This is a genomic window from Ensifer sp. ENS08 (genome assembly GCF_014852195.1).
Classification (GTDB): Bacteria; Pseudomonadota; Alphaproteobacteria; order Rhizobiales; family Rhizobiaceae; genus Ensifer; species Ensifer adhaerens.
Genome location: NZ_JACVBF010000008.1, coordinates 1 through 56623, shown reverse-complemented (window position 1 = coordinate 56623; position 56623 = coordinate 1). Strand labels below are relative to the sequence as shown.

Below are 56623 nucleotides of genomic sequence, written 5' to 3'. Positions count from 1 at the left end.
GCCGAGCCAGAGGACGAGTGCGGAGTCCTTCATGACGCCGAGCGTCAGGCCGATCCAGGACGGCAGCGAAACGCGGGTCGCAAGCGGCGCCACGATGTAGCGCATGTCCTGCCACCAGGTCATGCCGAGCGAGCGGGCGGCGCGGCGCGTCGTCGGTGGCACGGAAGAGATGCCGCCACGAACGATCTCGGTGCAATAGGCGGCCGTATAGAGCGACAGCACCACGCAGGAGGTCGTGAACGGTGCCCAGCCGAGCTTGGCGATCGCCTGGAAGGCATTGGCAAGAACCAGCTGGATCAGCAGCGGCACCGAACGGAAGATGTCGAGCACGAAGGTGAGCGGGGAGGCCCAATAGGGGCCGACCTGGTTGCGCACGACGCCGAAGATGATGCCGAGCACGGTGCCGGCGGTAACCGAGACGGCGGTGACCGCGAGCGTCATCAAGGCGCCCTGCAGCAGGAAGCCGAGATCAGCGAGGGTGAGGGCGGTATTGAACATCTCTCACCTCTCCTTAGTAGCGGAACATGCGCGCGGCGAGCAGGCGCGCGCCCAGCGTCACGGCCTTGGCGATCAGGTAGTAGATGATCGCCGCGATCGCGAAGAATTCGAAGGTGCGGAACGAACGGGCGTTCAGTTCCTGGGTGATGCCGGCAAGGTCGGTGTTCATGCCGACGGTAACGCCAAGCGAGGTCATCAGGATCGCCCAGACCATCTGGTTGGTGACGGGCAGGAAGGCGATGCGCAGCATCTGCGGCAGCACGATGTAGCGGAAGGCCTGCACCGGGGTCATGCCGAGCGAGCGGCCGGCCCGCGCCTGGGTATCGGGAATGGCCTTGAGGGCGCCGCGGAAGTTTTCCGCGAGATAACCGGCATTGTTGAAGGCGATCCCCGCGAGCAGCGCCGTATAGGGGCTCAGGTGGATACCGAAATTGCCGAGGCCGAAATGGGCCATGTAGATCTGGAACAGCGCCGGCGTGTTGCGGGCGATTTCGACCCAGGCGGTGGCAAAACCACCGAGGATGCGATTGCCCGACAGGCGGCAAGCCGTCAGCGCGAGCGCCAGTGCCAGGCCGATGACCATCGAGAGCAGAGCCACCTGCAGGGTGACCAGCGCTCCGTCGAGCATCTGTGGCAGGGCTTTCAGCGCCTGGTTCCAATGAAAGGTATAGCTGAACATGTTTCGTCTCACCTCTTCGGAAACGAATAGCGGCGCGAAGCTAAACTTCGCGCCGCCAGATAAACGGCATATTAGCGGTAAACGCCCTTAGCCGTAAGGTCCGGAAGTTCGCCGCCGACCCACTTTTCGTAAAGTTCAGCGTAGCGGCCGGTGCGGACCTGCTGGTTGATGAAGAGGTTGAGGAAGTTGATGAAGCCGTATTCTTCGCGGTTGGTGAAGAGCGCGACGTAGTCGGTGTCGAACGGAGCCTTGCCAACGACGGAGATGCCGGCGAACTTGCCGCCCTTCACGTTGGCCTGGGCGACGGTCGAGGTCGAAACCGTAGCGTCGATCTGGCCCTGGCTGAGCGCGAGGAAGACGTCTGCCTGGGTCTGGTACGGACGGAACTCACCGGCGCCCCATTCCTTGACCTGCTTTTCGAGAGCGATCGCTTCGAACGTGCCGGCGGTCGCGCCGACAACCTTGCCCTTCATGTCTTCGAAGGACTTGACGCCCGACTTCTCGTTGGCAGTGACGGCCATTTCGAAGGCGAAGTAGGGGATCGTCATGCCGACGGTCTTGGCGCGCTCAAGCGTGTCGGAGGTCGAGGCAACGCCGACGTCGACGCGGCCCGACATCAGGGCGGGAATGCGCTCCGGGAACGGGGTCTCGACGATTTCGGCGGTGACGCCGAGTGCCTTTGCGAGGTCGTTGCAGTAGTCGACGTCAAAACCGATCGGGTTGTTGTTCTCGTCGCGAGAACCCATCGGCGGGAAGTCGAGCACGACTGCGCAACGCAGCGTACCCGAGCCGATGACGTCATCCAGCTTGTCGGCATGGGCCTGGCTGGTCAGAGCAGCGGCCGCAACGAGGCCGAGCGCGAGCACCGAAGTCTTCATTTTCTCTCTCCCTGAAATGAGTGCCGTTTGACGGCTGAGGCACTATTCCGTTTTAGACAGCACAAATCAATAGAAAAATACAATTAGTATACAAAAAGTATAAGTTCATAACGCAGAACGCGCGCAGGCATCCCATTTGTTTCGTCAAATCGGATGCCTGCGCAGCGATCTGTCGTGTCTTGCGGCTGCGGGCGGCAGGCACCCGCAGCTGTCGGTGAGTGCCTTAGCCCTGGAAGTCCTCGGGCAGCAGGCCTTCCGGCATGTTCTGGTAGGCAACCGGGCGCAGGAAACGGCGGATCGACAGGGTACCGACGCTGGTTGCGCCGAAGTTGGTCGAGGCCGGATAGGGTCCGCCATGCACCATCGAATCCACCACCTCGACGCCGGTCGGGAAGCCGTTGACGAGGACGCGGCCGGCCTTGCGCTCAAGGATCGGGCGCAGACGACGGGCGGTCTCGAGATCGGTCGCATCCATGTGGATGGTGGTGGTCAGCTGCCCCTCGAAGCCGCGGGCAAGCTGTTCCATTTCAGAGGTCGAACCGACGCGAACGACGAGGCCGAGCGGACCGAACACCTCTTCGCCGAGCGCATGGTCGGCCAGGAACTGGTCGCCGGTCGTTTCGAACAGGTTCGGCGAGACCGAGCGGCCGGACGATTCGGTCGTCAGCAGCGGCTTCACGGTGTTGCGGCTTTCAAAGCGCGCCTGGCCCTCGTGATAGGCCTTGGCAATGCCGTCGGTCAGCATCGTCTGCGGCGCGACCTTGCCGAGCGCTTCGACGGCGGCCGTGGTGAAGCGATCGGCGTCAGCACCTTCGACAACCACGGCGATGCCGGGGTTGGTGCAGAACTGGCCGGCACCCATGGTCAGCGAACCGGCCCAACCCTGGCCGAGTGTCTCGGCGCGTGCCTTCAGTGCTTCCGGCAGCAGGAACATCGGGTTGACCGAGCCGAGCTCGCCGAAGAACGGGATCGGCTCCGGACGTGCGGCGCAGAGATTGAAGAGCGCGCGGCCACCGGCGAGCGAACCGGTGAAGCCGACGGCCTTGATCAGCGGATGCTGGACAAGCGCTTCGCCGACCTGGCGGTTGCCGCCTTGGATCAGCGAGAAGACGCCCGGGTGAACGCCGGTCTTGCGGATCGCGGCCTCGACGGCCTGCGCAACGATCTCACCGGTGCCCGGATGGGCCGAGTGGCCCTTGACGACCACGGGGCAGCCGGCAGCAAGGGCGGCAGCCGTGTCGCCGCCGGCGGTCGAGAAGGCCAGCGGGAAGTTCGAGGCGCCGAAGACTGCGACCGGGCCGATCGGGCGCTGGATAAGGCGGATTTCCGGGCGCGGCGCTGGCTGACGCTCGGGCAGGGCCGCATCGAAACGGCGGTCGAGATATTCACCCTTTTCGATGTGGTCGGCAAAGAGACGGAGCTGGCCGGTGGTGCGGCCGCGTTCGCCCTGCAGGCGCGCTTCCGGCAGGCCGGTTTCCTGGGTGCCGATCTCGGTAATGGCCTCCGCGCGTGCCTCGATCTCGTCGGCGATGGCGCGCAGGAAGGCGGCGCGCTCGGTCCGGGTCGAATAGCCATAGCTCAGGAAGGCTTCTTCGGCGGCTTCAGCCGCGCGGTTGACCAGTTCCACGGTGCCGGTGGCGAACTGATGGACCGGACCGTGGGCGGGTGCCGATGCGAAGGTGCCCGCGCCGTCGAGCCATTCGCCGGCGACAAGGTGTTTTCCTTTGGGGGTGAAGGCCATCTGCCGATCCTTTCGTTCGATCCCGGATTGCCTTTTCTAGCAGAGGGGATCATGGCTGAATTGCACTTGTCGGATCTTTGTATACTATATGTATGCAGAACATCAATCGCCTGACTGGCCCTTCCGGATCAGGCGCAGCATTTGAGAGGGAGAGAGATGAGCGAAACCAACACCCTGACGATCGCAGCACTTTTCGAGCGCGTTGAGGCGATCTTCCTGAAGGCGGGGCTCAACGCCATTCAGGCCGGTGCACTGGCCCGCGTGATCGTCGCCGGCGAGCGGGATGCCTGCAAGTCGCATGGCATCTACCGCATCGAAGGAGCGCTTCGCACCGTCAAGGCGGGCAAGGTGAAGCCGGATGCAACACCGGAGCTCGAAGCGGGCGAAGGTTCCGCTATCGTCAAGGTCAACGCCAAGGGCGGTTTTGCCAATCCCGCCTTCGAGCTCGGCCTGCCGGTTCTCGCCGAACGCGCTCGCTCGCTGGGCATCGCCGCGCTCGTCATCAATGATTGCACCCATTTTTCGGCGCTCTGGCCTGAGGTCGAAGGCCTGACCGGCGAGGGACTTGCCGGCCTCGTGATGTGCCCGAGCTATGCGACCGTTGCGCCGACCGGCGGCAACAAGCCGCTGCTCGGCACCAACCCCTTCGCCTTCGGCTGGCCGCGCGAAAACAAGCCGCCTTACGTCTTCGACTTCGCCACCTCGGTTGCCGCCCGCGGTGAGATCGAACTGCACCGCCGTGCCGGCAAGCCCTTGCCGGAGGGCTGGGCGATCGATGCCGAAGGCAATCCGACGACCGATCCGGAAGCAGCGCTTGCCGGCGCCATGCTGCCCTTCGGCGGCCACAAGGGTTCGGCGATCGGCACCATGGTCGAGCTTCTTGCCGGCATCATGATCGGCGACCTGACGAGCCCGGAAGTGCTCGACTATCTCGGCACCACGACGCTTGCACCGTTCCACGGCGAACTGATCGTCGCCTTCTCGCCGGAGAAATTTGCAGCCGGACGCCCGGGCAATCCCTTCGCCCGTGCGGAAGTGCTGTTTGAGGCGATCGTCGGCCAGGGCGCCCGCCTGCCGTCGCAGCGTCGCTTCGTGGCGCGCGCCAAGTCGGAAGTCGAAGGTGTCGTTCTCAACACGGCTGAAATCGAGCAGCTCGAGCGGCTGCTTGCTCTTGGACTGGACGCCGTCGCGTAAGCGACGGCTAACCTTTTCGTCGGTCATCGACCCGTCGAGACTGCCAAACGAAAAAGGCCCTCCAACCGGAGGGCCTTTTCTATTTGAGTGCCGATCGAGCGATCAGGCCTTGTACTTCTGCACCGCGCCCGGGAGCTTGCTCCACTCGGCGTACCAGCTGTTGAACAGCTTGAACTGGGCTTCGACGTAGCCGCGCTGGCTGTCGGAGAGAACGTCGCTCTCGTTGAAGTGCAGCGTGTATTCCTTGTCGCCCTTCAGCACCATCATATGCTTGAAGTAGAGAACGAGGTCCGGACCTTCGTCGAAGGACGAGAGAACGGCGAGCGCCTGTTCCAGTTCCAGTGCGCGCAGACGTGCGTCGACGTCGCCTTCGGCGGCGGCACGCGACAGGTTGCACATGTGGATGACTTCCTTCGGCAGAACGCAGCCGATGCCGGTGATCGCGCCGGTTGCGCCGCAGTTGACGAAGCCGTGGAAAACGGCCGTGTCGACACCGATCATCAGCGAGACGCCATCGTCACGGCTGGTGATGTTCTCGGCCGCATAGCGCATGTCGGCAGCGCCGCCGAATTCCTTGAAGCCGACGAGGTTCGGATGTTCGGCGCGCAGCGCGAAGAACAGGTCGGCGCGGGTGGCGAAGCCGTAGTACGGGCTGTTGTAGATGACAGCCGGCAGGCTCGGGGCGGCCGAGAGAATGGCCTTGAAGTGGTTCTTCTGGGCAGCGACGACCGAGCCGCGCGAAAGCACGCGCGGGATGACCATCAGGCCCTGGGCGCCGACCTTCTCGGCATGTGCCGCGTGAGCGACGGCCGAAGCGGTGTTGACGGCGCCGGTGCCGACGATAACCGGAATGCCGGCCTTGACGAGGCGCTCGACGCCTTCCATGCGCTGTTCGTCGGTCAGGAGCGGCCAGTCACCCATCGAGCCGCAGTAGACGACGGCGGACATGCCTTGAGCGATCAGCTCCTTGCCCTTGCGCACCAGCGCGTCGAAATCGGGGGTGCGGTCTTCCTTGCAGGGGGTCATCAGCGCCGGGATGACGCCGGTGAAAATCTGAGCCTTCATCTGAAACTCCTCTCGGCTTTGTCTTCAGGGCAGCGGCGCACCTGCGCCCTTGCCTTTGATCCAGACAATAGCCGTTTGTATTTTATTTGTCGACAAGAAAAATACAAAGGTCGCTACAAAGCGATATCGAGCTTGTTGTTGCGGGCAAAAAGCTTCTGCACCTGCTCGACGATCTGCTCAGCATGCGCCTTGCCCAGCCGATCCGCAGCCTCGACGTCGCGCGCGGCGATCGCGGCGATCATGGCCGCATGCTCGTCGACGAAGCGCTGGGGGAACTGCTCGTCATAGGACTGATAATAGAGACGGAGAATGCGCCGCCCTTCGTCCAGCAGCCGGCGGAACAGGCTGGTGAAATAGGGGTTGCGTCCGCTTTCCGCGATTGCCGCATGGAAGGCGGCGTTGGTGGCGATCATCGTGAGCGGGTCGCGCGTCTGCACGGCTGCCGCATAGTCTTCGTGGAAGCCGCGAATGATCGCCAGGTCTTCCGGGCGGTGGTTCTGCGCCGCAAGCCGCGTGGTGACGCGGTACATCAGCACCAGCGCGTCGAAGAACGGATTGAGATTGAGGAAGTCGATGTTCGCCACCATCGTCGAGCGGTTCGGCAGCGTGTCGATCAGCCCTTCGCCGGCAAGACGCACCAGCGCCTCGCGGATCGGCGTGCGCGACATCTTCAGCCGCTCGGCAAGCTGCACTTCGTCGATCGGGCTGCCCGGCGGCAGCACCAGGTCGAGGATCTCGTCGCGCAAGAGGTCATAGACCATCTTTACGCCGGAGCCGCGCTTACGCTCCGGGATGGGGCTGTTGTCGGTGTCGATATCGGTCATGTCAGATTCCTTTGTCGACAAAAGAAATACTTGTCTCTGTCGCCGGGATCAACAGTTTCTGCTGCCGTCATTGCGCGAAGCTGTTATCCGCATCTGCGTGCACAGGTTGTTGTGGCGACCCATGCGTTTCCCACATGGGAGCGCTGAGTTTTGAGCGCTGCAACTTACGGAAAGCCTGAGATATAAGGTGTTCATCGAAGCGAAACGAGGCGCCACGGACTGGCAGACAGGCTTCGAAAGCCCATTGAAAGGGGGATCAAATGAACATCGCACGCTCCATCAACAACTGGCGCAAGTACCGTCAGACGGTCACCGAACTGGGCCGCATGTCGAACCGCGAACTTCGCGACCTCGGCATCGAACGCGCCGACATCGACCGCGTCGCACGTACGGCCTTCGCCCGCTAAGGCGATCTTAAAGACTGAAGAATTGCCAAGCGCCTGCATCTCCTGCGGGCGCTTTTGCTTTTTGGCGCCTTCATTGCGCCATTGTCGTCCCACACATCGCTGGCACTGCGATTTGATTAATCGACTACTCCATTAATCGCGCCGCTTGCCGCCGACAGGCGCGGTGTTCGTTCAAGAGACTGAGTGCCATGCCGCCGTTTTCCCCTGAGATTACCGATTTCTGGAACGCGTCCTTTGCGGGCGATGTTCTCGCAAGCGCGGATCGGTTTACCGTCGTGGTCAATCCCGACCTCGACGAGGAGAGCCCGGCCATGGTGCTGCACACTGCTGAAAACGGCGTGATCGTGGCCCTGTCCCCGGCGCTCGGCGCCGCGCTGTCGTCGGCGGCGGGGCAGGTGCTCACCGAAGCGCCCCTTCGCCAAGGGCTGTGCGATGCCGGCATCGTCCTGAACGGTGCTGACAACCTCTTCTACTTCACCGAAGCGGATAAGGCTGTGCTGTTGCGGGAGAATTCAGGCGCCTATGTGCGCGCGCTCACGGCGAAGGATGCGGCCGCGTTCGCCCTGTTCCAGGGCTCCGCCTCGGAAGAGGATCTCGATGCAGCCTATGTCGAACTGGATCACTGGTTGGTCTACGGAGCCTTCGATGGTGACAGGCTGGTCTGTGCCGCGAGCATGTATCCCTGGCAGGAGCGGCAGATCGCCGATCTCGGTGTGCTGACGCTTGTGTCCGATAGGGGTAAGGGCCACGCCCGCAAGGTCGTGCGCGCAATCAGCAGGGCCGCCCTCGAAAAGGGCTACCAACCGCAATATCGCTGCCAACTCGACAACCACGCGTCGGTGGCGCTTGCGGGAGCCGTAGGCGTGACGCTTTTCGGCCAATGGGAAGCGCCCTCCGAAGACGGCTGAGACGCGGCTCGACGGTATGCCGGGCCGTCAAAACGATGCTGACAGAATCTGGCAGGGGTCGCGCGTAAAGTGGTCCCAGGATAAGAGATCGAGGGATTGCAGATGTCGGCGCAGGATATGTTTCAGATGAGTGCAGCAAACAGGTCGGGCGAGCGCAATTTCTGGATCGGCGCTGTTTCCGGCGATGACCTGCAGCATGCCGCCGAAGACGGCTTCTCTCGCTTTGGCTACGGCTACGGCAATGTCCAGGCGATGACGCGCATGAAGGCGGGTGATGGCTTCATCGGTTATGCGCCCAACGCCGCCTTTAACGGCAGGGCGGGGCTTGCATGTTTTGCCGCCATCGGTGTCGTCAAGGAGCGCCCGCCCTACTTCTTTGCCATGGGCGGTGTCGCCCCGCATCGCGGCGACATCGACTGGGCCGACAGCATGGAGGCGCCGGTTCGGCCGTGGCTCGACAGCCTTGAATTTGCCGAAGGCAACCGTAACTGGGACCAGAAGCTTCGTCTTGGTCATCTTGCCATCAGCGAGCGTGACTTCCGTGTGATCGCGCGGGCCATGCATGCAGACCTCGGCATGGTTTTCCCGAGGGTGCCGGCCTTTCGGCAGCAACTCGCCGGCTGATCGTTCGCGTCTTCAACCCGGCAGCAGCACCGTTGCGTCCTCCGCCGTGTCGACCGCTTGCTCCACCGAGCCGGCGGCGATGCTGGCATACATGCCGGTGGTTCTGAATTCCGTCGGGCTCAGACCGAAGGAGCGGCGGAACACCTTGGCGAAATAGTTGGGGTCTTCGAAGCCCGAGAGAATGGCCACTTCCTTGACCGGAAGGCTTGCGGTTTTCGTCAGCAGTTTTACCGCACGCTGCAAGCGCTTCTGCAGCACATATTCGGCCGGCGCCATGCCTTCGCTGGCGGCGAAGACGCGCGAGAAATGCGCCCGGCTCAAGCCCGACACGCGTGCCAGTTCCTCCACTGGAAGCGGGTTCTGCAAGTTGTTCATGATGTGGTCGACGACGCGGTGCATCGTCCTGTGTTCATGGCTGAACACCGGGTGCGAGCCGAAGACGTCGTCGTAGAGCGCCATCGCCGCCTCGTAGGCAATCGCCGAGGCTCTGCCTGGCGTCTCGCCGCCGCGGATCAGCCGCAGGCTGCAGTCGGCCAGATGCTCGATCGTTTCCGGTTGCAGCTTCAATACCGGACCGGTGACAGCGAGCAGGGCGCGGTGGATGCGCAGCGCCTCGTCGCCGTTCATCGAGATCCAGAAGAACTCCCAGCGCCCGCCGTCTTCCAGCCAGTAGCGATGATTGTGCGGCACGAGCAGGAGCAGCGTCTCGCCCTCGCGCACCCGATAGCTGCGGTTTTCGTATCGCAGGTTTCCGGCACCCGCGATCGTATGCTGGAGCACGGTAAAGGGCGTGTTTCCGCGCTTTCTGCCGTCCCAGTCATAGGTCGCATTGTTGCGGATTTCATAGCCGGTGCTGGTCGGCATCGCGTGCAGGCTCTGGCGTCCCCGCGGCAGCGAAACGGTGCGCATAACCGGGCCGTTGTCGATCAATTCTTGCAGCATAAAATTACCCATGAAAGCACAATACCGCTCTGGCGGGGTCGGCGATTATACACATAATGACTACCAACAGCGCAACAGGCGGTGCTTTTGGCCCGTAAGAAATGAGGGGATGCATCGAAGTTGCGCGCAGAGACGGTGGAAAACCGTGAATTGATTTTACCCTTTGTCAGAGATGCATGCAGTTCATGAGGAGTGAGGGCATGGCAACATTCAAGATCGCCATCATCGGCGCCGGCAGCATAGGCTTCACCAAGAAGCTCTTCACCGACATTCTCGCCGTGCCGGAATTGCGCGACATCGAGGTTGCGCTGACAGATCTCAGCGCCCGCAATCTGGAGATGATCAAGGCGATCCTCGACCGGATTGTCGAAGTCAACCGCCTGCCGACGAAGGTCACGGCAACCACCGACCGGCTGAAAGCGCTCGAAGGCGCCCGCTACATCATCAGCTGCGTCCGTGTCGGCGGGCTCGAAGCCTATGCCGACGACATCCGCATCCCCCTTAAATATGGCGTCGACCAATGCGTCGGCGATACGATCTGCGCCGGTGGCATCCTCTACGGCCAGCGCAACATCCCCGTCATCCTCGACTTCTGCCGGGATATCCGCGCGGTCGCCGAACCGGGTGCCAAGTTCCTGAACTATGCCAACCCGATGGCGATGAACACCTGGGCGGCGATCGAATACGGCAAGGTCGATACGGTCGGGCTCTGCCACGGTGTTCAGCACGGCGGCGAGCAGATCGCCGAAATCTTGGGAGCCGGCGAGGGCGAACTCGACTACATCTGCTCGGGTATCAACCATCAGACCTGGTTCGTCGACGTGAGGCTGAAGGGCCGCAGGATCGGCAAGGACGAGTTGGTTGCGGCCTTCGAGGCGCACCCGGTGTTCTCCAAGCAGGAGAAGCTCCGCATCGACGTGCTGAAGCGGTTCGGCGTCTATTCGACCGAGAGCAACGGCCATCTCTCCGAATATCTTCCCTGGTATCGCAAGCGCCCGGAGGAAATTACCCGCTGGATCGATATGTCCGACTGGATCCACGGCGAGACCGGCGGCTATCTCAGGCATTCGACCGAGACGCGCAACTGGTTCGAAACCGAGTTTCCGCAGTTCCTCGAAGCAGCCGGCCGGCCGCTCGACCATCAGAAGCGCTCGAACGAACATGCGAGCCATATTCTCGAGGCCCTGGAAACGGGCCGGGTCTATCGCGGCCATTTCAACGTCAAGAACGATGGCGTGATCACCAACCTGCCTGCCGACGCCATCATCGAATCCCCCGGCTTCGTCGATCGCTTCGGCATCAACATGGTCTCGGGCCTCACCCTTCCCGAGGCCTGTGCCGCCACCTGCCTTTCCTCGATCAACGTCCAGCGCATGTCGGTCCATGCGGCCGTGACCGGCGATCTCGATCTTCTAAAGCTGGCGATGCTGCATGATCCGCTGGTCGGCGCCATCTGCACACCGGAGGAGGTTTGGCAGATGGTCGACGAGATGGTGGTCGCTCAAAGCCAGTGGCTGCCGCAATACGCCCATGCCATCGACGGCGCGAAGGAGCGACTTGGCCGCGCAACCGTCAGGACGCGCGAATGGAAGGGTGCTGCGCGGCGTGAAGTGCGTTCGCTCGACGAGTTGCGCGCCGAGCGTCAGGTCCGCGCCGCCGGCTGATCGATTGCAGCGCTGCTTCCGTGAGGAGACGTGGGCAGCGCTGCCTGAAGTGCAGACTTTTCAAGGAGGAGGCCGCGTCCCGGCGCGGCAAAGAGGGAGAATCTAAGCCAATGACCAGCCACAGACTGATGAAAATGGCGAGCCTGATGCTTGTCGGCATCTCGGCCTTTGCCTTGGAGGCGACCGCTTCCGAGCCGACCGTCGTGCCCCAGCAGCCGGCCTTTCCGGCCGAGGGCAAGATCACCTATGTGCCGCGCGACTCGATCGCGGAGTTCAAGGCGCTGCCGGAATACAAGGAACCGACCTGGGTTACCGAGAAATACGTCAAGACCGGCAAGCTGCCGCCGGTCGCCGAACGGCTGCCGAAGGAGCCGATGGTCTTCAAGACCGGCAACATGCCTGATGGCGTCGGTGTCTACGGCGACACGCTACGCCACGTCATCGGCGGTCGTCCCGAGGGTTGGAACTACTCAGCCGGCCAGAGCCAGGGTTGGGGGGGCATCGATATCGGCATGTCCGAATGCCTGACGCGTACGGCGCCGCTCTTCCAGGTGGAAGCGAAGGACGTCGAGCCTCTGCCGAACCTTGCCAAGAGCTGGGACTGGTCTTCTGACGGCCACAAGCTGACGATGCATCTGGTCGAGGGCGCCAAGTGGTCGGATGGCGACCTCTTCGATGCCGACGACGTAATGTTCTACTGGGAAGACAACGTGCTCGACCCGAGCGTGACGCCGCTGAACGGCGCGACGCCGGAGACCTTCGGCGCCGGCACGACGCTGAAGAAGATCGACCAGTATACGGTCGAGTGGACCTTCAAGGAGGCCTTCCCGCGCCAGCATCTCTATGCCATGGCCTATGGCACCTTCTGCCCCGGCCCGTCGCATATTCTCAAGGCCAAGCATCCGAAATACGCCGGTACCACCTACGACCAGTACAAGAATGCCTTCCCGCCCGAGTACATGAACATCCCGGTCATGGGTGCCTGGGTCCCTGTCGCCTATCGCCCCGACGATATCATCGTGCTGCGCCGGAACCCGTACTATTGGAAGGTCGATGAGGCCGGCAACCAGCTGCCCTACATCAACGAGCTGCACTACAAGCTCTCGACCTGGGCCGACCGCGACGTACAGGCGATTGCAGGTTCCGCCGATCTCTCGAACCTCGAGCAGCCGGAAAACTTCGTGGAGTCGCTGAAGCGCGCCGCCCAGGATACGGCCCCCGCCCGGCTTGCCTTCGGCCCGCGCCTCATCGGCTACAATCTGCACATGAACTTCTCGGCCAATGGCTGGGGGGAGCCGGACGAACGCGCCCAGGCCGTGCGTGAACTCAACCGCAACGAGGATTTCCGCAAGGCGGTGACCATGGCGGTCGACCGCAAGAAGCTCGGCGAGGCGCTCGTAAAGGGCCCCTTCACCGCGATCTATCCCGGCGGGCTTTCCTCCGGCACCAGCTTCTACGACCGGGAATCGACCGTCTACTATCCCTTCGACCTCGATGGCGCCAAGGCTCTGCTCGAAAAGGCGGGGCTGAAGGACACCGACGGCAACGGCTTCGTCAACTTCGCGGACGGCAAGGCCGGCGGTAAGGACGTGGAGATCGTGCTTCTGATCGACAACAGCTATGCGACCGACCGCAACCTGGCCGAGGGTCTTATCGGCCAGATGGAAAAGCTCGGCCTCCGGGTGGTTCTGAACTCGCTGGACGGCAAGCAGCGGGACGCGACCAATTACGCCGGCAAGTTCGACTGGATGGTTCACCGCAACGCCGCCGAATATGCCTCCGTCGTGCAGAACACGCCGCAGCTGGCGGCCGCCGGTCCGCGCACCAGCTGGCACCACCGTGCACCGGAAGGCGGTCAGCTTGACCTGATGCCCTTCGAACAGGAACTCGTCGACATCATCAACAAGTTCATCGCCACCAACGACAATGCCGAGCGCGCGAACTTGATGAAGCAGTACCAGAAGGTCGCGACGACGAACCTCGATACAGTCGGCCTTACCGAATATCCGGGCGCGTTGATCATCAACAAGCGCTTCGCCAACGTGCCGACAGGAGCGCCGATCTTCATGTTCAACTGGGCCGAGGACACGATCATGCGCGAGCGTCTCTTTGTCCCCGCCGACAAGCAGGGTGACTTCGAGCTCTTCGCCGAGCAGCTCCCGGGCAAGCCCGGCGAGAAGAGCCTGAGCAACTGATCGAAGGCCGCCCCTCCGGCCCCAAGCCGGAGGGGCGGCGCCTCATCTTAACCGACAGAAGGAAACGGCATGTTCAGGTTTCTGCTTGTCCGCATCGCCTCTGCCATTCCGGTGCTGCTTGTCTTGAGCGTGGCGACCTTCGCCATCATCCAGGCGCCGCCCGGAGACTACAGCGATTACATCCGCTCGCAGCTGATCAACCAGGGTGGCGCATCCTATGAGGAAGCCGAAGCCCAGGCGCAGGCCTATCGCAAGGAGCATGGCCTCGATAAGCCGCTGCCGGTTCAATACGTCAACTGGATGACCGGCATCCTGACGCGCGGCGATTTCGGCCACAGCCTCTATTACAACAAGCCTGTTGCCGATGTCGTCGGCGAACGCCTGCCGCGCACGCTGGCATTGGCGCTCGTCTGCCACATCCTGGCGTCCATCATCGGCATATCCTTCGGTATCATCGCCGCGACACGGCAGTATTCCTGGATCGACAGCCTGCTTTCGACGGTGGCCTTCCTCGGCATGACGGTGCCCCGCTTCCTGATGGCGCTGATCATCGTCTACATCCTCGTCTTCCATTTCAATGTGAGCGAAATCAACAGCTTCCACTCGGCCCGTTATGGCGGTGCGCCCTGGTCCTGGGACAAATTCGTCGACCTCGTCAAACATGTCTGGCCGGTCGTGGCGATCGCCACTTTCGGCGGCCTCGCCTACAATATGCGGGTGATGCGCGGCAATCTGCTCGACACGCTGAACGCGCAATATGTCGAAACCGCCCGGGCGAAGGGCCTGAGCGAAGGCGCGGTGGTCATGCGCCATGCGGTGCCGAATGCCCTGCATCCGCTGATCATGTATCAGGGCGTTGTGCTGCCCTACATGCTGACCGGCGAGATCGAGACGGCGATCATCTTCGCGCTGCCGACCGTCGGTCCGGCTATCGTCGGCTCCATGTGGGTGGGCGACGTCTATGTCACCGCCACCTTCATGCTGGTTCTGTCGGCGACCCTTATCCTCGGCAACATCATCGCCGACATGCTGTTGGCCGCACTCGATCCGCGCGTGCGTCTCGGAGGAGCCCCGGCATGACCGTCGAGATGCAAACAACCCTTTCGCTCGTCGTCGAACCCAAGAACGAGCAGCACAACGAAAGCTATCCTGCGCTCGTCTGGCGCCGGCTGAAGCGCTCCTGGACCGGCATGCTCGGCCTCGTGCTCGTTGGCCTGTTGCTCTTCATGGCTATTTTTGCGGACTTCCTGTCGCCGGTCGATCCGAAGGCCACGGGCGTCGCCTTTGCGCCGCCGCAGGCGATCAGCTTTACCGACAAGGACGGCAACCTCGTTTTCTCGCCGCGCAGCTATCCGCTCAGCGAAAGTACGGAACTCGACCCGATCACCTTTCAGCCGATCATCGGCCCCGACTACGACAATCCGCAGATCCTTGGCTTCTTCGTCAAGGGCGCGCCCTACAGTCTCTTCGGCCTGATCCCGGCCGAGCGCCATTTCTTTGGCGCGGTCGATGGCTCGCCGGTGCATCTGCTCGGTACCGACAAGTTTGGCCGCGACGTGCTGTCACGCATTCTCGTCGGCTCGCGCATCTCGTTGATGATCGCCCTCATCGTCGTCTCGATCGTCACCGTCGTCGGCACGACCGTCGGAATGGCGTCGGGCTATTTCGGCGGGCGCTTCGACGTCTGGGCACAGCGCTTCGTCGAACTGGTGCTCGCCTTCCCGCAATTGCCGCTCTATCTGGCGCTGACCTCGCTGATCCCGGTGACGGCACCCACCAATGTCTTCCTCGCCTTCGTCATCATCGTCATGTCGGCGCTCGGCTGGGCGCAGATGTCGCGCGAGGTGCGCGGCAAGACGCTGGCGCTTGCCCGCATCGACTATGTGCGGGCGGCGATCGCCGTCGGCGCCAGCGACCGGCGCATCATCTTCCAGCACATCCTGCCGAACGTGATGAGCCATGTGATCGTCGCCGTCACGCTGTCGATCCCGCAGGTGGTGCTGCTCGAATCCTTCCTCGGGTTCCTGGGGTTTGCGGTCAAGCCGCCGCTCATTTCCTGGGGGCTGATGCTGCAGGATACCTCCACCTATTCCGTCATCGGGTCCTACCCCTGGATCCTGTCGCCCGTCGCCTTCGTGCTTGTTACGGTCTTCGCCTTCAATGCGCTTGGAGACGGTCTGCGCGACGCCATCGATCCCTATTGAGGAGGACGCATCATGACAGAGACAATCGACGTCCTCACCGCTGCTCCGCCCGAGCGCAAGGACCTTGCGAACCGGGACGGCCGGCCGGTCATCGACGCGCGCAATGTCGCGGTTCGATTCAAGGTCGAACACGGCACGGTGGAGGCGGTGAAGGATGTTTCCTTCCAGCTCTACCGCGGCGAGACCATCGCCATCGTCGGCGAGTCCGGCTCGGGCAAGTCGGTTACCGCGCGCTGCGTCATGGGGCTGCTCTCCAAGCGCGCCACGATCGCCCCCCAATCGCGCATCGACTATGACGGCAAGGACGTGCTGAAATTCTCGCCGCGTGAGCGGCGCGGTTTGCGTGGCAATCGCCTTGCGATGATCTTCCAGGAGCCGATGAGTTCGCTCAATCCGGTCTACACGGTCGGCACGCAGATCATCGAGGCGATCCGGGCGCATCGCAGGATAAGCCGACGCGCCGCGACCGAGCGGGCGCTGGAGCTCCTGCGCCACGTGCGGATCCCGGACCCGGAGCTTCGGATCAATCAGTATCCACACCAGCTCTCCGGCGGCCAGCGCCAGCGGGTGATGATCGCGATGGCACTCGCCAACGATCCGGATGTGCTGATCGCCGACGAGCCGACGACGGCGCTCGACGTCACCGTCCAGGCGCAGATCCTCAACCTCATCCGAGACCTGCAGCGCGAGCTCGGCATGGCGGTGATCCTGATCACCCACGACCTGACGGTGGTTCGGCAGTTCTCGGACTACGTCTACGTCATGCAGTACGGCGAGGTGAAGGAGCACAACACCACGGCCGGGCTCTTCGCCAACCCGTTGCATGCCTATACCAAACGGCTGCTCTCGTCGGAGCCGTCGGGTGCGGCTAAAACGCTACCGGACAACGCCCCGATCATGCTCGACGGGCGGGACGTGAAGGTCTCCTTCATGCTGAAGAAGGGCGGTCTTTTCCGCTCGCAGTTTTCTGAGTTGGTCGCGGTCGACAAGCTCAGCCTTAATCTGCGCAAGCACGAAACGCTGGGGCTCGTCGGCGAATCCGGATCGGGCAAGACGACCTTCGGCCAGGCGCTGATCCGCCTGCTCAACCCCGATGGCGGCGAGATCTACTTCGACGGCATCCCGATCCACGACAAGGACCGGACCCAGATGCGGCCTCTGCGCTCGCGCATCCAGATCGTCTTTCAGGACCCCTTCGCCTCGCTCAACCCGCGCATGTCGATCGGCCAGATCATCGAGGAGGGGCTGGTCGTCAACGGCATCGGTGAGAACCGGAAGGACCGGCTCGACCGGGTGGTGGATGCGCTTAACGCCGCAGGCATGCCGGGCAACATCCTGTCGCGCTTTCCGCATGAGTTCTCCGGCGGCCAGCGCCAGCGCATTGCGATCGCCCGGGCCATCGCGCTTGAGCCTGAATTCATCCTGCTCGACGAGCCGACTTCGGCGCTCGATCTCTCGGTCCAGGCCCAGATCATCGAACTGCTGCGCAAGCTGCAGGACGAGCGGGGCCTGAGCTACCTCTTCATCTCCCATGACCTCAAGGTCGTGCGCGCGCTCTGCCATCGGGTGGTGGTGATGCAGCACGGCAGAATAGTCGAGGAGGGGCCGGTGAGCGAAATTCTGTCCAATCCCAAGACCGCCTACACCGAAAGGCTCGTGAGAGCCGCCTTCGATGTGGCAGCATGACCGCTAGAAAGCAGAGGCAATCCATGACCAGACAACCCAAGATCACCTTCATCGGCGCCGGCTCCACCGTCTTCATGAAGAACATCATCGGCGACGTACTGCAGCGTCCGGCGCTGTCGGCCGCGACGATCGCGCTGATGGACGTGAACCCCGAGCGCCTCGGCGAAAGCGAGGTCGTCGCCGGCAAGCTGGTGCGCACGCTCGGCGTCAAGGCTGATATCGAGACCCATTCCAACCAGAAAAAGGCGCTGGAGGGTGCGGACTTCGTCGTCGTCGCCTTCCAGATCGGCGGCTTTGAGCCCTGCACGGTCACGGATTTCGAGGTGCCGAAGAAGTACGGCCTGCGCCAGACCATTGCCGATACGCTCGGCGTCGGCGGCATCATGCGCGGCCTTCGCACCGTGCCGCATCTCTGGAAGATCTGCGAGGACATGCTGCAGGTCTGCCCGAACGCGATCCTGCTGCAATACGTCAACCCGATGGCGATCAACACCTGGGCGATCTCCGAGAAGTATCCGACGATCCGTCAGGTCGGCCTTTGCCATTCTGTCCAGGGCACGGCCTACGAGCTTTCACGCGATCTCGACATCCCGGTTTCGGAGATCCGCTACCGCGCCGCCGGCATCAACCACATGGCCTTCTTCCTCAAGTTCGAACACAAACAGGCCGACGGCAGCTTCCGCGATCTCTATCCGGATCTGGTGCGCGGCTACCGCGAAGGCCGCTTCCCCAAGCCCAGCCACTGGAACCCGCGCTGCCCCAACAAGGTGCGCTACGAGATGCTGACGCGGCTCGGCTATTTCGTCACCGAAAGCTCCGAGCATTTCGCCGAGTACACGCCCTATTTCATCAAGGACGGCCGTCCCGACCTGATCGAGAAGTTCGGCATCCCGCTCGACGAGTACCCGAAGCGCTGCGTCGAGCAGATCGAGCGCTGGAAGGGGCAGGCGGCTGCCTTCAAGGAAGCCGAGACGATCGAAGTGGCCGAGAGCCACGAATACGCGTCTTCGATCATGAACTCGGTCTGGACCGGCGAACCCTCCGTCATCTACGGCAACCTCAGGAACAACGGCTGCATCACCTCGCTGCCGGAAAATTGCGCCGCTGAAGTTCCCTGCCTGGTCGATGCCTCCGGTATCCAGCCGACCTTCATCGGCGATCTGCCGCCGCAGCTGACGGCGCTGATCCGCACCAACATCAACGTGCAGGAGCTGACGGTTCAGGCGCTCATGACCGAGAACCGCGAGCATCTCTACCACGCCGCAATGATGGATCCGCACACGGCGGCCGAACTCGATCTCGACCAGATCTGGTCGCTCGTCGACGACCTGCTCGTCGCGCATCGCGACTGGATCCCGGAATGGGCGCGCGTGTCGAAAAAGGTCCAGGCAGCCTGACTTTTTCTCCCGGTCAGGCCGCGTCGAGCCCCGGAACCGCATGTCGTCTTCCCCCATGTCCTAGCCGATTTACGGGGCAAGACCGACAGCGCCGGTTCCGGGGCTTGTTCTTCTCAAGCTGTTACGGCTGCCGCCAGCGGCAACACGATCCGCATGCAGGCGCCGCCGGACGCCGAGCGGGAGACGTCGACGTAGCCGCCATGCAGGTGCACGATCTTCTGCACGAGGTTGAGGCCGAGGCCCGCGCCCTTGCCGTCCTTGCGAAGCCGCTGAAACGGCTCGAAGATCCGGTCGGTTTCGCTGCGCGGAATGCCGTCGCCGTCGTCGCAGACATCGATCACGCCCTGAGGATCGACCTTGACCGTGATTGTGCCGCGCCTTCCGCCGTGGTCGATGGCGTTCTGCACGAGATTGGTGAGCGCTCGCTCCAGCGACGCCTCGTCTCCCGCCACCATGACAGGGCGTTGATCGGCCTCGAATGTCATCTCGTAACCTGCCCCGAAGCCAAGTGGCGCGAGCGCGACGATCACCCGCTCGGCAAGCGCTGCGAGATCGATGGGCCTGAAATCATCCCTCTGGGCGTCGAGACGTTCGAGATCGAGAAGCTGGCCCGCCAGAATGGAAAGGCGCGTCACGTCCTCGTTGAGGCGGGTCTTGTCCGGTCCCGGCGGCAGCGAGGCGATGCGAGCGCCGAGAATGGCGACCGGCGTGCGCAACTCATGCGCCGCCTGGGCCAGGAAGCGCTTGTGTCTCGTATAGCCGTCATCGAGCCTTGTCAGCGCATCGTTGACGGCCGTCACCAGCGGCAGAAACTCATTGGGAACACCCGTCACCGGCATCTGGATGCCTCGCTGGTCATATTCGATGTGGGCGGCATGCGAGGCCGCGTGCGACAGGCCCGAGAGCATCCTTCGAACGACGATCGGGGTGACGACCACGGTCGCAAAGGCGAGCAGTAGCAGCATCGGCACGAAGATGCTGAGGAAGGCGCCGGTGGTGCTGAGCAGCAGGCGGCCGAGCGTCAATTGTCCCTCCGTGCCGCTGAAGATCTGGACCATGCCGGCCGGCGACTCGAGCCATTTGACGACCGCTTCCGGACGGGCATTCTTGTCGGGCGAAAGCCGGAAGCGGGCGTCGTTCATGCGCTCGAGCCCGGCGACCGCAAAGGCGAATTCTTCCGGCACCGTGCCGTCCGAGAGGCTGTGCCCTTGTCTGTCGCGAACGATGAACCAGATCTTTCCCGCCTGTTGGCGCAGCCGCTGCAGCTCCGGCGTTTCCTGAAGTTCGAGCCCGCCATCGGCTTTGCGGGTGATCGCGTCCTTCAAGACGTCAACATTGCCGTTCTCGTAGCCGTCGATGAGATAGCCGGTCACCCAGAGCAGGCCGACCGCAATGGCGATGACGACAAGGGTCGCTACCGTTTCGAACAGCACGAGCCAGCCGACGAGCCGCCATTTGAAGGAATGGGAAGCGCGGCCGCTCATTGGTCTTCTCTGAGAAGATAGCCGACGCCGCGGATGCCGTTGATGGTCACGCCCGCGTCTGCGTCCGTCAGCTTGCGGCGCACGCGCGAGATATGGGTGTCGAGCGCATTGGACTGGATCTCGTCGTCGAGCCCGAACACGGCCTCCATCAGGGCGGCACGCAGCACCATGCGTCCCATGCGACGGGTCAGCGTTTCAAGCACCAGAAGCTCGCGCCGCGGCATCTTCAGCGGCGTGCCGGCCACGCTCGCCTCGCAATGGGCGAGATCGAAGGAGAGCCGACCGACGGTGACGACATCGGATTGCACCGGAACCGGGCGACGGGCAAGCGCGCGCAGCCGCGCCAGCAGTTCCTCGAAGGCGAAGGGCTTGCCAATATAGTCGTCGGCGCCGCCATCGAGCCCCGCCACCCGGTCGGCGAGGTCGTCGAGCGCCGTCAGCATCAGCACCGGCACGGTGTTGCCGCGCGCCCGTATCACTGGGATGAGCGAGAGCCCGTCGCCATCGGGCAGCTTGCGATCGAGCACGACCACGTCATAGACGGCGTCGTTGAGGATCAGCGCGGCCTCAGCGAGATCGCGCGCATGATCGGCGATCATCCGGTGATGGCTCAACGCGGCCATAAGCGCCCCCGCGAGCTCCTTCTCATCTTCGACCAGCAAGACCCGCATGAATGCGCTTTACCCCGTGCAACGTGCCTACGCGCGCGATCCTAGTGCCGCTTCATTGAGGGAACCTGTCATCCCGCCGCAAGGTAATCCCGATCTTTGTCGCCGCACAATCATTCGTTGCGGGCGCCCTGCATGACATGCTGTCTCAATCTTGATCCTTAGGCTGTGCAGCAGTGAAACCTCAAGAACGGGGTTCGCGGGCAAAGCCAACCCGGATCACGGCGCATGACATTCAGCAAACGGACGTCGCCTACACTCAGACAACGCAGGGAAAGGCCGGCTGGCTGGCGTGCAGCGCATCCGGTTGCACTTGCGCGCGCAGGTCGTTTCCTGCGTCACGGTACCTTGGCGCTCGCTTTTGCCACCGCCGGCTGCGCCGGCCCGGACGTGATGCCCACCAACAGACGACTTGAACTGACGACGGGTGCCGTGCCGCTTGCGCAGTCGACGTTTGATGTGAGCGACATCGGCATCATCCTTGCCTTTTCCGGTGGCGGCGCCCGCTCCGCTGCCTTCGGCTACGGCGTCCTGTCGGCGTTGGCCGAGGCGCCGTCCCCGGGCGGGCGAGGGCGCCGGCTTGCCGAGGATGTCGCGGTTGTTGCCGGCGTCTCCGGAGGTGCTGTGCTCGCCTCCTATTTTGCCTTGAACGGCCGCGCGGGCCTTGAGGATTTCCGCAAGCGGTTTCTCGGACGCGATGTCGAGGCCTCGCTCAGGACGTCGTTTTCACCGCCCAATATCCTGCGCGGCTATCGCGGCGGGGTGAACGATCTCTCCGGTTTTCCGGCCTGGCTCGACGCCAACCTGTTTAACGGCGCAACGCTCGGCAACATCTCGCGCTCCGGCCATCCGCGCCTGGTGATCCACGCGACCGATCTCTATAACCGCGCACCGTTCATCTTCGACCGTGCCTCGTTCACCGCCATCTGCAGCAGCTACGACGACTATCCGCTCGCCTATGCGGTTGCGGCCTCGGCCGCCGTCCCGGTCGTTTTCGCGCCGCTGACCTTGCAGAACTTCCGAAGCGGTTGCGAGGCGTTGCCGGAAGCGAAAACACAGAAGACAGGGGTTCGCGCGCCGGGCTCGCTCGTTGCGCGCGAATACGCTGGCTCCCTCAGGCGCTATGAAACGGCAAGGGATCTCAACTATCTGAAACTCTACGATGGCGGCCTGGTCGATGGCGTCGGAACGCAAAGCCTGCTGCACCTGATGGGCCGGGGTGCTCCGGAACCCATCCCAGCGGAGCGCGCCTTCCGTCTCAGGCATTTGGTTGTCATCGTCGTCGATGCCTCCACGCGGATCGGCGGGGACATCTCGAAGACAGTCGACAGCCCCAAGGCTCCCGATGCGATCGTCGCCGCCATCGACGCGATGATCAATATTCCCAATCTTCAGAGCTTCGATGCGCTGCGCGATCATCTGCCGGCCTGGCGGGAAAGCTTCGTGACTTGGCGGTGCGGCAGCAGCGGCGCCAAGCGGGGCTGCGGCGATCTCGATGTCGATATCATCCGGCTGGCGCTGTCGGATGTATCCGACCCGGTGCTGGCGCGGCGGATCCTCGGGCTGCACAATCGGCTGAGCCTCAACGAAAAGGACGTCGATTTTCTTGCGGATCTCGGCCGGCGCCTGTTGCGCGACCATGCCGGCTATCGGCGGTTCCTCGACCGCGTCAACCATGGCGGGCCGAAGCTGGCCCGCGCGGATTGAGAGGTTGCAAACTGAGAAGGCAGGTTAGCGAGAGCCTGCCGGCTCAGTTCGCCCGTGCCTCCAGCCAGTCGTGCCACTGGTCCTCGCTGCCGTGGAAGACGTTGAGGTCGATCTTGCCATCGACCCCTTGAGAAAGGCCAGAACCGGAATACTGCCAGAACAGCCACTTGCGGTTCGGGTAGACGATCGACGGGTGCTGGGCGACGGCACGCAGCCAGAACGGATAGTTCTTGAAAGCGCCCTGCAGGTTGTCGGCGTAGAAGTCCGGCGCCGTGTAGATGATAGGACGCTGGCCGTAATGGGCCTCGAGCTTGTCCATGAACACCTGCATCTTTTCGCGCACGCGCTCGGGCGACAGGCGACGCTTGCAGCTCGATTCGCCATTATACTCGACGTCGATGACAGGCGGCAGCGCGCCCGGTTCACGCGGAACGTTGCGGATGAACCAGTCGGCCTGTTCGCCGGCCGTGCGGCACCAGTAGAAGAAGTGATAGGCGCCGCGACGGATGCCGGCCGCCTTGGCAGCGCGCCAGTTCTTCTTGAACATCGGATCGAGGTGGTCGCCGCCATCGGTCGCCTTGATGAAGGCGAAGTTCGCCCCTTGTGTACGCAGCCGAGCCCAGTCGATGTCAGCCTGCCAGCGCGAGACGTCGACGCCATGCACGGCCATCTTGCGCGGATTTTTGGCGCGGCCGAAGTTGATCGGCTTGGCGTCACGGAAACGATGACCGTAGATGCGCGAGCGGCCCTGTGGCATCGCCTGGGTCACCGGATTTTCCGGCGCGACGAAAGCGACCGGCCGCGCGTCCGGAACAGGCGCGGCGAGCGTCGTCGTGGTGTTTGACGCGGGTGCAAAGGCTTCCGGCTCCGGGACCGGTCCGGCCCAGGCGAGCATTTCTTGGGGCGGTGCTGATTGAACGTTCTGCGGCGGCGTCATCTGCGCGACCCGCGCGCCGACATTGGCGGCGGGCACCGGTGCGGCCGACATTGCGACCGAACTCGTCGTTTCGCGCGAGGGCGGCGCGATGGTGTCCAGGCTCGAACTGGAGGAGCAGCCCGAAATGAGGCCAGCAAAAAGGATTGCGGTCGCAGCTGAAAGACGCATGGGCACCCGTACGCAAAACAAGGTCGACGGCGATCGCCGGCCGACAGGTGTGAAATAGCTAACGGAAACTTACCCAAAAAGTTTGAATCCAATCTTACCAAGCGAACCCAATTTCACGCACTGGAGGTTGCATCGGGCCGGGCACTTTGACGCAGGCGTGGTGGCGCTGTCAGCTGGACGAATGTTCGATGCCGGTGCCTGTCCGTTGCCGGCGGCTGGTGCGGAATTCGAGGTTGCGGGCGATGGTGTCGTCGAGCGCGCCGGACGCGTCGGTGATCATCGTCGGCGCAAAATGCGAACGGAAACCCTCGCCGACCCGGAAGGCTGGTGTGTAGAGCGGGCCGAGCGGCTGTGTCGTCGTCACATAGGTGAGATTTTCGTCGCTTCCCGAGCGCGTCGGCAGGCCGTGGCGATGCAGGACCGAAGGAAGCGCGAGGCGCAGGCTGTTGGCCAGCAGGTGGATCATCTGCCGCCCGGAAAGCGAGTGGCGGTAGTTGCGGTAGAACCCCAGGCAATGGCGCAGGATACGGGCGCGGTTGCCGTCGAGGCGCGACAACTTGCGGGCAAAGAGGGCCACGTCCTCAAGACCATCGAGCGGACGGGTCATCAGGGTGAAGCCATCCATGTCGCGCAGCTTGGCCGAGGGCAGGAAGCGTTCGTCGGCGACGCACTCGTCGAAGAGCGGCGTGCCGAGCAGCGGGATCGTCAGGCTCAGGAACGCCGGCAGAGGCATCGTGGTTTCGCCGGTGATGAAGGCGAGCTCCTCCTGCATAGCCTCGATCGTCTGCGACGACGGATCGAACATCAAGCCATACTGGAAGGCGACGCCGGCGTTGAGGCAGGTCTGGATCGCCTCCAGTTGCGGCACCACCAGGTTCTGCTTTTTCTGGTAGCGTTTCAGTTGCGCTTCGTTCAGCGTTTCGACGCCGCTGAAAAGGCCGAGACAGCCGGCCGCCCGCACGGCTTCCAGATTGGCGGGATCGCGGAAGAAGTCGCCGGTGACGAGCGCAATCCAGCCCTGAAACAGCCCCTCCCGCCACAGCGATCGGATCACTTCGAGCTTGTCATAGAAGACGTCCTTGCTGTTGCCGTAGAAGTTGTTGTCGATGAACAGCACGTATTTCTTCGGCGGGGCGTTGCGCAGCTGCGCCTCGATATAGGCGGGGTCGTAGCTGTGATAGCGTCTGCCTTCGGCGGTTAGCGCACAGAAGCTACACTTGAAATTGCAGTAGCGGCTCGTCTCGATGTAGCTGACCGGACCGCGCCAATTGGCAAGGTCGAAGCGCGGCAGGATCGTCTCGGAGACGGCCCATTCGCCAAACACCTCCCTGATGACCGCCTGCATCTCCTCGACGTCACCGTCGCAGGCGTAGTCGAAGGTTTCGGCGCTCGAAACCGGCAGATTGCGCACGACCGGCCCGCCGGCGACGACGACGCAACCGGGTGACTTGGTGCGGGCATAGGCCGTCAGGTGCTGCATCCGGTCGAAGGCTGCGGTCACGCCCGTCAACACCAGCATGTCGAGGTCGGCAAAGGCTGCCTCGTCGACGAGCGGTCCGTCATGGAATTCGCTGTAGGCGCGAAGGTCCACGCGGTCGCGGGCAAAGGCGCCCGCCAGGAACAGGTGGCCGGTTCCCTGGGGGATGAAGTCGGGGCGGCCCCTGGGGTTCCGGGTTTCGTCGAAATGGGCTAGCACGATCAGGATGCGGGGAGGACTGGGACGGTTCATGCGCGGCTCCCCTGAGATCTGGCAAACTGGACATGCGGCGCCTGGTCGGTTTGACCAAGCGGAAGAACCTCGCACCACGTGGCCCGGCGCAGCGAAAACATCGTCTCGAACGCCTGGCGCGCTTCGGCGTCTCTCGGTCCGGCGGCATGCTGCAGGGCGGCAAGCGCGACGGCCGGCATCTCCAGCCGGATCGCCTCCGCGAGGGCATACTGGGTGACCCGTTCGGCGCGGCGTTGCTGGCCGCGGCGCAGATGTAGGGTCGCTTCGCCGAGCGCTGCCACCGGTCGGCCGATCGGGTAAACCCGCGCAAAGCGCTCGAGTTTTCTAAGGACGAGCTGTGCGGCCAGCAGGTCGCCTCCGTCAGGGTCGCTGGCGACATCGAAGAGACGGGCGAGCGCCGGTAGCGTTCGCGTCTTCATCGCCGGGTTGAGCGTCTCGCACCAGGAAAGCGCGCGCTCGAGCCAGCTTGCGGCCTCCGTGCTGTTGCCCCGGCGCCGGGCGGCCTCGCTCAGAAGCGATGCGCCTTCGATCGAATGGACGAGTTCCAGCCCGTCACCCTTTTCGCGAAGGATCTGTTCGAGTTCGTCGAGGTCGGTGTCGATCGCGTTCCAGCGGCCAAGTGCTGCGTGGCCCCTGAGACGGCCGAGCAGGCCGCAGCCGAGCACCTGCATGTCCCCGCGCCGGCGCCCTTCCTCGCAGATCCGCTGCACGAGGATCTCCCAGGGCGCGATGCCCTCGAAGGCGGAGGTCAAAAGCCAAGGGCCGGAAATCGTCTCCAGCCCGACCGCCACTTCGCACCAGCGCCTCAGGTCGCCGACCGTCGCCGCATTGTTCAGGCCGGCCTCGAACGCCCGCTTGCCCGCGTGCCAATGACCGATGCCGATCTGGTACATGCCCGACAGTAAGTCGACCCGCACGCGCGTTCCCAACTGGTCGACGCGTTCGGAAAGTGCTGCCGCCAGCCGACTGTAGTGTTCGGCCTGGCTGTGCAGCGGGATCACGCCGCATATGGCGCCGAGGCTGGCATAATTGGCGGCGGTCGTCGGGGAGACGTATTTGTTTCTTTCGGCAAGGTTCGTCGCCCTCAGCGTCGCATGGATCAGCCGCAGCTTCTCGCTGGTGAAGTAATAGATCCGCGTCAGGTCCTCATGCGCCTTCGCCGCAAGCAGGAAGGGATCGGACGGCGATCGCGAGATTTCGCGCTTCAGGATCCAGTCCGCGTCGCGGTGGATGGTGCGGCGCCACACCTGTTCGGCGAGATCGAGTACGAGATGCAGCGCGAGGCCGGCAGAGGTGCGCGGCAGCGGTAGGCCGGAAAGCCGCAGTCCTTCCTCATAGGCATGGCGGGCCGCTTCGGCGCGGCCAAGATTGAGGCTGGCTTCGCCGAGCAGGAAGCAGGCGGCCGCCCGTCTTGCCGGTAGAATGGTGATCGAAAGGTCGCGCGCTGTCTTGAAGAAGCGCTCGATCAGATCGACGACGGCGGCGTTGTCGAACTGGCGCAGCCGCAGTTCGGCAACGCGGTCCAGATAGTTGAAGGCCTGCGCGGCGTCGCCTGCGCGCTCCCAGTGGCTGAGCACGCGCGGCAGGTTTTCCGCATTGTCCGGCTGCCCGCCTTCCTCCATCGCCTTGGCGATCGCGCGATGCGCTTCATGGCGCTGTTCCGACAGCAGGCTTTCGTAGATCGCCTGGCGGATGACGGCATGGCTGAACATGAACCGGCCCGGGCGGTCGTCGGCGGGCTTGATCAGATGCGCCGCCTGCAGCCGCTCGATGCTCGCCTCGATGTCCAGTGACGTCTTCCTGATCGGCGGCAGCGCGCCAAGCTCGGCAAGCGAGAAGGTCGCGCCCATGGCGCTTGCGATCTTCAGGAGAACCTGCAGCTCTGCCGGAAGCTGGTCGGTCCGGGCAATCACGGTAACCTTGGCGGTGTTGAGCAGGGTCGCATCGTTCGAGCGGGGCTCGGAGAGCAGCGAGACGGCTGCGGCAGGCTCGGCCGCCTTGGGCAGCCGGCGCTCGCCGATCATCCGGCAGATTTCGCAAATCAGCAGCGGGTTTCCGGCCGACTGCGCATAGACCGCCTCGCCGAAGCCGTCGGCGGGCGAGTTGCTGCCGATTGATGCGCGAACGAGCGCGATCGTACCCTCGAAGTCGAGCGGCAAAAGATCGAGCGTCTGGGCGCCGTTGTGGTGCAGGCCGGTCCACCGGGTCAGGTCTTCCTGTGTGCGGGTCGTCCGGGTCGATACGACCACCGGCACGGGTGCCGCCCCTGAAACCAGCCGCCCGAGCAGCTGGCCGGACGCCTCGTCGAGCCAGTGCACATCTTCGAGCACGACGAAGCCCTGTCCCCCGGCGAGACTGTCGGCCATGAGCTCGCTCAGCAGCTCGCGCAGCCGATGGGAGCGCCCGTCGCCGGACATGGCCCGGGTCTCCGGCGTATCCGGCAAAGTGAGGTTGATGGCATCGTTGAGCAGCGGCGCGAGGGAAGCAAGCTCCGGTCTTTCCGCAAAGAAGAGCGCCACCTGGTCCGTGGCCTCGGCGCCGCGCAGATCGCTGATACCGAGCAGGTCGCGGATAACCCCGCGCCAGGCGAAATAGGGGACGTCGCTTTCGATGTCGTCGGCATTGCCGACGAGCACGCGGTTGCCGCGGTCGCGACAGCGCTCGACGAAGGCGCGCAGAAGGGCCGACTTCCCGACGCCGGAATCGCCCTTGACGATCATGATGCCGGACTGCCCCCTGCGCGCGCTTTCGAGATAGGCGGAAAGGGCCGTCATTTCGGCCGCACGGTTGAGGAGTGCCGGTGACTTGGTGTCGATCGTTGCGACCGTCTCGGCAATCGGCGCGAAGGCAGACACGCCGCCGCGCACGCCCGGTATGGCCAGCGACCACGGTCCGGAGAAGGCGATCTGGCTGGCCGTCTCCTTTGCCGTCGCCTGGTCGACAAGGATGCGCCCGGCGGCAACGCTTGCCAGGCGCGCGGCCATGTTCACGGCGGCGCCGACCACCGTGTAGTCCGCGCGGTGGCTGGCGCCGAGCGCGCCGCAGAAGCTTTCGCCGGTGGAGATGCCGGCCGAAAGGCCGACATCGGGATCGTCGAGCTCGCCTGAAAGACGCAGCGCCGCAACGATCGCGCGGCGCGCATTGTCGGCATGTTTGGGGCCGGGCAGGCCGAAGACCGCGAAGATCTCAAGACTGTTTGCGTGAAGGGCTGTGTGGAGGATTTCTCCGCCGGTGCGGCCGACAACGGCGATCGACCGTGCAACGAGCTGGTTCAGCCGGTCGAGATCTTTCTCGAGGTCCGGGCAAACGATATGCACGAACAGGGCCGTAATGGTTCTCAGGTCCGCCAGCCACTCTGAAAGCGGCGATAGAAGCCGACCGCGCAGCGAAAGCGGCAGGTAGGCTTCAAGCCGCTTGCTGGCGAAGCCCGAAAGGGGGTGGGGCTGCCCGGTTGCGGTCGAATAGGGATCGATGCGTTCGAGGCGGGCGGTGCCCTCCCGGCCGGGCCGGCCGGTTGCCCGCTTGCCGATCAGCTGCCACACGGCGTCGGAGACGAGAATTTCGCCGGCATCGCTCAAAAGGCCGCAATGGTCCGCCTGCGCCAGGCAGTCGCCGCCAACGATCAGCCAGCGCTGGTCGATGCGGGGAACGAGGTGCAGCAGGGTGATGGTGCCGACGCCGACGGCGATGCGCAGCTGCAGCGCGTCCTCCGGCCCGCCCGGGCCGCCGATCTCTTCACGGATGCGGCCGGCACAATAGCAGCTGCGCCAGGCGGCCTGCTCCAGCTCGCTGTCGGTGGCGGCCTGCCAGCCGGCAAGCAGGCTGTCGCCGGCAAAGCTCAACACGGTGCCACCATGTTCCTCGATATGCCGGACGAGCGGCCCCATGTAGCCGTTGAGCAGCCGGCTCACCCGTTCGGCGCCGGCGGCGCGGTCGCTTTCGGACCATTTGGCGGTCAGGCGGGTAAAACCGGAGATGTCGGCGAACAGCAAGGCGCCGGGAAAGTCCTCGCGCGCCGGGCCAGCCGAATCCGTCGCCGCCGGGGCAGACCATCGAACCAGGGCTCCCGACAGGTAACGTTGGAATTCATTCTTGCCGGCGCCACCTACCACGCAAAATTCTCCCCAAGATTTTAGAGTAACATGCCTCCTTTCCCACTTAAAGGCCGCCCGTGTTGACCTGCAGGTGCCAGTAACGGGCAAGTAGATATCTATTCCACGCCGCTTGCGAACGGAGTAATGTTTGCCCGATTGTTCGAGGGGGTCTCGCAACAGGAGGGGATGATGGGGGACGACTGGGCTGGTCCGGTCGCCGCCGTGACGCGCCGCAATGTCTTGCGGCTGTTCTCGGCAGGCGTGATGGCGAATGTGCTTTCCGGGTGTCGACACGACTGGCCGCCGCCTGGAAAGTGTGAGTTGCCCTATCCCATTATCGACGTTCATTGCCACTTCTTCAACGCTGCCGACGTGCCAGTTGCGGGCGTAGTGCGCTATTTGGCGCTACGGGAAGGCGCGCCGGACAAGAAAACATCGAAGCTGATAAGGGGCTTGGCCGTCGTCCTCGTGGTTGCGCTCGCGGATGTCGCGCCGGAAGCGAAGGACGAGCTCGCTGTTCTTCGCAAGCGTGCGCGCCGTTTCTCAGAGGCTGAACTCGCGCGGCGCCGGGACGAGCAGTTGTACAAGGCTATGGAGGTCCTCATTGAACTTGCCAACGGGGAACGTTCGGCAAGCGAATTCTTGCAACCTAGCACTGCTGATCGGTCTGATTTCGAACTCCTTTTGAGCGAGCTTGCGGACCACGCCAACCTGCCACGCAACTTTCAAAAGGGTTTGGGCGGCGCGAGCGGCGAGGATATCGATGCGATCGTCGAAGCCGCCAAGAACCACGACATTATCGGCGTCTATGTCAGGTTCGTGCAGTTAATGCAGGACTACCGGAAAGATCTCGCGGAAAGTTATCTGCGGATTTACAGATCCCAATGCAGCGCGCTGTCGCTGATCACCCCGAGCATTCTGGATTTCGACAAATGGATCCCGGGAAAGGCTTCGCCGCAACGCGACCAGATCAACGTCATGCATGAGATGCAGCAGGTCGTGGCCAAGGAACATGGCGTCCACATGCACAGCTTCGTCAGCTTCGATCCGCTTCGGGAGGCGTGTGACCCCGGCTCCTCTCTGAAGAATGTCAAGGATGCAATCATGTGCAAGGGGTTCATCGGGGTCAAACTCTACCCGCCGATGGGGTTCATGGCGATTGGCAATACCAGGTCGGGGATCGATGCGGCTCTGAAGAGGCTCTACAAGTGGTGCTGTGAAAACGACGTACCGATCATGGCACACGCGGAAAACAGCCTTGGCGCGCGGTGTGGCAACGGCAACCTCGCAAGCCCGCAACATTGGCGAAAGCTACTCAAGTTTGACCGCTACAAAAATCTGAGGATGAATCTGGCGCATTTTGGCGGTTTTGACGAGAACCGGCGCCAGGGTGAAGATACAGGCGTGCTGGTCAACTGCATACAAGACAAGTTCTCTGGACCACCAAGCTGGGAACAGATCATCGGAGAGACGATTCATGATGATCGTCGGCTAAATCTCTATGCGGATCTGAGTTACCTGAGCGAACTGGTCAGTACCACAAGTACTGGCTTGCACTATGATATCAGGAAGCGGCTGAACGCGTGGCTTCGCGCCTATGATCCCGACGCCCGTCACCTGATGTTCGGCACCGACTGGTCGATGATGTCGCGAGAGAGGAACTACAACAACTACGTGCCGCGGATGGTCGACGGGCTCGCCCAGGTCGGTGTCAGCGATGACCACCGGCAGAATATTCTCTGGCGTAACGCTTCCCGCTTCCTCGGTCTGGACCGTCCGGGCCCCACGCGCGACCGGATCACCGCCTATTGCAAAGAATACGAACTGGGCACGGACTGGCTTTCGGCACTCGCGATCGCCTGAGCTCGATTGTGAGTTGCATCCAGCCGACCGTTTGCCGCCGGTCTGTGGCGGAGGACCAGTCTCTCAGAGTTCCGACAGATAGTATTGGAATGCATAGTTGCCCGCGCCGCCAGCCACGCGAATTTCATTCAGGATCTTAGAGTAAACCCCGGGGCTTCCGAAACGAAAGAGATCCGTTTTTAGCTGCCGGTTTCCAGTAACGGCAAGTAAATATCTGTTCCACGCCGCTTGAGAACGGAGTAATGTTTGCCCGATTGTTCGAGGGGGTCTCGCAACAGGAGGGGACGATGGGGGACGACTGGGCTGATCCGGTCGCCGCCGTGACACGCCGCAATGTCTTGCGGCTGTTCTCGGCAGGCGTGATGGCGAATGTGCTTTCCGGGTGTCGACACGACTGGCCACCGGCCGCGGCCTGCGAGCTTCCCTACCCGATCGTCGACGTTCACTGCCATTTCTTCAACGCGGCCGATGTGCCCGTGGAAGGGCTGGTGCGCTATGTGGCGTTGCGGGAGAAACTGCCGGAAGCAAAACTCTCCGCCGATCCGCTGCAGTCGAAGCGTCTGGAAAACGCCCTGGTGGTCTTCCTCGTGACGGCCCTTGGCGACGTCGCGCCCAAGGCCAAGGCTGAGGACGCTATTCTCAAGAAGCGGGTGCCGCGCCCCTCCGACGCCGAGTTCGAGCGGCAGAAGGACGAGCAGTTGCGCATCGCCGTCAAGCAACTGGTCGCGCTAGCCGGCGAGCAGCGCGCATCGTTGACCGCACGAAGCGGCGCCGAAACGCCGGATTATCAAGGCCTGCTGGAACAGATCGGCGGCACCCCCGGCCTGCCCCAGGGCTTGCAGCGGCGCTCCGGCAGCGTGGAGGAGACGGATGTCGATGCCCTGGCGTCGGCCGCCAAGGCCCACGACCAGATCGGCAACTACCTTTCCTTCGTGCGCCTCATGCAGGACTACCGCGAAAACCTGGCGGAAACCTATGCCCGGATCTTCGCGTCGAAATGCCGGTTTTCCATGATCACGCCGAGCATCCTCGATTTCGAGAAGTCGATCGGCGGCAGGGCATCGCCGCAGCACGACCAGATCGACGTGATGGACGAGATCCAGCAGCTGGTGATCAAGCGGCACGGCATCCACATGCACAGCTTCGTCGGCTTCGATCCGCACCGGGAGGCGCAGAAGCGTGGCTCGTCGCTGGAAAACGTCCGCTACGCGATCATGGAAAAGGGCTTCATCGGCGTGAAGATCTACCCGCCGATGGGCTTCAAGGCATGGGGCAATGCGGATCCGAAGATCGATGCGGCGCTGAAGCGGCTCTACGACTGGTGCCGCGACAACAGCGTGCCGATCATGGCGCATGCGGAAAACAGCATCGGCGCCGGCTGCGGCTATGGCAATATGGCGAGCCCCGCCTACTGGAAGAAGCTGCTCGACACCAACCGTTACAATGACTTGCGGATCAATCTGGCGCATTTCGGCGCTTTCGATGAAGTCATTCGCCCAGGCGCACCGACGGGGGTCATGGTGTCCTGCGCCCAGGACAAATTCTCCGGTCCGCCGACCTGGGAGGACATCATTGGCAAGACGATCGGCCACGGGCGCCGGCCGAACCTGTTTGCCGACCTGAGCTACCTGAGCGAGCTCGTCACCGACAACACGCCCGGGCTGCACGAAAAAATCCGCGCGCTGCTCGACAAATGGCTGCGGGACTACGATCCCGATGCGCGCCATCTGATGTTCGGCACCGACTGGTCGATGATGGCGCTGGAGAAGGACTACAACGCCTACGTCCCGCGGATCGCCCAGCAACTGAAGGAGGCCAATGTCAGCGAGGAGGACCAGCAGAACATCTTCTGGAAGAACGCCTCCCGTTACCTCGGCCTCGACCGGCCGGGGCCGACCCGCCAGCGGCTCGCCACCTATTGTCGCAAGCGTGGCCTGGACGCCTCCTGGCTCTCGCAGCTGGAGATCGCCTGACCGCGAAACTGCTACCCGCGGTCCGGCACGTGCCTATCGCCACGGTGCGGTTCTGGCGATCCATTCGCGCGTCCGGCCTTCCGGGTCGGCGTTGCGGGTGATGTCGGTAACGACGGCGGCGATGTCGGCGCCGTGCTCGAAGACGCCGGCGATCCGCTCGACGTTGAGGCCGCCGATGGCGACCAGCGGCAGCAACCCGACACGGTTCCGCCAGGCGGCAAGGCGCGGCAGTCCCTGCGGCGCCCACTTCATAGCCTTGAGAATGGTCGGGTAAACCGGTCCGAGCGCGACATAGTCGGGCTTGGCAGCAAGTGCTGTCTCCAGTTCCGTCTCGTCATGGGTGCTGAGTCCGAGCTTCAGGCCGGCGGCGCGGATTGCAGTAAGGTCGGCCTCCGCCAGGTCCTCCTGGCCGAGATGGACGAAGTCGCAGCCTTCCGCGATCGCCAGTTGCCAGTAGTCGTTGACGATGAGCTGGCAGCCCTGCTCGTCGCAAACGGCCTTGGCCGCGCGGATCTCGCGGCGGATCTCCGCTTCCGTACGATCCTTGACGCGTAGCTGCACCAGCTTGACGCCGAGCGGCACCAGCCGCTCGATCCAATCCGTGCTGTCGACGATGAGATAGAAGGGGTCAAGTTTCACGCAAACACCGCCTTTCCGATGACGGGGGTGGAAGGGACGGCAAAATCGCGCGGTTCGAGCATGCCCGCCTCGAAGGCCTGCCGGCCGGCATCGATCGCGCCCGCGAACGCAGCGGCCATCAGCGCGGGCTTGGCGGCGCCGGCGACGGCGGTGTTGAGCAGGACGGCATCGAAGCCGAACTCCATCACCGTCGTTGCGTGCGAGGGCCGGCCGATGCCGGCATCGACGATCAGCGGCACATCGGGAAAGCTGGCCCGCATTGCCCTGAGCGCCTGGATGTTCTGCGGCCCCATGGCGCTGCCGATCGGCGCGCACCAGGGCATCAGCACCTTGCAGCCGGCTTCCACGAGCCGTTCGGCAACCACGAGATCATCCGTGGTGTAGGGAAAGACTTCGAACCCTTCGGCCGAGAGGATGCGCGCCGCCTCGACCAGCCCGAAGACATCGGGCTGCAGCGTATCGTGGTGGCCGATCACTTCGAGTTTCAGCCAGTTGGTGCCGAAGACCTCGCGCGCCATCTTGGCCGTCAACACCGCCTCTGACACCGAGTGGCAGCCGGCGGTGTTCGGCAGCACGTGCACGCCGAGCGCCCGGATCAGTTCGAAGAAGGCGCCGCCCTGGCGGCCTCCGGCGGTTTCGCGCCGGAGCGAGACCGTGACGACCCCAGTGCCTGACGATCGCACCGCATCTTCCAGAACGGCGGGGGAGGGGTAGCGGGCGGTGCCGAGCAACAACCGTGAGCGCAGGTCCTGTCCATAAAGCGTCAGCATGTCTCAGCCTCCTTTCATCGGCGAGAGAATTTCGATCCGGTCCCTGTCGCTGAGCGCATGACCCGAACGGTCGGCCCGGTGCACCAGTTCGCCGTTGACGGCGGTGGCGAGCCAGTCGCCTTCGAAATCAAGGGCGGCCAGAAGCTCGGTGAGGGTGGTGACGGCGAGGTCGTGATCCTCGCCATTGACGGTCAGTCTCATGCGGCATCTCCCTTCAGGTCCTGCGCAAGCGCGAGGTCGGCTGCTTCCGCCGCCAGGGCCGGCGAAAGCAGGAAGCCATGGCGGTAAAGTCCGTTGATCGTGATGGTCTGCCCGGTGCGCAGGGCGCGCGGCAGGTTGTTGGCGAAGGCGGGGCGGACGCCGGCGCCGGTTTCGACGAGGCGCGCTTCGCCGAAGGCCGGATGCAGCGCATAGGCGGCGTTCAGCAGTTCCATGAGGGAGCGGGCGGTGATCGGTCCGCCGTCATCCGTCTCGATCATCGTAGCCCCGCACATGAAGAGGCCGCCGCCGCGCGGCACGATGTAGAGCGGGATGCGGGGATGAATGAGCCTGACCGGCCGCGACAGCTCCACGTCGCTTGTCTGCAGGTAGAGCATTTCACCGCGCACGCCCCGCAGGCCCGGCTTTTCGCCGATGCGTGCCGCGCCGGCGCAGTCGGCGACGAGATCGTGGTGGCCATCGTCGCTCGTCTCATCGAGGAAGGTGACGCCGTGATCGACAAGCTTCTGCCGCAACCGGCTCAGCGCCCGGCGCGGGTCGAGATGCGCCTCACCGGGAAAAAACAGCGCCTCGCGGAAACGTCCGGCAAGCGCCGGTTCCAGCCGTTCGATCGCGGCGGCGTCGAGCCATTCGAAGCCGGAGGTGCGTGAGGCAAAGCGCTTGAGTTCGCCCGCATCCCGTGGCGGGGCGACGACAAGCGTGCCGTTTCGGGAAACCTCGCCTGGCAGGGCGTCGTCCCACCAGTCAATGGCGCCGATGCCCTTCGTCAGCACCACCTCTTCGGCGCTTTCGCGTTCGCACCAGGGTGCCAGCATGCCGCCGGCAAACCAGGAGGCCGCGCCGGCAAAGCCTGGCTTTTGCTCGACAACCGTCACCGCGACACCGCGGGCGCTAAGTTCATGCGCCAGACAGAGCCCTGCGACGCCGGCACCTTTGACGAGGATCCGCATGGCTCAGTGTTCCCGCGAGGCGTGGGCGGGCCGTCGTGAGGGAAGCGGGATGGTGTTGGCGGTGTGCATGCCGAGGCTCCGATTGTGGAGACCCAGTTCACGAGCGAAGGAAGGGGAAGGACGCCTTGCCGTTGAATGGTCGCGTGAAGGCGACGTTTGCGGCAGCGATGTCTGCACCGTCCCTACGCCAGTATGAACTGGATCAGGTTCAACGGGTCACTGCGCCGCGCAAACCGCATAGCAGAATCTCAGCCCCTTGGCGGGACACCCCTGGTGAATGCTCCAAGCTGACCGTTCGGGACGGTTTTTGTCAAGAGCCAGCATTCGTGTGCCATGCGATCTCATCTGCCGAAAAAATTATCTATAATTTTGCGACGAGAAAGCGGAAGCGTTGGCGGCGTGATGAAAGGAGGTAGGGCAACCGGGTGGAGCGGGTCGAAAAACACCGGAGAAGCCGAGCCGCGTCCTTGTTTCTCGGGTGCGGTACGCCCGATTTCGGAAATGGGAGCTGCGACCGATTGATTGGTGATTGTTGCCCCGTCTCGGCGGTTTCCAGATTCACTCACGGTCAAAAATACAACCTTAAGGGTATGTTCTAACAGAAACTCTCCATCTGGGTGCTTGCGAACTTTGTTGGTCGATAAAATTATAGATAATATCAGATTCTATCTATTTCGCGTTTGCAATGACCTGGAGGACGAGCCGAAATGCTGGACGGAACCCTATCAACTGGCGCTAATTTTACACCGGGTGACGCGGGCGAATCCCGCTGGACCCAAGCGGAAGCTGAAAAAATCTATAATTTGCCGTTCAACGATTTGCTCTACCGCGCACACACGGTCCATCGTGCGCAGTTCGATCCCAACACCATCCAGATGAGCAGGCTGCTCTCGATCAAGACCGGAGGCTGCGCCGAGGATTGCGGCTATTGCAGCCAGTCCGCCCACTATCCGACCGGGCTCAAGGCATCGAAGCTGATGGAGGTCGAGCGTGTGCTTGCCGAGGCGCGACAGGCGCGCGACGGCGGTGCGACGCGCTATTGCATGGGGGCCGCCTGGCGCAGCCCGAAGGACCGCGACATGGACGCGATCGTCGCCATGATCGGCGGTGTGCGGGCGCTTGGCATGGAAACCTGCATGACGCTCGGGATGCTGACGCCGGACCAGTCCGCACGGCTCGCCGAGGCCGGGCTCGACTACTACAACCACAATGTCGATACCTCCGAACGCTTCTACGGCGAGATCATCACCACCCGCAGCTTTGCCGACCGGCTGGAGACGCTCGCGAATGTCCGCGATGCCGGCATCAAGGTCTGCGCCGGTGGCATTCTCGGCATGGGCGAAACCGCCGACGACCGGATCTCCATGCTGGTGACGCTCGCCAATCTGCCGGTGCCGCCCGAAAGCGTGCCGATCAACATGCTGATCCCGATCCCGGGCTCGAAGCTGGCCGATGCAGCGCCCGTCGATCCGATCGATTTCGTCCGCACCATCGCGCTTGCCCGCATCCTGATGCCGCTATCGCATGTCCGGCTTTCGGCCGGCCGGACCGACATGAGCGACGAGACGCAGGCGCTCGGTTTCTTCGCCGGCGCCAATTCGATCTTTGTCGGCGAAACCCTGCTGACCGCCGACAATCCCGGCGAGGACCATGATGCGGCGCTCTTCCGACGCCTGGGGTTGAAGCCGATGGCTCCGGCGGCAAGGCAGGATGCGGCCGAATGACCCTGGGTCTGTTTGCGCGCTATGAGAAGACGCTGGAGGGCCTTGATCGCAAGGGCCGCCGGCGCGCACTTGCCCCCGCTGGCGGCCTCGACTTCACCTCGAACGACTACCTGGCGCTCGCCGCTTCGACGCGGCTGAAGGCGGCGATAACGAGTGCCATCGCGCGCGGCGTGCCGGTCGGCTCCGGCGGCTCACGGCTGTTGCGCGGCAATCACGAAGAACACGAGACGCTTGAGGCGGAAGCGGCCACCTTCTTCGGCGCGGAACGAATGCTCTTCTTCGGCAGCGGCTACGCCGCCAATGCTGCCCTGTTTTCGACGCTGCCGCAGCGCGACGACCTCATCGTCCACGATGCCCTGATCCATGCGAGCGCCCATGAAGGCATCGCTGCGAGCAAGGCCGATGCGGTTGCGGCAGCGCACAACGATATCGACGCCTTTGCCGATGCCATCGGCCAATGGCGCCGCGCCGGCGGCACAGGGCGCCCGTGGATTGCCGTCGAAAGCCTCTATTCGATGGATGGCGATCGGGCGCCGCTCGCCGACCTCTTAGCGCTTGCCGCGCAGCATGACGGCTTTCTCGTCATCGACGAGGCGCACGCGACCGGCGTCTTCGGGCCGGAAGGTCGCGGTCTCGCCGCTGAGCTGGAGGACCGGGAGAACGTCGTCATGCTGCATACTTGCGGCAAGGCGCTCGGTGTTTCCGGCGCACTGGTCGGAGCAAGCGCCGTGCTTTGCGATTATCTCGTCAACCGCGCCCGCAATTTCATCTATTCGACCGCGCCCTCGCCACTCATCGCGGCCGCGGTGCGTGAAGCGCTCGCCGCCCTCGTCGACGAGCCGGAACGCCGCGCCGCATTCGACGGCCTCAGGTCCTTCGCCAACCGGGCGCTCGCCGAGGTGCTCGGCATCGAAGGCAGCGGCTCGCAGATCCTGCCCATCCCGATCGGTGATAACGGCCGAGCGGTCCGCATCGCCGCCCGTATGCGCGCCGAGGGTTACGATGTCAGGGCAATTCGCCCGCCGACGGTGCCGGAAGGCACCGCGCGTCTTCGGATCGCCATCACCCTCAACGTCGACCGGGCCGCAATCGTGCAGATGCTGCAGCAGTTGAAGATCGCGATCGCGAAGGAGCGGCCATGAAAACCCGTATCGTGGTCACCGGTACCGATACCGGCATCGGCAAGACCATCTTTTCCGCAGCCCTTACCGATGCGCTCGACGGTTGCTACTGGAAGCCTGTGCAGTCAGGGCTCGACGAAGAAACCGACAGCGAGACCGTCGCCCGGCTCGGCCGGTTGTCGTGTGACCGCGTCCTGCCCGAAGCCTACAGGCTCGCAATACCGGCATCGCCGCACCTGTCAGCACGGATCGACGGCGTCACCATCGACCCGGAGCATCTTTCCCCGCAAGCGGTGGAACGACCGCTGGTGATCGAAGGCGCAGGCGGGCTTCTGGTGCCGCTGACGGAGCACACGGTCTTTGCCGATGTCTTCGCGCGCTGGCAGATCCCGGTGGTTGTCTGCGCTCGCACCGGGCTCGGCACGATCAACCACACCCTCTTGTCGCTCGAAGCGTTGCGCCGCCGCGCCATTCCCGTTCTCGGCGTCGCCTTCATCGGCGACGCGCAGGAGGATAGCGAAGCGATCATCGCGCGCCTTGGCGGGGTGCGCCGGCTCGGGCGGCTGCCGCGGCTCGACCCGCTGACGCCCGACAGCCTGCGCCACGCCTTCGCCGAGAATTTCAACATCGCCGATTTTCGAGGGATGCCGGCATGAAAAGCTCCACCGTCTGGTATCCCTTCACCCAGCATGCCCTCGAACCGGCGATGCGCCGCATCGTCGGCACCGAGGGTGCCTATCTCGTCGACGAAGATGGCACGTCGATCCTCGATGCGATTTCGTCTTGGTGGGTTATCACCCACGGCCACCGTCACCCCACGATCATGGAGGCGATCCGCAGGGCTACGGAGACCTACGACCAGATCATCTTCGCCGAATATACTCACGGACCGGCGGAAGACCTGGCGCGCGGGCTGATCGAGATCGCACCGCCCGGGCTCGCCCATGTGTTTTATTCCGATAGCGGTTCGACTGCGGTCGAGGTCGCGCTGAAGATGGCGCTCGGGTTCTTCCACAACAGCGGCCAGCCGCGGAGCCGGATCTGTGTGCTGGAGCATGGCTATCACGGCGACACGATCGGCACGATGTCGGCCGGCGAAAGAGGCGTCTTCAATGCCGCCTACGCGCCGCTGCTCTTCGCCGTCGATCGCCTGCCCTTTCCGGAGCCGGGCCGGGAGCAGGCAACGCTCGACGCCTTCGAACAGGCTTGCGCTTCCGGCGAGGTTGCCGCCCTGTTGATCGAGCCCCTGCTGCTTGGCGCCGGTGGCATGAAGACCTATCCGGCTTCCGTGCTGTCCGAGCTGAAACGCATTGCCGAACGGCATGGCAGCCTGCTGATCGCCGACGAGGTGATGACCGGTTGGGGGCGGACGGGCTGCCTGTTTGCCTGCGAGCAGGCCGGGATCGCGCCCGATATTCTCTGCACCTCGAAGGGGCTGACTGGAGGCGCGCTTCCTCTGGCCGCGACGCTTTGCACCTCGGAGATCTTCGAGGCGCATCTTTCGGCCGACCGACGCAAGACCTTCTTCCATTCGAGTTCCTACACGGCCAACCCGATCGCCTGTGCCGCGGCACTTGCCAATCTCGCCGTCTGGAGACAGGAGCCGGTGGGCGCGCGTATCGAAACCTTGGTCGCGCGCCAGCGTCGACATCTGGCGCGTTTCGCCGATGATCCTCGCTTCGGCGACGTTCGCCAAATCGGCACCATTACAGCCCTCGACCTCACGGTGCCGTCCGGCGGCTATCTCGCCGAGGTCGGCCCGCAGCTCAGGGCGTTTTTCCGCAAGCGTGGTTTGCTGATCCGTCCGCTCGGCAACGTCATCTACCTGATGCCGCCCTATTGCGTCACCGATGCCGATCTCGGGCGGGCCTATGACGCGATCGACGAGGCGGCGTCGCTCTTCGGGGCAGGGCAGCTATGAGGCTTGTTCGCTCATCCCGGATCGTCGGTTTCGGCCATGCGGTGCCGGAGCGGCGTGTCGCCAACGGCGAAATCGAGACGACGCTCGGGCTTGAGCCCGGCTGGATCGAGCGCCGCACCGGCATTCGCGAGCGGCGCTGGGCCGCGTCTGAAGACACGCTGTCGGGGCTTGCAGCAAAGGCGGGCGCAATGGCGCTCGAGGATGCCCGCACCCCGGCCGCCAATATCGCCCTGGTCCTGCTTGCGACCTCGACGCCCGATCACCTGCTGCCGCCTTCAGCACCCCTGCTCGCCCATCGTCTCGGCCTTTCCAACGCTGGTGCGATTGACCTTGCCGGCGCCTGCTCGGGTTTCCTCTACGCCCTGACGCTTGCCGACGGTTTCGCGCGGGCTCAGGGAAAGCCGGTGCTGGTGGTGGCGGCCAACATCTTGAGCCGCAGGATCAATCCGGCCGAGCGGGCGAGCGCCGTGCTCTTTGCCGATGCGGCCGGCGCCGTCGTCGTCGCGCCGTCCGATGACCCGCAAACCGGCCTCGTCGGCGTTGACCTTGCCGCCGATGGCAGCCGCTACGATCTGATCTCGATTGCCGCCGGCGGCGGCAACAGGCCGTTTTCCGCCGACACCAGGCCCGAGGACCTGTTGATGACAATGCGCGACGGGCGCGAGATGTTCGCGCAGGCGGTGGAGATGATGACGGCCTGTGCCGTGAACGCCATGGACGCCGCCGGCTGCGTGGCCTCGGACATCAGCCGCTTCGTGCCGCATCAGGCCAATGCCCGCATTTTCGACGCCGTCTGCGATCGTCTCGGCATCGCGCCGTCGAAAACGGTGCGCACGATCTCGGACTACGGCAATTCGTCGGCCGCGACCATCCCGCTGTCGCTATCGCTGGCGCACCGAGAAAAACCCTTCGTCTCCGGCGAAAAGCTGTTGCTGACGGCGGCCGGCGCGGGGCTTGCGGGAGGGGCGGCAGTGCTCGCGATCTGATGACGTGTCGACGGCAGCCACGCCGCGTAACCTGGGGCGCGCGCCGTGATGTCAGGGTGTTGAGGGCGCGGCGCAAGAGCCGCGTTTCATCAGCATTGGCTGCAGCTTGTATTCCTCCTGCAGCGCATGGCTGCCGAGCACGCCTTCGAGTGCCAGCCGGGCGATCTCGTCGATCGGCTGGCGAATGGTGGTGAGCCGCGGCAGCACCAGCGAAGCCAGAGGAATGTCGTCGAAGCCGACGATCGAAAGGTCGTTCGGGACCCGAAGCCCCATGTCGTCGGCGGCGCGCAGCAAGCCGATTGCCTGCTGGTCGCTGGCGGTGGCGATCGCCGTCGGGCGACTTGCTACGGGTTGCGTCAGCAGCTGCTTACCAAGTTCTTCACCTGAGCGGTAGTCGAAGTGCCCCTCGACGATCTGCGGCGGAACGTAGTCGCCTGGGTGGCTTTTCCGGAATTCCTCGAGCCGTTGAACGAAACCGCCGCGGCGCTCGCCGGAGACTTCGGTCGTGCCGGGACCGCTGATATAGCCAAGCCGACGATGGCCGAGCGAAAGCAGGTGGTCCGCGGCGAGATAACCGCCCTGACGATTGTCGACGGACACGAGCGCATGGCCGCTCAAGGGCCGGTCGACGGTCACCGTGCGCGTGCGCGACGCCAATCCATCGACGAGGCTGTTGCTGACGGGAACGAGGATCAGCCCGGCCGGCAACCGTCCGAGCAGGGTTTCAATCTGCTGCTTCTCGGCGTCCGGGTCGTCATGGGTGTTGGCAAGCAGCACCGAGTAGCCCTCGGCGGAAGCCAACATCTCCACCTGTTTGGCAAGCTCGGCAAAGAAGGGGTTGGTGATGTCAGGCACGACCAGGCCGATAATGTCGGTCTTGGCGAGCCGGAGGCTGCGACCGAGAATGTTCGGTCGGTAGCCGATCGCGTCGATCGTCGCTTCGACCTTTGCCCTGATGTCCTCGCTCACCGTCTTGTTCTTGGCAAGCACACGCGAAACCGTGCCGACGGACACCCCGGCGCGCTGGGCAACATCCTTGATCGTCGGGTTCAAACGGTCGGCTCCCTATCACGTTCGCTGCATCGATCAGGAGGGAAAAATCATGCAACGGATCAAAGTCTTACGCCAGCGACCGCGGGTCCGCCCGACGGCAGCTGGCCTTCCTCTTAGATCAGAGAATGCCGCGAACCGGTAGCGGCTTCCAGCACAAATTTCTCAGCGATGAAACGTTTCATATTGACAGCGATACCGCCTTTCTATCTTCTAAAGGTCGAAGCGGGCCACGCATGTTCATGTGATGAAACGTTTCATTGATGGTTGGAGGACCATCTTTTCACCGGAGGAGAACCCATGAAATTTTCCCTGTATGCGTCTATCGTCGCACTTACCGTTGCCACCGCATTGCCGACACTTGCCATGGCTGCCGATAAACCCGTCGTCGGCCTCGTCATGAAGTCGCTTGCAAACGACTTCTTCAAGAACATGCTGGAAGGCGCCGAAGCACATGCGCAGAAGCGTGGCGACTACGAGCTTAAAGCCATCGGCATGCAGAACGAGACCGATTTCGAGAGCCAGCTGAATGGCGTCGAGAACTTCATTACCCAGGGCGTCGATGCGATCGTGATTGCGCCGGCCGACTCCCGCGCCATGGTCGCGCCGCTGAAGAAGGCGATGGATGCGGGCATTGTCGTCATCAATTTCGACGTTTCGCTCGACGAGCAGGCAAAGAAGGATGCCGGCGTCGATCTGGCCTTCGTCGGCCCTGACAATCGAGGCGGCGCCAAGATGGTCGGTGATGCGCTCGCCAAGGATCTCGGCGCCGGCGGTAAGGTCGTGATCCTCGAGGGCAATCCGGGCGCCGACAATGCAGCGCAGCGCAAGCTCGGCTTCGAGGATGCGATCGCGGCAGGCAAGCTCGATCTTCTCGATTCTCGGACGGCGCATTGGGAAACGGAAGAGGCCAATTCCGTCTTCTCGACCATGCTGACGGCGCATCCCGATATCCAGGGTGTGCTCGCCGCCAACGATTCCATGGCGATCGGTGTCGTCAAGGCGCTCGACGCGGCTGGCCGAAACGACATCAAGGTCGTCGGCTTCGACAATGTGCCGGCGGTAGCCCCCATGCTGAAGGACGGCAAGCTTTTGGCGACAGTCGACCAGTTCGGTTCGCAGATGGCGGCGAACGCAATCGACAAGGCGCTCGAAGTCGTGGCCGGCGGGCCCAAACTCGAAGGTTGGGTGAAGACCGACATCGAGCTCGTGACCAAGGACAACGTGAAATAGCTCTGAGACCGCGCGTGCGCACCGGGCGCTGCCCGGTGCGCGTCGGCAAGGACAGCATCCGCCGCAGGCCAATGGTTTGCTTGCGCAATTGCTGCGTTTCAAAAGGGCTAGGTCATGATGAACACGCAAACCGTGCAGGCGGAAGCGGCTGGCGTCTCGATGCCGCCGGTTCTGGAACTGCACGATGTTAAGAAGGCCTTCGGGGGTACCAAGGCACTGAACGGCGTCAGCCTCTCCATTCAGCCGGGTGAAGTGCACGGCCTCATCGGCGAGAACGGTGCCGGCAAATCGACTTTGATCAAGGTTCTCTGCGGTATCGTCCGTCCGGACGAGGGCGCAATCAATCTTGCAGGCCGGGCCTATGCGCCGGCCACGCCCCGGGAGGCCAAGGCCAACGGTCTCCAGGTGGTGCACCAGGAATTCAACCTTCTGCCCCATCTGTCGGTGGCGGAAAACATCTTCATCGAGCATCTGCCGCGCAATGCGTTCGGCGTCGTCAGACGGCAGGAGATGCATGCCGGCGCACGGGCCGCACTCGACGCCATCGGCCTCAGCGACATCGACGTGCGCTGGCCGGTCGCGCGCCTCGGCATCGCCCACCGACAGTTGGTCGAGGTGGCGCGCGCGCTGATGACGGAAAGCCGTATTCTCATCCTCGACGAGCCGACGGCGACGCTGACGTCGCGCGAAACCGAGCGGCTGTTCAAGATCGTCAGCGACCTTCGCCGTCGCGGCGTCTCGATCGTTTTCGTGTCGCATCATCTCGACGAGGTCTTCCGCATCTGCGATCGGGTGACGGTGCTGCGCAACGGCGAGACGGTGTTCTCGCGGCCGATCGTCGAGACCAATCAGGACGAACTTGTGCGCGCCATGGTGGGCCGCAAGCTGCAGCAGCAGATGGCGAGCGAAGTGGTCTCGTTTGCTCGGCCGGCACAGGCGTTGTCGCTTGCCCGGTTTCGCCCACCGCAATCGCCGCATGCCGAGGGCATTTCACTGCACCTGCACAAGGGCGAAATCCTGGGGATCGCCGGGCTTGTCGGCTCCGGCCGCACCGAGCTTCTGCGGGCGATCGCGGCCGCTCAACGGCCGCTCTCCGGTGAGCTCTTCCTTGAGGGGAAGCGCGCCTCCTTCCGCTCGCCGCGCGAGGCGATCAATGCCGGTATCGGCTTCGTGACCGAGGACCGGAAAGAGGAAGGCCTGATCCTCAACATGCCGATTTCGGCCAATGTCACGCTCGCGTCCCTCTCGGACGTCTCGCGTGCCGGCATCCTTGACAGGAAGGCGGAAATCGAAGTGACGGAACGGCTCGGCGCCGAGCTCAAGCTGAAATATGGCGGACCCGGCAAGAATGCCGCGACGCTCTCGGGCGGCAACCAGCAGAAGGTGGTGCTCGCCAAATGGCTGGCGCGCAATCCGAAGGTACTGCTGCTCGACGAGCCGACACGCGGCGTCGACGTCGGCGCCAAGGCCGAGATTTATGCCCTGATCCGCCAGTTCGCCGAACGTGGCTTGGCGCTGTTGATCGTCTCGTCGGAGCTGCCGGAACTGATGACCCTGTCGGACCGTATCCTCGTGATGTCGCAGCACCGTGTCGTCGGCGAGCTGTCGCGGCCGGAATTCTCCGAAGAACGTATTCTGCAATTTGCCTACCAGGGCGAGCAGCAACAGGCGAGGCAGTAAGATGCAAGCACTCGAAAAGACACAAGCCGGCGAAACCGTCCATGCCCGCCAGCTGCCGGGCTGGTCGCCAAAGGTGCTCCTGCGCGATGCCGGCATCGGCCTGGCGCTCCTGCTTTTGATCCTCTTCTTCTCGGTCTCGACCGAGCACTTCCTGACGGCCAACAACATCTCCAACATCCTGACGCAGATCACCATCAACCTGATCCTCGCCGTCGGCATGACCTTCGTCATCCTGATCGGCGGCATTGATCTTTCCGTCGGCTCGATGCTGGCCTTCTGCGCCGTCGTCGGCGGCACGGTGTTGACGATTCCCGATCTCTCGGTGTTCCAGGCCGTGGCGCTGGCAACGCTCGCCGCTGTCGGCACCGGCGTCGTCTGTGGCTTCCTGAATGGCTGGATCAGCGCCTTCTGGGGGCTGCCCTCCTTCATCGTCACGCTTGGCATGCTGAACATCGCCCGCGGTGCCGCGCTGCAGGTGACGGACGCACGCACGATCTATTCGTTTCCGCCGAGCTTCAACGCCTTCGGCTCGCAGATGATCTTCGGCATCCCCGTCGTCTTCCTGATCGCGCTGCTGCTCGTCGCGATCGCCTGGTTCGTACTGTCAAAGACGGTGTTCGGCCGGCTGCTCTATGGCATCGGCAACAACGAGGAGGCCGTTCGTCTCGCCGGCCATTCGCTGATGTTCTACAAAGTGGCGGCCTTCACGATTGCCGGTGCGCTCGTCGGCATCGCCGCCATGGTCTACATGGCCCGCCTTAACATCGCGAGCCCGATCATCGGCATCGGCTTCGAGCTGAACGCGATCGCCGCCGTCATCATCGGTGGCACCAGCCTCAACGGCGGCCGCGGCACGGTGATCGGCACCCTGCTCGGTGCCTGCATCACCGGGGTGCTTGCCAACGGCCTCATCCTGTTCGGACTCAGCGATTTCATGCGGCAGATGATCACCGGTGTCGTCATCATCCTCGCGGTAATCATCGACAAGTATCGCGAGCGGCTGACCGGTATCTAAGACCGGGAGCCACGTGCGGACGGATCGCAGCCCGCCGCAACCGACGAAACGCGGTGAAGGACAAGGTGGTCGGGTCGATAGACCCGCCCCGGGGGATCTCTGCGGCCTGGTTTTCACGCAGAAGCAAATGGAGAAGGTTAGGCCGATGCTCAAGAACATCGATCCGGCGCTGAACGCCGACGTGCTGCATGCACTGCGCTCAATGGGACATGGAGACCGGATCGCGATCGTTGACGCGAATTTTCCCGCCGACACGATCGCCCGCCACACCCGGCTCGGCCTACCGCTGCACATCGCGAATGTCTCGGCCGCGCGTGCCGTGCGCGCCATTCTTTCCGTCATGCCGCTCGACACGCCGCTGCAGCCTTCGGCGGCGCGGCTGACGCCGGACGGGGAGGCGGGCGAATTGCCGGCGGTCCAGCGCGAGGTGCAGGCCGAGCTCGTGCGTGCGGATGGTATTCTTTCGAAGATGTATGCGATCGAGCGTTTCGCCTTCCACGAGGAAGCGAAGCGCGCCTATTGTATCATCGTGACGGGCGAGGCGCGCCGCTTCGGCAGCTTCCTCTTCACCAAGGGCGTGGTGCCGCCGGCCAGCCACTGGCACGAGGCCGTCGCCGGGTGAGAGCCACCTTGGCCGCCATCAAAGGGTCGCAAGCTCCCGATTGGAAAGCACGCCATCATTGGCCCGCCTTATCTCGACCTTCCGTTCGAGCTCGGCGACGATGTCTTCGCTGAAATCGATCGAGGTCAGCTCGGCGATCTCGGGCAGGGCGCCGGGCGTGAAGACATTGACCTCCACCAGCTTGTCGCCGACGACGTCGAGGCCGACCAGGAACATGCCGTCGCGCACCAGTTTGGGGCGCATCTCTTCGGCGACGGCAAGCATCGCCGGGGTGACGACGGCCGCGGCGGGCCGGCCGTTGACATGCATGTTGGAGCGCAACTCGCCTTCCGCCGGAACGCGCCGCACGGCGGCATAGGTGTCGCCACGCTTGAGCGGCCGGCCGTTCATCAGGAACAGGCGGACATCGCCCTCCGTCGCCGCCGGCAGGTACTCCTGCGCGATCACATAGCCCATCTCGCTGACGGCCTCGAAGATCTGGTTGAGGTTCGTCTCATGGCTGGAGCCGACCTTGAAGACGTTCTTGCCGCCGGAGCCCTGCAGCGGCTTCAGGATGACGCCTTCGGGATGGGCGTCGAGGAAGGACCGGACCTCCTCCATGTGTTTCGTAATCAGCGTGGTTGGACGGACGACCTCGGGAAAACCCTGCAGATAGAGCTTGTTCTGTGCTGCCGCCAATCCGTCCGGGTCGTTGACGACGATCGCACCGCGCTCGGCGGCGAGCCGCCCGAAGATGATGCCGGCCTGGGTCGCCCAGGGACGCGTTGCGGCATCCTCCGAGGGGTCGTTGCGCAGAAAGAGGATCTGGATATCCGTAATGTCCAGGACCTCGCGCCGCGTCGCATCACCCCGCAGTGCCGCAATGAAGGTTTCAGCCTTGCGCGGCTTTGCGGTTCCGAGAGAAAGCGCATGGACGATCAGGCGGCCGTCGGGTGTTAGAACGAAATCGCCTGGCGTGAGGTAGACGATCTCATGGCCGCGGGCGAGGGCGGCGAGTGCCAGCGACGTCGTCGCATAGAACGTCTCTTCGCCCTCGATGGAGTTGACGAGAAAGGCAATGCGCATTCGGTTTCCTACTCTGAGATCAAGTCGAGCGGGGACAGTCCCCTTTGGGCTCGCTGAAGTCGGTCGCGCGCTTTGACCTCATCGAGAAAGATAGGGCGGAGCGCTGCGGTACCAAGGAGGCCGCGCAGGCTGAGTTCCTGGATCGCGCCGAAATGCGAGGCGGCGATCTTGCCCATCCAGAACGGTTCGAGAGTGCCGCCGCCGGCGAGGTGATCGAGAAGCTGCAAGAGGCCGCGCAGGTAGATCGCGTCCTTGACCAGCCCGCCGCCGCGATAGATGCGCAGCGTGATGTTGAAGGCCTCGGTGGCCGCAAAGCCATGACCGTCGACGAGCAGCCGGTAGGTCTGCGGAAAGGGTGCGCCGTCGAGCATGGCGGCGCAGCCGACGACCCGTGCCGCCAGCACGCGCAGCCGGTCTATCGTCATGCCGGCGCTCAGATATTCGGCAAAGACCGCGAGCCCCTCCTGCATGCCTTCGTAACCGGCCAGTCCGGAGCGAAGGATACGCAGCCCCTGGGCCGAACCGTTGAAATAGGTCAGCAGATGCACACCAATCTCGTGGTTGAGCAGCGCCTCGACGCGATCGGCGTCGAGCGCGGAACTCCTGGCGATCAAAAGCTGGCCGCGCGAAACGAGCAAGCCAGCCGGCAGGTCGTCGCGAATGTCGACGGAGGCGGAAAAATCGGCCGACTGGCGCCGATAGGCCGATATCATCGCCTGGGCGCGCTCCCTTATGTACTCGCAATCGCGCCTGTCTGCGGCCGAAGACCGTGCGTCGCGGCCGGGTGCCGTGCGCGCCAGGATTTCGGAGGCGGCGTCATGAAGCGTGGCTTCCACCGGGCCATAGAGGGCGCGGCCGAACTCGACGAAGGTGCGCGTCTCCCGCGCCGAGATCATCGACAGCTGCAGATCTACCTCCTGCTGCTTTTCCCGGTAGAGGGCGTAGAGCAGCGGATCTTCGAGATGTTCGAAGTTGAGGGAAAAGAGCTTCCGCTTGGCCGTCTCGATCTGCAGCGTCAGCGGCCGGTAGTAGAGGCGCGGACTCTTGGAGAAGCCGCCCGAAGCGAACTCCGTCCAAGCGGCTTCGGCGTTGATTGGCGTCACCGCCAGAAGGAAGTCGAAGCTGGAGGCAATCTCGTCGATGCCGCGGTCGGCGCGCACGACGGCATCGACGAAGGCCTTTCGGCCGAAGGCGCGGTGCGTCGGCAGCCGAAAACTGTCCGATTTTGCGCGGGCGAAAGCAGCAACGGCTCTCAGCCCCGCGTCGAAGATGCTCGCGACCAGCCGCTCGCGCAGTTGCGGATAGATGCGGCGCGTTCCCGGCTCGCAGTAGATCGGCGCGAAGCGCACCGTCAGGTGTGGGGCGTCGAGCGCAAGGGCCTTTCGGCCTGTCGCTGTCGCCGCTGGGCGCTCGACGAGCGTCACGTGCGGCGTGCGGAATTTTCCTTCGATCGTCGCCGCCGTCTCGATCAAGGCCTTGGCGGCGACCTGTTCGGCGGCACGCGCGCCGGCGACCACCTCGATCAAAAAGGGCGGCAGGAAGGGCGCGTCCTTGGCCGGCGGTTCATCGCTTTCGAGCTCGCCGAATTCGAGCACGATGAAAAGGCCGAGTCGCTGTTCGATTACGCGCCCGACACGTTCGATGATTGCGGCGGCGGTATCGATGTCGGGCGCCAGTAGATAGGCGGCGTTCGCCTGGGCGATGTCGCGCGCCACCGGCTGTTGGTGCTCGGCGGCGATGTGCACACAGAGGAAGGGAACGAGGCGGTCGATGTGCAGCCGTCCGCCCTCGCCGAAATCGCGCCGCACGGCGCGGCCATCCGTCAGCCGGCCGATGGCTTCGTCGAGCCAGGCCGGGGCCGGACTTACGGGCGTCGCTTTCTCCTCCGTCATCGCTGCCTCGCCAACGTTTCTGTCAGGATCGGGACGAGGGAAGAGACCAGTGCCCGCAGAGAACGAAGCGCCCGGATATCCGGCTTGCCGGTCCATTCGTCCATGAAGGTCTTCTTGAACTCGATAGCGATCGCGCAGCCGGTCTCGGGAAAATGCTCGTGGATGAAGCGCGTCTGCTCTCCGCGTCCTTGGAAGGCGACGTTCTCGCGTACATCCACCGGCCGGCCGTCGATAGAGGCGGTGCCGAGCGCCGACATCAGCGTATCGATGACGCCGGCCCATCTGGGCCGATCCATCGAGGAGGTCCCGATGTTGATTTCCGGGGCTTCGTCGGGAGCCGCAGGCGCGGCGTCCGGTCCCTGTCGCCGGTGGTTGTAGCTGTGCATGTCGAGCACGATGAAGCGACCGTGGCGGCGCTCGATCGCCGTCAGCATCGAATGCAGCATGGCATAATACTCGTCATGGACGGCGAGGGACGCCTCGATCATCTCGACGGGCGGATGTTCCCGCCAGACGGAAAGGCCCCAGGCTTGCGCCGGCTGAAGATAGACCGCGCCCGTGCGGGCACGGTTGAGGTCGACCTCGAAGCGGGACCTGTGGACGACGATGCGGTTGGCAAGATCGCGGATGACGAACTCGGTGAACGGATCCTCCTCGCGCAGCCGTTCCTCGTCCGTCAGGGCGGTGAGCGCGCGGGCGTCGCTGCGCATCGCGTGCCCGTTGTGGATCGCCGTGCCGACGATCGGCCCATCGCCGCGGTGTGCGGTCCACCAGGTGGTTTCGCTGGCTGAGCGGAACTGTTCCGTCGGCTCGCTTTGCATCTTCGCTCCCGCACTCCCTCGCTCTGGTCGCTACGGGGGTGCAACTCCCCGGTGGCCCGAAGGGTTCCAGAACGGAAGAAATTTCCGGGGCGGTCGGGACGCAAGGCCACCCCGCTCCGACAGCCGCCCTCAACGTTTTTGCTGGCCGATCTCGCCGAGAATCCACTGGCGGAAGGCGCTGATTTTCGGGGCGTTTCGCCGGCTTTCCGGATAGACCATCCAAAAGGCCTGGCTCTCGTCGCAGAGCAGATCGAAGGGCTGGATCAGACGCCCGTCTGCGAGTTCCGCGGCAAAGAAGGCCGGCGTCAGGATCGCCACGCCCTGTCCGGCCGCGGCCGCATTTCCCTCATAGACTTGGGCGCCCATGCTGGAGCCGGGCCGGCTCGCAAGCCCTTCCACCGGCACGTTGGCGGCGGCAAACCACTGCGCCCACCAGGGATCACCGGGGTCGAGAAGCGGCAGGCGCAGGAGGTCGGCCGGTTCCTTCACGCCACCGATGCTGGCCGCAAGGCCTGGGCTCAACATCGGCGAAAAATCGGCGTTGATCAGACGGTGGGCGGCAAGTCCCGGCCACTCGCCGCGGCCTGAGCGAATGCCGATATCGACCTCCTCGCGACTGAAGTCGACGAGATGCGGCTCGGTTTGAAGTCGCACGGCAAGCGAGGGGTGAGTGATCTGAAACGAGCCGAGGCGCCGCGCCAGCCAGTTGGAGGCAAAGGTCGCGATCGTACTGATGACCAGTGTTCCCTGGGCGCCGCCGCGCGCGCTCACATAGGCTTCGCTGAGCTGCTCGAAGACCTGCGTCACCACGGGTGCAAGCCGCTGGCCGACCTCGGTGAGCGCGATCTGGCGTGGGCGGCGGAGGAACAGGGGTGCGCCGATCCGATCTTCCAGCACCTTGATCTGATAGCTCACCGCAGCTTGCGTCATGCCGAGTTCGCTTGCGGCATTGGTGAAACTTCCATGGCGCGCGACCGCCTCGAAGACCCGTATCGCCGTCAATGGGGGAAGCGGAAGTGTCTTATGCATCAAATGGCCTTATGCATGGTGACCGATATTCGATTGGAAGTTGATGCCGTCCACAACCATTTTCAAGGTCCGTCCATTAGACGGATTGATGAAGAGGATGACGGCTATGACGACCATTCAAGTACGTAGTTTTTCGTCGACAAACGATTTTTCCGTCGGTTCCTGGCTGGCGCTCCTGTTCGCGAGGAAGAGCCGGACGACCGATGTCGTCGACGTCAGGGATCTGTCGGATCACCTGAAGCGGGATATGGGCTTTCTCGACGGCAACCGCCCCGACGGGCACGACCTCCCGACCGCATGATTTCGCCCAACCGCATGATTTCAAAAGACCCGGGCGGACCTCCCACCGCCCGGGTCTTTTCTTGCCCGCGACGCAGCGTCGTCGCCCGGGCGGAGCAGTTTTCCACGTCCCGCCCGCTCTTTGGGTCAGAATTCCTTTAATCTACTGTTTAAGTGGATAATCTCAGTGGTGTCGGCCGGCGCGAGTTTGCGGCGGCCGCCTGAGATGAGGTCCATGATGAGCATGTTGCGGCAATACGAGCGTTTGAGTGCAATCCGCGAGGTCCTGCAGGGCCGGCTGGAACTGCACGAGTCACGCGATTGTTTTGGTTTCGACGATATCGAGGATGGCACGGTCCATGAGCTTAAGGATCGCATTGCCGAACTTTCCGATGAGATCTCGACCTTGAAAAGCCGCTGCGGACGCTATCAAAGCTTCGGCCGTCAGTGACCAAATCCGCCATCAATTACCTGAAGTGACGGCGGCACGCCGTCGATGAATGGAACATCCCCATGACGTTGCATGTAAATTCCCGCGTCGCAGATTATGCGATCAACCCGCTTTTTCTCGAGCGCTGGTCTCCGCGCGCCTATTCGGGTGCCGAGATTTCCGAGCCCGAGCTGTTCGAGATTCTTGAGGCTGCTCGCTGGGCGCCGTCCGCCTACAATGCCCAGCCTTGGCATTTCGTCTATGCGCGCCGCGGCAGTGAAGGCTGGGAGAGGCTGCTCGGCCTCCTGAACGAGTTCAACCGGAGTTGGGCGGCGGAGGCATCGGCGCTGATCTTCGTGCTGTCGAAGACTTCACTGTTGCCGCCCGGCGGTAGCGAAGAGGTGGCGTCCTACACCCATTCCTTCGATGCCGGTGCCGCCTGGGGTGCGCTTGCGCTGCAGGCAGCGCATTCCGGCTGGCAGGCGCACGGTATGGCCGGTCTCGACTATGAGCGCGCGCGAACGGAGCTCGGCGTGCCCGAGAACTACCGGATCGAAGCGGCCGTTGCGATCGGGCGTCTCGGCGACAAGGCGCTGCTTCCGCAAGCGCTGCAGCAGCGCGAGCAGCCAAGCCCGCGCAAGGCGCTGTCGGAGATCGTATCCGAGGGCCGGTTCGTGGCCGGCTGACCCGTCAAACGAGGGGGCGGGCAAGGCTTGCCGGCTTGCCCCCTCAGTGGTCGTCGGTCTCATCCCGGCTAGTCTCATTCAGCGCCTGCACGGTGACCGCAGCGACGAGACCGGTCAGTACGATGCCGGAAAAACCGATCACCAGCGCCAGCACCCGAGCGCTCAGATGCTTCGGCGTGATGTCGCCGTAGCCGATGGTCAGGCCCGTGACGAAGGTGAAATAGAACGCTTCGTCGAGCCGCCAGTCTTCGATGCGGCCGATGACGACGCCGGTTCCTGCCATTACGATCAGGATTGCTGAGAAGATCGGCCAGAGCAGCTGAAGCTGCTGGTAGAGATTGGAGAAGAACCGGCGTCGCATTCTCTTCGTCTGCCGCCGGCGTTGAGATTCCGCCACGCAATCCTCCCTCTCGCGGATAGGCCCGGAAGGCGAACCAGCCACGCCCCCAGGACGGTCGGCCCAAGGCTCGCTTGCCGCCGTCGAAATCCCTTCGCGAACGCACCGCCGCCGCTCTGAAGATAGCCCTGAGTCGGGTCGGCTTCCAGCGCCTGTTTTCCGGCCGGCAAACGGGATGCGATGCAGTCAGTTGCATTTCTTGCAACCGCTTTGGCCGAGTGCTATCGCTTTAGAATAATCTCATGAAAGCTCCTGCCAAAGGACAACCCGGATGGCATCGCATGAGCATTCACTTGCCGGCGACGGCCGCTCTCTCTCCGCGGGCCTGCGGCTCGACGTGATCGCAGGTCTTACGGCCGCCGCCGTGGTCCTGCCCAAGGCGATGGCCTATGCCACGGTCGCCGGCCTGCCCGTCAGTGTCGGCCTCTACACCGCCTTCGTGCCGATGATCATCTACGCGCTTCTCGGCACGTCGCGCGTTCTCAGCGTCTCGTCGACCACCACGCTTGCGATCCTCGCCGGCACGCAGCTCGGCCTTGCCGTCCCGGATGGCGATCCGGCCAAGCTGCTGACGGCGACCGCGACGCTGACGGCGCTCACCGGCGCGCTACTGTTCCTGGCATCGCTGCTGCGTTTCGGCTTTGTCGCCAATTTCATATCGTCGCCGGTGCTGATCGGCTTCAAGGCCGGCATCGGCCTTGTCATCGTGCTCGACCAGGTGCCGAAGCTGCTCGGCATTCACATCACCAAGGAAGGCTTCTTCCGCGATATCCTCAGCATCGCCGGGCACCTGTCCGAGACCTCGATGCTCACGCTCGCGATTGCGGCCGCGGCTCTGGTGGCTTTGCTTGCGATGGAGCGCCTCTGGCCGCATTCGCCGGCGCCGCTTCTGGCGGTGGCCGCGGGCATCGCGCTTTCCTGGTTCGCGGGTCTCGCCGCGCTCGGCGTTTCCACCGTCGGCTTCATCCCGCAATCGCTGCCTTCGCTGACACTTCCGAGCTTGGGTCTTGTTCAGGAACTCTTGCCGGGCGCGCTCGGCATCGCGTTGATGAGCTTCACCGAGACCATTGCCGCCGGCCGGGCCTTTGCCGCTCCGTCCGACCCGCCGATCCGGGCGAACCGCGAGTTGCTGGCGACGGGTGCCGCGAATTTCGGGGGCGCCTTTTTCGGTGCCATGAGTGCCGGCGGCGGCACGTCGCAAACCGCCGTGGTGCGAGCGGTCGGCGGCCACAGCCAGATGGCGTCTCTGGTCACCGCGGCGGCTGCGGCTGCGACCATGCTGGTCCTGGCGCCGCTGCTCGGCCTGCTGCCGCAGGCCGTGCTTGCGGCGATCGTCATCGTCTACTCGGTCGGGCTCATCAAGCCCGCGGATTTCCTCTCCGTCCGCAAGGTCCGGCTGATGGAGTTTCACTGGGCGTTGGCCGCCTTTCTCGGCGTGCTGTTTTTCGGCACGCTGCAGGGTATCATCGTTGCAATCGTGCTGTCCTTCATCGGGCTCGCGCGCCAGGCGGCCTCGGCGAAGGTCTATGTCGTCGGCCGCAAGCGCGGCACCGATCGGCTGCGGCCGCTCTCGTCCGCACACCCCGATGACGAGACCTTCGAGGGACTTTTGATCCTACGCCCGGAGGGTCGGCTCTTTTTTGGCAATGCCCAGCAGGTGGCCGACCAGGCGCAGATGCTGGTCGCAAAGCAGAAGCCCAGAGTTGTCGTGCTCGACATGAGCCGGGTTTTCGACATCGAATATTCGGCGCTGCAGATGATGATGGAGGGCGAGCGCCGCATCAGCGAACACGGCGTCACCGTCTGGCTGGCCGAGCTGAACCCGGACGTGCTTGCCTATGTGCGCGCATCCGGCTTTGCCGATCAGCTCGGCCCTGACCGCCTGTTCGTCAATACCCGCACGGCGCTCCAGCACTATCTGGCCGGCGCCGCGCAGGCGTAAAGCAATTCCAGGAAAAGGGCACAGCGGTTTTCCGTCCGGAATTGTGCTCAGAAAATGAGCTATTCCGCCATCATCTCGCCCGTTCCGCCGAAGGCCGGCGGGAAGTCCCGATACTTCGGCAGGCCGTCCTTCATCGGCAGCACCGTCTCCTGATAGTTGACGTGAAGCATCGGCTTGAAGGCAAGCGACGGGATTGCCGCTGCAAAGACGTCGGTGACACCCCAGAGCGGATGTTCGGTCATGAGATGCCCGCCGCAGGCCTTGCACCATTTGCGCACGCTCGTTGCCGTCTTCTGGTAGCCAACCAGATTGTCCGCACCCTTGACGATCTTGACCTTCTCCGGTGGCCAGAGCGTGAAGGCGTTGACCGGGCCTGCCGACCAGCTTCGGCAGGAACTGCAATGGCAATAACCCATGGCGGCCGGATCGCCGCTCACTTCGATCTCGACTGCGCCGCAGAAGCACTTTCCGTTGAGGCTGCCGTTCGCTGCCATGACTTTCTCCAATGAAAGAACGCAAGGGGCAGAACGCCTTGAGTTGGCGGCTTTCCTTGGGTTCGGTTTTGTTCTGACCGGCCTTTTTTGCCGATCGGCTCAATGGTCTTCGTTCCGCTGGACAGGGCC

General features: G+C 63.8%; 49 protein-coding genes and 1 riboswitch (1 of these 50 cut by a window edge). Of the genes, 26 read left to right on the top strand and 23 right to left on the bottom strand.

Annotation, left to right across the window (positions count from 1 at the left end; genetic code table 11):
* The 4 genes from IB272_RS18750 to IB272_RS18735 all read right to left on the bottom strand — a co-directional run.
* On the bottom strand, window positions 1-498 hold the 5' portion of the coding sequence (locus IB272_RS18750; protein WP_060521882.1) for an amino acid ABC transporter permease. Its footprint begins 153 nt before the window's first position; 498 of the gene's 651 nt are visible here — the first part of the coding sequence; its start codon is at window positions 496-498; its stop codon lies off the left edge, out of view.
* A 13-nt stretch (window positions 499-511) separates the two neighbouring features.
* Entirely contained in the window at window positions 512-1177 is a 666-nt protein-coding gene (locus tag IB272_RS18745; protein WP_034798417.1) for an amino acid ABC transporter permease, read from the bottom strand.
* Between the two features lie 71 nt (window positions 1178-1248).
* Window positions 1249-2055: a transporter substrate-binding domain-containing protein gene (locus tag IB272_RS18740; RefSeq protein WP_034798420.1), complete on the bottom strand. Its 807-nt coding sequence runs from the start codon at window positions 2053-2055 to the stop codon at window positions 1249-1251.
* A 223-nt stretch (window positions 2056-2278) separates the two neighbouring features.
* Window positions 2279-3796, bottom strand: a complete 1518-nt coding sequence (locus IB272_RS18735; protein WP_112986007.1) for an aldehyde dehydrogenase (NADP(+)) — start codon at window positions 3794-3796, stop codon at window positions 2279-2281.
* A gap of 156 nt (window positions 3797-3952) precedes the next feature.
* Here IB272_RS18735 and IB272_RS18730 point away from each other — a divergent pair, with 156 nt between their 5' ends.
* Window positions 3953-4990 carry an Ldh family oxidoreductase gene (locus IB272_RS18730; protein ID WP_034798426.1) on the top strand — a complete coding sequence of 346 codons (1038 nt, stop codon included), beginning with the start codon at window positions 3953-3955 and terminating at the stop codon, window positions 4988-4990.
* Window positions 4991-5092: 102 nt separating this feature from the next.
* Here the strand turns inward: IB272_RS18730 and IB272_RS18725 are convergent, their stop codons facing one another.
* Both IB272_RS18725 and IB272_RS18720 read right to left on the bottom strand, forming a co-directional pair.
* The gene (locus tag IB272_RS18725; RefSeq protein ID WP_034798428.1) at window positions 5093-6055 is read right to left on the bottom strand and encodes a dihydrodipicolinate synthase family protein; all 963 of its coding nucleotides are present in this window, start codon (window positions 6053-6055) and stop codon (window positions 5093-5095) included.
* A 113-nt stretch (window positions 6056-6168) separates the two neighbouring features.
* Entirely contained in the window at window positions 6169-6879 is a 711-nt protein-coding gene (locus tag IB272_RS18720; RefSeq protein WP_034798498.1) for a GntR family transcriptional regulator, read from the bottom strand.
* A gap of 260 nt (window positions 6880-7139) precedes the next feature.
* On the opposite strand from IB272_RS18720, the gene IB272_RS18715 reads away from it, so the two are divergent.
* From IB272_RS18715 to IB272_RS18705, 3 genes are all read left to right on the top strand, one after another.
* Complete coding sequence (locus IB272_RS18715) at window positions 7140-7286, top strand: DUF1127 domain-containing protein (RefSeq protein WP_064817045.1); 147 nt, start codon at window positions 7140-7142, stop codon at window positions 7284-7286.
* A 188-nt stretch (window positions 7287-7474) separates the two neighbouring features.
* Entirely contained in the window at window positions 7475-8194 is a 720-nt protein-coding gene (locus tag IB272_RS18710; protein WP_192444640.1) for a GNAT family N-acetyltransferase, read from the top strand.
* A 126-nt stretch (window positions 8195-8320) separates the two neighbouring features.
* Entirely contained in the window at window positions 8321-8818 is a 498-nt protein-coding gene (locus IB272_RS18705; protein ID WP_192444638.1) for an EVE domain-containing protein, read from the top strand.
* Window positions 8819-8830: 12 nt separating this feature from the next.
* Here IB272_RS18705 and IB272_RS18700 read toward each other — a convergent pair whose 3' ends face one another.
* Window positions 8831-9772: an AraC family transcriptional regulator gene (locus tag IB272_RS18700; protein ID WP_034798432.1), complete on the bottom strand. Its 942-nt coding sequence runs from the start codon at window positions 9770-9772 to the stop codon at window positions 8831-8833.
* Window positions 9773-9960: 188 nt separating this feature from the next.
* Between IB272_RS18700 and IB272_RS18695 the strand changes: the two genes are divergently transcribed.
* The 6 genes from IB272_RS18695 to IB272_RS18670 all read left to right on the top strand — a co-directional run bounded on the left by IB272_RS18695 (window position 9961) and on the right by IB272_RS18670 (window position 18906).
* Entirely contained in the window at window positions 9961-11424 is a 1464-nt protein-coding gene (locus tag IB272_RS18695; RefSeq protein ID WP_112985754.1) for an alpha-glucosidase/alpha-galactosidase, read from the top strand.
* A 110-nt stretch (window positions 11425-11534) separates the two neighbouring features.
* The gene (locus IB272_RS18690; protein WP_192444636.1) at window positions 11535-13619 is read left to right on the top strand and encodes an ABC transporter substrate-binding protein; all 2085 of its coding nucleotides are present in this window, start codon (window positions 11535-11537) and stop codon (window positions 13617-13619) included.
* Between the two features lie 69 nt (window positions 13620-13688).
* Complete coding sequence (locus IB272_RS18685) at window positions 13689-14699, top strand: ABC transporter permease (RefSeq protein WP_060521888.1); 1011 nt, start codon at window positions 13689-13691, stop codon at window positions 14697-14699.
* Window positions 14696-15823 carry an ABC transporter permease gene (locus IB272_RS18680; RefSeq protein ID WP_192444634.1) on the top strand — a complete coding sequence of 376 codons (1128 nt, stop codon included), beginning with the start codon at window positions 14696-14698 and terminating at the stop codon, window positions 15821-15823. The genes IB272_RS18685 and IB272_RS18680 overlap by 4 nt, the downstream gene beginning before the upstream one ends.
* Window positions 15824-15835: 12 nt before the next feature.
* Window positions 15836-17509: an ABC transporter ATP-binding protein gene (locus IB272_RS18675; protein WP_192444632.1), complete on the top strand. Its 1674-nt coding sequence runs from the start codon at window positions 15836-15838 to the stop codon at window positions 17507-17509.
* 23 nt (window positions 17510-17532) lie between these two features.
* Window positions 17533-18906 (top strand): alpha-glucosidase/alpha-galactosidase, encoded by a 1374-nt coding sequence (locus IB272_RS18670; protein ID WP_060529358.1) that lies wholly within the window; start codon window positions 17533-17535, stop codon window positions 18904-18906.
* A 113-nt stretch (window positions 18907-19019) separates the two neighbouring features.
* Here the strand turns inward: IB272_RS18670 and IB272_RS18665 are convergent, their stop codons facing one another.
* Together IB272_RS18665 and IB272_RS18660 are read right to left on the bottom strand one after the other, a co-directional pair.
* Entirely contained in the window at window positions 19020-20390 is a 1371-nt protein-coding gene (locus IB272_RS18665; RefSeq protein WP_192444630.1) for a HAMP domain-containing sensor histidine kinase, read from the bottom strand.
* A complete protein-coding gene (locus IB272_RS18660; RefSeq protein ID WP_192444628.1) occupies window positions 20387-21061 on the bottom strand; it encodes a response regulator transcription factor in 675 nt (224 codons plus the stop codon). The genes IB272_RS18665 and IB272_RS18660 overlap by 4 nt, the downstream gene beginning before the upstream one ends.
* Before the next feature lie 225 nt (window positions 21062-21286).
* On the opposite strand from IB272_RS18660, the gene IB272_RS18655 reads away from it, so the two are divergent.
* Complete coding sequence (locus tag IB272_RS18655) at window positions 21287-22765, top strand: patatin-like phospholipase family protein (RefSeq protein WP_192444626.1); 1479 nt, start codon at window positions 21287-21289, stop codon at window positions 22763-22765.
* Window positions 22766-22808: 43 nt separating this feature from the next.
* Here IB272_RS18655 and IB272_RS18650 read toward each other — a convergent pair whose 3' ends face one another.
* From IB272_RS18650 to IB272_RS18640, 3 genes are all read right to left on the bottom strand, one after another.
* The gene (locus IB272_RS18650) at window positions 22809-23870 is read right to left on the bottom strand and encodes a GH25 family lysozyme (RefSeq protein ID WP_192444624.1); all 1062 of its coding nucleotides are present in this window, start codon (window positions 23868-23870) and stop codon (window positions 22809-22811) included.
* A gap of 169 nt (window positions 23871-24039) precedes the next feature.
* Complete coding sequence (locus tag IB272_RS18645; protein ID WP_090296481.1) at window positions 24040-25599, bottom strand: radical SAM protein; 1560 nt, start codon at window positions 25597-25599, stop codon at window positions 24040-24042.
* Window positions 25596-29711: an adenylate/guanylate cyclase domain-containing protein gene (locus tag IB272_RS18640; RefSeq protein ID WP_192444622.1), complete on the bottom strand. Its 4116-nt coding sequence runs from the start codon at window positions 29709-29711 to the stop codon at window positions 25596-25598. The genes IB272_RS18645 and IB272_RS18640 overlap by 4 nt, the downstream gene beginning before the upstream one ends.
* A 171-nt stretch (window positions 29712-29882) precedes the next feature.
* Here IB272_RS18640 and IB272_RS18635 point away from each other — a divergent pair, with 171 nt between their 5' ends.
* Together IB272_RS18635 and IB272_RS18630 are read left to right on the top strand one after the other, a co-directional pair.
* Window positions 29883-31556 (top strand): amidohydrolase family protein, encoded by a 1674-nt coding sequence (locus IB272_RS18635; protein ID WP_060583948.1) that lies wholly within the window; start codon window positions 29883-29885, stop codon window positions 31554-31556.
* Between the two features lie 287 nt (window positions 31557-31843).
* Window positions 31844-33529: an amidohydrolase family protein gene (locus IB272_RS18630; RefSeq protein WP_192444620.1), complete on the top strand. Its 1686-nt coding sequence runs from the start codon at window positions 31844-31846 to the stop codon at window positions 33527-33529.
* 33 nt (window positions 33530-33562) lie between these two features.
* On the opposite strand, the gene IB272_RS18625 is transcribed toward IB272_RS18630, so the two are convergent.
* Genes IB272_RS18625 through thiO form a run of 4 tightly spaced genes read right to left on the bottom strand, consistent with a single transcriptional unit; the run spans window position 33563 to window position 36107 of the window.
* Complete coding sequence (locus IB272_RS18625) at window positions 33563-34168, bottom strand: thiamine phosphate synthase (RefSeq protein WP_159415750.1); 606 nt, start codon at window positions 34166-34168, stop codon at window positions 33563-33565.
* Window positions 34165-34938, bottom strand: coding sequence for a thiazole synthase (locus IB272_RS18620; RefSeq protein WP_192444618.1), 774 nt, complete (start codon window positions 34936-34938; stop codon window positions 34165-34167). Before IB272_RS18620 ends, IB272_RS18625 begins: the two co-directional genes overlap by 4 nt.
* 3 nt (window positions 34939-34941) lie before the next feature.
* Window positions 34942-35139, bottom strand: coding sequence for a sulfur carrier protein ThiS (thiS, locus tag IB272_RS18615; RefSeq protein WP_034798454.1), 198 nt, complete (start codon window positions 35137-35139; stop codon window positions 34942-34944).
* Entirely contained in the window at window positions 35136-36107 is a 972-nt protein-coding gene (gene thiO / locus IB272_RS18610; protein ID WP_089042877.1) for a glycine oxidase ThiO, read from the bottom strand. The genes thiS and thiO overlap by 4 nt, the downstream gene beginning before the upstream one ends.
* A gap of 161 nt (window positions 36108-36268) precedes the next feature.
* Window positions 36269-36389: riboswitch (TPP riboswitch) on the bottom strand.
* 425 nt (window positions 36390-36814) lie between these two features.
* Between thiO and bioB the strand changes: the two genes are divergently transcribed.
* From bioB to IB272_RS18585, 5 genes are read left to right on the top strand one after another with little or no spacing between them, the layout of a single operon-like run.
* Window positions 36815-37831 carry a biotin synthase BioB gene (gene bioB / locus IB272_RS18605; protein WP_060529368.1) on the top strand — a complete coding sequence of 339 codons (1017 nt, stop codon included), beginning with the start codon at window positions 36815-36817 and terminating at the stop codon, window positions 37829-37831.
* Window positions 37828-38973 (top strand): 8-amino-7-oxononanoate synthase, encoded by a 1146-nt coding sequence (locus IB272_RS18600; protein WP_192444616.1) that lies wholly within the window; start codon window positions 37828-37830, stop codon window positions 38971-38973. Before bioB ends, IB272_RS18600 begins: the two co-directional genes overlap by 4 nt.
* Entirely contained in the window at window positions 38970-39608 is a 639-nt protein-coding gene (bioD, locus tag IB272_RS18595) for a dethiobiotin synthase (protein WP_110818830.1), read from the top strand. The genes IB272_RS18600 and bioD overlap by 4 nt, the downstream gene beginning before the upstream one ends.
* The gene (locus IB272_RS18590; protein ID WP_192444613.1) at window positions 39605-40873 is read left to right on the top strand and encodes an adenosylmethionine--8-amino-7-oxononanoate transaminase; all 1269 of its coding nucleotides are present in this window, start codon (window positions 39605-39607) and stop codon (window positions 40871-40873) included. Before bioD ends, IB272_RS18590 begins: the two co-directional genes overlap by 4 nt.
* Window positions 40870-41859, top strand: coding sequence for a beta-ketoacyl-ACP synthase III (locus tag IB272_RS18585; protein WP_192444611.1), 990 nt, complete (start codon window positions 40870-40872; stop codon window positions 41857-41859). The genes IB272_RS18590 and IB272_RS18585 overlap by 4 nt, the downstream gene beginning before the upstream one ends.
* A 51-nt stretch (window positions 41860-41910) precedes the next feature.
* Here IB272_RS18585 and IB272_RS18580 read toward each other — a convergent pair whose 3' ends face one another.
* Window positions 41911-42912 (bottom strand): LacI family DNA-binding transcriptional regulator, encoded by a 1002-nt coding sequence (locus IB272_RS18580; RefSeq protein ID WP_192444609.1) that lies wholly within the window; start codon window positions 42910-42912, stop codon window positions 41911-41913.
* A gap of 297 nt (window positions 42913-43209) precedes the next feature.
* On the opposite strand from IB272_RS18580, the gene IB272_RS18575 reads away from it, so the two are divergent.
* From IB272_RS18575 to IB272_RS18560, 4 genes are all read left to right on the top strand, one after another.
* On the top strand, window positions 43210-44142 hold the full coding sequence (locus tag IB272_RS18575) for a sugar ABC transporter substrate-binding protein (protein WP_034798471.1): 933 nt from the start codon (window positions 43210-43212) through the stop codon (window positions 44140-44142).
* A 117-nt stretch (window positions 44143-44259) separates the two neighbouring features.
* Window positions 44260-45822, top strand: coding sequence for a sugar ABC transporter ATP-binding protein (locus tag IB272_RS18570; protein WP_060529386.1), 1563 nt, complete (start codon window positions 44260-44262; stop codon window positions 45820-45822).
* 1 nt (window position 45823) lies between these two features.
* Window positions 45824-46837: an ABC transporter permease gene (locus tag IB272_RS18565; protein ID WP_060521908.1), complete on the top strand. Its 1014-nt coding sequence runs from the start codon at window positions 45824-45826 to the stop codon at window positions 46835-46837.
* Between the two features lie 145 nt (window positions 46838-46982).
* Window positions 46983-47459, top strand: coding sequence for an RbsD/FucU domain-containing protein (locus IB272_RS18560; RefSeq protein ID WP_034798473.1), 477 nt, complete (start codon window positions 46983-46985; stop codon window positions 47457-47459).
* Window positions 47460-47477: 18 nt separating this feature from the next.
* Here the strand turns inward: IB272_RS18560 and IB272_RS18555 are convergent, their stop codons facing one another.
* The 4 genes from IB272_RS18555 to IB272_RS18540 all read right to left on the bottom strand — a co-directional run bounded on the left by IB272_RS18555 (window position 47478) and on the right by IB272_RS18540 (window position 52266).
* A complete protein-coding gene (locus tag IB272_RS18555) occupies window positions 47478-48524 on the bottom strand; it encodes a glutathione synthetase (protein ID WP_060529375.1) in 1047 nt (348 codons plus the stop codon).
* Between the two features lie 8 nt (window positions 48525-48532).
* Window positions 48533-50416, bottom strand: coding sequence for a flavohemoglobin expression-modulating QEGLA motif protein (locus IB272_RS18550; RefSeq protein ID WP_192444607.1), 1884 nt, complete (start codon window positions 50414-50416; stop codon window positions 48533-48535).
* Complete coding sequence (locus IB272_RS18545) at window positions 50413-51237, bottom strand: N-formylglutamate amidohydrolase (protein ID WP_113135650.1); 825 nt, start codon at window positions 51235-51237, stop codon at window positions 50413-50415. The genes IB272_RS18550 and IB272_RS18545 overlap by 4 nt, the downstream gene beginning before the upstream one ends.
* A gap of 129 nt (window positions 51238-51366) precedes the next feature.
* Window positions 51367-52266 carry a LysR substrate-binding domain-containing protein gene (locus tag IB272_RS18540; protein ID WP_060521913.1) on the bottom strand — a complete coding sequence of 300 codons (900 nt, stop codon included), beginning with the start codon at window positions 52264-52266 and terminating at the stop codon, window positions 51367-51369.
* 106 nt (window positions 52267-52372) lie between these two features.
* Between IB272_RS18540 and IB272_RS18535 the strand changes: the two genes are divergently transcribed.
* From IB272_RS18535 to IB272_RS18525, 3 genes are all read left to right on the top strand, one after another.
* Window positions 52373-52567: a hypothetical protein gene (locus IB272_RS18535; RefSeq protein WP_034798505.1), complete on the top strand. Its 195-nt coding sequence runs from the start codon at window positions 52373-52375 to the stop codon at window positions 52565-52567.
* 165 nt (window positions 52568-52732) lie between these two features.
* Window positions 52733-52996 carry a hypothetical protein gene (locus tag IB272_RS18530; RefSeq protein ID WP_250807752.1) on the top strand — a complete coding sequence of 88 codons (264 nt, stop codon included), beginning with the start codon at window positions 52733-52735 and terminating at the stop codon, window positions 52994-52996.
* A gap of 62 nt (window positions 52997-53058) precedes the next feature.
* Window positions 53059-53661, top strand: coding sequence for a nitroreductase family protein (locus IB272_RS18525; protein WP_060583919.1), 603 nt, complete (start codon window positions 53059-53061; stop codon window positions 53659-53661).
* A 43-nt stretch (window positions 53662-53704) separates the two neighbouring features.
* Here IB272_RS18525 and IB272_RS18520 read toward each other — a convergent pair whose 3' ends face one another.
* Complete coding sequence (locus IB272_RS18520) at window positions 53705-54022, bottom strand: potassium channel family protein (RefSeq protein WP_034798484.1); 318 nt, start codon at window positions 54020-54022, stop codon at window positions 53705-53707.
* A gap of 307 nt (window positions 54023-54329) precedes the next feature.
* Here IB272_RS18520 and IB272_RS18515 point away from each other — a divergent pair, with 307 nt between their 5' ends.
* Window positions 54330-56000 (top strand): SulP family inorganic anion transporter, encoded by a 1671-nt coding sequence (locus IB272_RS18515; RefSeq protein WP_034798485.1) that lies wholly within the window; start codon window positions 54330-54332, stop codon window positions 55998-56000.
* A gap of 59 nt (window positions 56001-56059) precedes the next feature.
* Here the strand turns inward: IB272_RS18515 and IB272_RS18510 are convergent, their stop codons facing one another.
* Window positions 56060-56494, bottom strand: a complete 435-nt coding sequence (locus IB272_RS18510; RefSeq protein ID WP_034798487.1) for a GFA family protein — start codon at window positions 56492-56494, stop codon at window positions 56060-56062.
* Window positions 56495-56623: the final 129 nt, after the last annotated feature.

Coding starts and splice junctions, on each gene's coding strand:
- IB272_RS18545 (WP_113135650.1), bottom strand. CDS start 51,237: ATGCAAAGCGAGCCGACGGAACAGTTCCGCTCAGCCAGCGAAACCACC.
- IB272_RS18665 (WP_192444630.1), bottom strand. CDS start 20,390: ATGAGCGGCCGCGCTTCCCATTCCTTCAAATGGCGGCTCGTCGGCTGG.
- IB272_RS18570 (WP_060529386.1), top strand. CDS start 44,260: ATGAACACGCAAACCGTGCAGGCGGAAGCGGCTGGCGTCTCGATGCCG.
- IB272_RS18655 (WP_192444626.1), top strand. CDS start 21,287: ATGACATTCAGCAAACGGACGTCGCCTACACTCAGACAACGCAGGGAA.
- IB272_RS18600 (WP_192444616.1), top strand. CDS start 37,828: ATGACCCTGGGTCTGTTTGCGCGCTATGAGAAGACGCTGGAGGGCCTT.
- IB272_RS18550 (WP_192444607.1), bottom strand. CDS start 50,416: ATGACGGAGGAGAAAGCGACGCCCGTAAGTCCGGCCCCGGCCTGGCTC.
- IB272_RS18590 (WP_192444613.1), top strand. CDS start 39,605: ATGAAAAGCTCCACCGTCTGGTATCCCTTCACCCAGCATGCCCTCGAA.
- IB272_RS18575 (WP_034798471.1), top strand. CDS start 43,210: ATGAAATTTTCCCTGTATGCGTCTATCGTCGCACTTACCGTTGCCACC.
- IB272_RS18540 (WP_060521913.1), bottom strand. CDS start 52,266: ATGCATAAGACACTTCCGCTTCCCCCATTGACGGCGATACGGGTCTTC.
- IB272_RS18510 (WP_034798487.1), bottom strand. CDS start 56,494: ATGGCAGCGAACGGCAGCCTCAACGGAAAGTGCTTCTGCGGCGCAGTC.
- IB272_RS18735 (WP_112986007.1), bottom strand. CDS start 3,796: ATGGCCTTCACCCCCAAAGGAAAACACCTTGTCGCCGGCGAATGGCTC.
- IB272_RS18630 (WP_192444620.1), top strand. CDS start 31,844: ATGGGGGACGACTGGGCTGATCCGGTCGCCGCCGTGACACGCCGCAAT.
- IB272_RS18635 (WP_060583948.1), top strand. CDS start 29,883: ATGGGGGACGACTGGGCTGGTCCGGTCGCCGCCGTGACGCGCCGCAAT.
- IB272_RS18645 (WP_090296481.1), bottom strand. CDS start 25,599: ATGAACCGTCCCAGTCCTCCCCGCATCCTGATCGTGCTAGCCCATTTC.
- IB272_RS18690 (WP_192444636.1), top strand. CDS start 11,535: ATGACCAGCCACAGACTGATGAAAATGGCGAGCCTGATGCTTGTCGGC.
- IB272_RS18700 (WP_034798432.1), bottom strand. CDS start 9,772: ATGGGTAATTTTATGCTGCAAGAATTGATCGACAACGGCCCGGTTATG.
- IB272_RS18515 (WP_034798485.1), top strand. CDS start 54,330: ATGGCATCGCATGAGCATTCACTTGCCGGCGACGGCCGCTCTCTCTCC.
- IB272_RS18585 (WP_192444611.1), top strand. CDS start 40,870: ATGAGGCTTGTTCGCTCATCCCGGATCGTCGGTTTCGGCCATGCGGTG.
- IB272_RS18680 (WP_192444634.1), top strand. CDS start 14,696: ATGACCGTCGAGATGCAAACAACCCTTTCGCTCGTCGTCGAACCCAAG.
- IB272_RS18560 (WP_034798473.1), top strand. CDS start 46,983: ATGCTCAAGAACATCGATCCGGCGCTGAACGCCGACGTGCTGCATGCA.
- IB272_RS18650 (WP_192444624.1), bottom strand. CDS start 23,870: ATGCGTCTTTCAGCTGCGACCGCAATCCTTTTTGCTGGCCTCATTTCG.
- IB272_RS18705 (WP_192444638.1), top strand. CDS start 8,321: ATGAGTGCAGCAAACAGGTCGGGCGAGCGCAATTTCTGGATCGGCGCT.
- IB272_RS18710 (WP_192444640.1), top strand. CDS start 7,475: ATGCCGCCGTTTTCCCCTGAGATTACCGATTTCTGGAACGCGTCCTTT.
- bioB (WP_060529368.1), top strand. CDS start 36,815: ATGCTGGACGGAACCCTATCAACTGGCGCTAATTTTACACCGGGTGAC.
- IB272_RS18525 (WP_060583919.1), top strand. CDS start 53,059: ATGACGTTGCATGTAAATTCCCGCGTCGCAGATTATGCGATCAACCCG.
- IB272_RS18745 (WP_034798417.1), bottom strand. CDS start 1,177: ATGTTCAGCTATACCTTTCATTGGAACCAGGCGCTGAAAGCCCTGCCA.
- IB272_RS18720 (WP_034798498.1), bottom strand. CDS start 6,879: ATGACCGATATCGACACCGACAACAGCCCCATCCCGGAGCGTAAGCGC.
- IB272_RS18725 (WP_034798428.1), bottom strand. CDS start 6,055: ATGAAGGCTCAGATTTTCACCGGCGTCATCCCGGCGCTGATGACCCCC.
- thiO (WP_089042877.1), bottom strand. CDS start 36,107: ATGCGGATCCTCGTCAAAGGTGCCGGCGTCGCAGGGCTCTGTCTGGCG.
- IB272_RS18660 (WP_192444628.1), bottom strand. CDS start 21,061: ATGCGGGTCTTGCTGGTCGAAGATGAGAAGGAGCTCGCGGGGGCGCTT.
- IB272_RS18675 (WP_192444632.1), top strand. CDS start 15,836: ATGACAGAGACAATCGACGTCCTCACCGCTGCTCCGCCCGAGCGCAAG.
- IB272_RS18730 (WP_034798426.1), top strand. CDS start 3,953: ATGAGCGAAACCAACACCCTGACGATCGCAGCACTTTTCGAGCGCGTT.
- IB272_RS18520 (WP_034798484.1), bottom strand. CDS start 54,022: ATGCGACGCCGGTTCTTCTCCAATCTCTACCAGCAGCTTCAGCTGCTC.
- IB272_RS18670 (WP_060529358.1), top strand. CDS start 17,533: ATGACCAGACAACCCAAGATCACCTTCATCGGCGCCGGCTCCACCGTC.
- IB272_RS18695 (WP_112985754.1), top strand. CDS start 9,961: ATGGCAACATTCAAGATCGCCATCATCGGCGCCGGCAGCATAGGCTTC.
- IB272_RS18535 (WP_034798505.1), top strand. CDS start 52,373: ATGACGACCATTCAAGTACGTAGTTTTTCGTCGACAAACGATTTTTCC.
- thiS (WP_034798454.1), bottom strand. CDS start 35,139: ATGAGACTGACCGTCAATGGCGAGGATCACGACCTCGCCGTCACCACC.
- IB272_RS18555 (WP_060529375.1), bottom strand. CDS start 48,524: ATGCGCATTGCCTTTCTCGTCAACTCCATCGAGGGCGAAGAGACGTTC.
- IB272_RS18565 (WP_060521908.1), top strand. CDS start 45,824: ATGCAAGCACTCGAAAAGACACAAGCCGGCGAAACCGTCCATGCCCGC.
- IB272_RS18715 (WP_064817045.1), top strand. CDS start 7,140: ATGAACATCGCACGCTCCATCAACAACTGGCGCAAGTACCGTCAGACG.
- bioD (WP_110818830.1), top strand. CDS start 38,970: ATGAAAACCCGTATCGTGGTCACCGGTACCGATACCGGCATCGGCAAG.
- IB272_RS18685 (WP_060521888.1), top strand. CDS start 13,689: ATGTTCAGGTTTCTGCTTGTCCGCATCGCCTCTGCCATTCCGGTGCTG.
- IB272_RS18740 (WP_034798420.1), bottom strand. CDS start 2,055: ATGAAGACTTCGGTGCTCGCGCTCGGCCTCGTTGCGGCCGCTGCTCTG.
- IB272_RS18620 (WP_192444618.1), bottom strand. CDS start 34,938: ATGCTGACGCTTTATGGACAGGACCTGCGCTCACGGTTGTTGCTCGGC.